The organism is Streptomyces sp. NPDC048331 (assembly GCF_043201215.1).
Lineage (GTDB): Bacteria > Actinomycetota > Actinomycetes > Streptomycetales > Streptomycetaceae > Streptomyces.
Window position 1 is genome coordinate 1 of record NZ_JBICYT010000033.1, and the last position, 54,456, is coordinate 54,456.

57 protein-coding genes (1 of these 57 only partly in view) are annotated in these 54,456 nt (G+C 71.3%); 33 read left to right on the forward strand and 24 right to left on the reverse strand.

Translation table 11 applies throughout. From position 1 onward, the window contains the following. The first annotated feature begins 147 nt into the window (after nucleotides 1–147). Both ACGFYY_RS32955 and ACGFYY_RS32960 read left to right on the forward strand, forming a co-directional pair. Nucleotides 148–705 (forward strand): GNAT family N-acetyltransferase, encoded by a 558-nt coding sequence (locus ACGFYY_RS32955; RefSeq protein WP_393715071.1) that lies wholly within the window; start codon nucleotides 148–150, stop codon nucleotides 703–705. Further along, nucleotides 702–1,136 (forward strand): hypothetical protein, encoded by a 435-nt coding sequence (locus tag ACGFYY_RS32960; RefSeq protein ID WP_393715073.1) that lies wholly within the window; start codon nucleotides 702–704, stop codon nucleotides 1,134–1,136. The genes ACGFYY_RS32955 and ACGFYY_RS32960 overlap by 4 nt, the downstream gene beginning before the upstream one ends. Here the strand turns inward: ACGFYY_RS32960 and ACGFYY_RS32965 are convergent. The 6 genes from ACGFYY_RS32965 to ACGFYY_RS32990 form a co-directional block, all read right to left on the reverse strand. After that, the gene (locus ACGFYY_RS32965) at nucleotides 1,133–2,695 is read right to left on the reverse strand and encodes a type VI secretion protein (RefSeq protein ID WP_393715075.1); all 1,563 of its coding nucleotides are present in this window, start codon (nucleotides 2,693–2,695) and stop codon (nucleotides 1,133–1,135) included. The two genes, ACGFYY_RS32960 and ACGFYY_RS32965, sit on opposite strands and share 4 nt — an antisense overlap. 2 nt (nucleotides 2,696–2,697) lie before the next feature. Beyond that, complete coding sequence (locus ACGFYY_RS32970) at nucleotides 2,698–4,113, reverse strand: ATP-binding protein (protein ID WP_365278838.1); 1,416 nt, start codon at nucleotides 4,111–4,113, stop codon at nucleotides 2,698–2,700. 19 nt (nucleotides 4,114–4,132) lie between these two features. After that, complete coding sequence (locus tag ACGFYY_RS32975) at nucleotides 4,133–5,695, reverse strand: SCO6880 family protein (RefSeq protein ID WP_393715076.1); 1,563 nt, start codon at nucleotides 5,693–5,695, stop codon at nucleotides 4,133–4,135. Next, nucleotides 5,692–7,017 carry a hypothetical protein gene (locus ACGFYY_RS32980; RefSeq protein WP_393715078.1) on the reverse strand — a complete coding sequence of 442 codons (1,326 nt, stop codon included), beginning with the start codon at nucleotides 7,015–7,017 and terminating at the stop codon, nucleotides 5,692–5,694. The genes ACGFYY_RS32975 and ACGFYY_RS32980 overlap by 4 nt, the downstream gene beginning before the upstream one ends. Next, nucleotides 7,007–7,834, reverse strand: coding sequence for a hypothetical protein (locus ACGFYY_RS32985; protein WP_365278847.1), 828 nt, complete (start codon nucleotides 7,832–7,834; stop codon nucleotides 7,007–7,009). Before ACGFYY_RS32985 ends, ACGFYY_RS32980 begins: the two co-directional genes overlap by 11 nt. Nucleotides 7,835–7,936: 102 nt before the next feature. Next, a complete protein-coding gene (locus ACGFYY_RS32990) occupies nucleotides 7,937–8,245 on the reverse strand; it encodes a hypothetical protein (protein WP_008742356.1) in 309 nt (102 codons plus the stop codon). Between the two features lie 410 nt (nucleotides 8,246–8,655). Between ACGFYY_RS32990 and ACGFYY_RS32995 the strand changes: the two genes are divergently transcribed. After that, on the forward strand, nucleotides 8,656–9,810 hold the full coding sequence (locus tag ACGFYY_RS32995) for an alpha/beta fold hydrolase (protein ID WP_393715081.1): 1,155 nt from the start codon (nucleotides 8,656–8,658) through the stop codon (nucleotides 9,808–9,810). A 143-nt stretch (nucleotides 9,811–9,953) separates the two neighbouring features. Here the strand turns inward: ACGFYY_RS32995 and ACGFYY_RS33000 are convergent, their stop codons facing one another. Further along, nucleotides 9,954–10,802 carry a pentapeptide repeat-containing protein gene (locus ACGFYY_RS33000; protein WP_393715083.1) on the reverse strand — a complete coding sequence of 283 codons (849 nt, stop codon included), beginning with the start codon at nucleotides 10,800–10,802 and terminating at the stop codon, nucleotides 9,954–9,956. A gap of 77 nt (nucleotides 10,803–10,879) precedes the next feature. On the opposite strand from ACGFYY_RS33000, the gene ACGFYY_RS33005 reads away from it, so the two are divergent. From ACGFYY_RS33005 to ACGFYY_RS33025, 5 genes are all read left to right on the forward strand, one after another. Next, on the forward strand, nucleotides 10,880–11,488 hold the full coding sequence (locus ACGFYY_RS33005; protein WP_030728571.1) for a LysE family translocator: 609 nt from the start codon (nucleotides 10,880–10,882) through the stop codon (nucleotides 11,486–11,488). Nucleotides 11,489–11,539: 51 nt separating this feature from the next. After that, nucleotides 11,540–12,343: a thioesterase family protein gene (locus ACGFYY_RS33010; RefSeq protein ID WP_393715086.1), complete on the forward strand. Its 804-nt coding sequence runs from the start codon at nucleotides 11,540–11,542 to the stop codon at nucleotides 12,341–12,343. A gap of 117 nt (nucleotides 12,344–12,460) precedes the next feature. Then, nucleotides 12,461–14,167 (forward strand): serine/threonine-protein kinase, encoded by a 1,707-nt coding sequence (locus ACGFYY_RS33015; RefSeq protein WP_393715088.1) that lies wholly within the window; start codon nucleotides 12,461–12,463, stop codon nucleotides 14,165–14,167. Between the two features lie 73 nt (nucleotides 14,168–14,240). Then, on the forward strand, nucleotides 14,241–15,245 hold the full coding sequence (locus ACGFYY_RS33020; RefSeq protein ID WP_393715173.1) for an NlpC/P60 family protein: 1,005 nt from the start codon (nucleotides 14,241–14,243) through the stop codon (nucleotides 15,243–15,245). A 202-nt stretch (nucleotides 15,246–15,447) separates the two neighbouring features. Further along, nucleotides 15,448–16,164 (forward strand): phosphatase PAP2 family protein, encoded by a 717-nt coding sequence (locus ACGFYY_RS33025; protein ID WP_365278865.1) that lies wholly within the window; start codon nucleotides 15,448–15,450, stop codon nucleotides 16,162–16,164. Between the two features lie 135 nt (nucleotides 16,165–16,299). On the opposite strand, the gene ACGFYY_RS33030 is transcribed toward ACGFYY_RS33025, so the two are convergent. After that, on the reverse strand, nucleotides 16,300–16,512 hold the full coding sequence (locus ACGFYY_RS33030; RefSeq protein ID WP_393715090.1) for a hypothetical protein: 213 nt from the start codon (nucleotides 16,510–16,512) through the stop codon (nucleotides 16,300–16,302). Between the two features lie 96 nt (nucleotides 16,513–16,608). Then, complete coding sequence (locus tag ACGFYY_RS33035) at nucleotides 16,609–16,824, reverse strand: hypothetical protein (protein WP_365280059.1); 216 nt, start codon at nucleotides 16,822–16,824, stop codon at nucleotides 16,609–16,611. Nucleotides 16,825–16,955: 131 nt separating this feature from the next. Here ACGFYY_RS33035 and ACGFYY_RS33040 point away from each other — a divergent pair, with 131 nt between their 5' ends. Beyond that, on the forward strand, nucleotides 16,956–17,789 hold the full coding sequence (locus tag ACGFYY_RS33040; protein WP_393715092.1) for a hypothetical protein: 834 nt from the start codon (nucleotides 16,956–16,958) through the stop codon (nucleotides 17,787–17,789). A 138-nt stretch (nucleotides 17,790–17,927) separates the two neighbouring features. Continuing rightward, nucleotides 17,928–18,113 (forward strand): hypothetical protein, encoded by a 186-nt coding sequence (locus ACGFYY_RS33045; protein WP_037883851.1) that lies wholly within the window; start codon nucleotides 17,928–17,930, stop codon nucleotides 18,111–18,113. Nucleotides 18,114–18,291: 178 nt separating this feature from the next. On the opposite strand, the gene ACGFYY_RS33050 is transcribed toward ACGFYY_RS33045, so the two are convergent. Then, nucleotides 18,292–18,606, reverse strand: a complete 315-nt coding sequence (locus ACGFYY_RS33050; RefSeq protein WP_030009310.1) for a metal-sensitive transcriptional regulator — start codon at nucleotides 18,604–18,606, stop codon at nucleotides 18,292–18,294. Nucleotides 18,607–18,810: 204 nt separating this feature from the next. Between ACGFYY_RS33050 and ACGFYY_RS33055 the strand changes: the two genes are divergently transcribed. Together ACGFYY_RS33055 and ACGFYY_RS33060 are read left to right on the forward strand one after the other, a co-directional pair. After that, entirely contained in the window at nucleotides 18,811–19,431 is a 621-nt protein-coding gene (locus ACGFYY_RS33055; RefSeq protein ID WP_008742369.1) for a DUF47 domain-containing protein, read from the forward strand. A 5-nt stretch (nucleotides 19,432–19,436) separates the two neighbouring features. Then, nucleotides 19,437–20,435, forward strand: coding sequence for an inorganic phosphate transporter (locus ACGFYY_RS33060; RefSeq protein WP_365280044.1), 999 nt, complete (start codon nucleotides 19,437–19,439; stop codon nucleotides 20,433–20,435). 139 nt (nucleotides 20,436–20,574) lie between these two features. On the opposite strand, the gene pstB is transcribed toward ACGFYY_RS33060, so the two are convergent. From pstB to mshD, 7 genes are all read right to left on the reverse strand, one after another. Next, nucleotides 20,575–21,351 carry a phosphate ABC transporter ATP-binding protein PstB gene (gene pstB, locus ACGFYY_RS33065; protein ID WP_365280047.1) on the reverse strand — a complete coding sequence of 259 codons (777 nt, stop codon included), beginning with the start codon at nucleotides 21,349–21,351 and terminating at the stop codon, nucleotides 20,575–20,577. A gap of 29 nt (nucleotides 21,352–21,380) precedes the next feature. Then, a complete protein-coding gene (gene pstA, locus ACGFYY_RS33070) occupies nucleotides 21,381–22,463 on the reverse strand; it encodes a phosphate ABC transporter permease PstA (protein ID WP_393715096.1) in 1,083 nt (360 codons plus the stop codon). Beyond that, nucleotides 22,463–23,452, reverse strand: coding sequence for a phosphate ABC transporter permease subunit PstC (gene pstC, locus ACGFYY_RS33075; protein WP_030768174.1), 990 nt, complete (start codon nucleotides 23,450–23,452; stop codon nucleotides 22,463–22,465). Before pstC ends, pstA begins: the two co-directional genes overlap by 1 nt. 131 nt (nucleotides 23,453–23,583) lie before the next feature. Continuing rightward, complete coding sequence (pstS, locus tag ACGFYY_RS33080) at nucleotides 23,584–24,720, reverse strand: phosphate ABC transporter substrate-binding protein PstS (RefSeq protein ID WP_365280053.1); 1,137 nt, start codon at nucleotides 24,718–24,720, stop codon at nucleotides 23,584–23,586. A gap of 246 nt (nucleotides 24,721–24,966) precedes the next feature. Then, nucleotides 24,967–25,944, reverse strand: coding sequence for a CHAD domain-containing protein (locus tag ACGFYY_RS33085; protein WP_393715099.1), 978 nt, complete (start codon nucleotides 25,942–25,944; stop codon nucleotides 24,967–24,969). Beyond that, nucleotides 25,925–28,192, reverse strand: coding sequence for an RNA degradosome polyphosphate kinase (locus ACGFYY_RS33090; RefSeq protein ID WP_030728536.1), 2,268 nt, complete (start codon nucleotides 28,190–28,192; stop codon nucleotides 25,925–25,927). The genes ACGFYY_RS33085 and ACGFYY_RS33090 overlap by 20 nt, the downstream gene beginning before the upstream one ends. Before the next feature lie 389 nt (nucleotides 28,193–28,581). After that, nucleotides 28,582–29,508 (reverse strand): mycothiol synthase, encoded by a 927-nt coding sequence (gene mshD / locus ACGFYY_RS33095; RefSeq protein WP_030768163.1) that lies wholly within the window; start codon nucleotides 29,506–29,508, stop codon nucleotides 28,582–28,584. A 168-nt stretch (nucleotides 29,509–29,676) separates the two neighbouring features. Between mshD and ACGFYY_RS33100 the strand changes: the two genes are divergently transcribed. Further along, nucleotides 29,677–31,494: a bifunctional metallophosphatase/5'-nucleotidase gene (locus ACGFYY_RS33100; RefSeq protein ID WP_393715102.1), complete on the forward strand. Its 1,818-nt coding sequence runs from the start codon at nucleotides 29,677–29,679 to the stop codon at nucleotides 31,492–31,494. 96 nt (nucleotides 31,495–31,590) lie between these two features. On the opposite strand, the gene ACGFYY_RS33105 is transcribed toward ACGFYY_RS33100, so the two are convergent. Continuing rightward, nucleotides 31,591–32,373, reverse strand: a complete 783-nt coding sequence (locus ACGFYY_RS33105) for an alpha/beta fold hydrolase (RefSeq protein WP_393715104.1) — start codon at nucleotides 32,371–32,373, stop codon at nucleotides 31,591–31,593. A 124-nt stretch (nucleotides 32,374–32,497) separates the two neighbouring features. On the opposite strand from ACGFYY_RS33105, the gene ACGFYY_RS33110 reads away from it, so the two are divergent. Next, nucleotides 32,498–33,067, forward strand: coding sequence for a TetR/AcrR family transcriptional regulator (locus ACGFYY_RS33110; protein WP_365280824.1), 570 nt, complete (start codon nucleotides 32,498–32,500; stop codon nucleotides 33,065–33,067). A 141-nt stretch (nucleotides 33,068–33,208) separates the two neighbouring features. Beyond that, a complete protein-coding gene (locus tag ACGFYY_RS33115) occupies nucleotides 33,209–34,075 on the forward strand; it encodes a phosphatidylinositol-specific phospholipase C (RefSeq protein WP_393715175.1) in 867 nt (288 codons plus the stop codon). On the opposite strand, the gene ACGFYY_RS33120 is transcribed toward ACGFYY_RS33115, so the two are convergent. The 3 genes from ACGFYY_RS33120 to ACGFYY_RS33130 form a co-directional block, all read right to left on the reverse strand. Next, entirely contained in the window at nucleotides 34,055–35,488 is a 1,434-nt protein-coding gene (locus tag ACGFYY_RS33120) for a HAMP domain-containing sensor histidine kinase (RefSeq protein WP_365280827.1), read from the reverse strand. The genes ACGFYY_RS33115 and ACGFYY_RS33120 overlap by 21 nt on opposite strands. Then, nucleotides 35,485–36,216: a response regulator transcription factor gene (locus tag ACGFYY_RS33125; protein ID WP_393715107.1), complete on the reverse strand. Its 732-nt coding sequence runs from the start codon at nucleotides 36,214–36,216 to the stop codon at nucleotides 35,485–35,487. The genes ACGFYY_RS33120 and ACGFYY_RS33125 overlap by 4 nt, the downstream gene beginning before the upstream one ends. A 75-nt stretch (nucleotides 36,217–36,291) precedes the next feature. Further along, nucleotides 36,292–37,569, reverse strand: coding sequence for a S1C family serine protease (locus ACGFYY_RS33130; protein WP_393715109.1), 1,278 nt, complete (start codon nucleotides 37,567–37,569; stop codon nucleotides 36,292–36,294). A gap of 153 nt (nucleotides 37,570–37,722) precedes the next feature. Here ACGFYY_RS33130 and ACGFYY_RS33135 point away from each other — a divergent pair, with 153 nt between their 5' ends. Beyond that, the gene (locus ACGFYY_RS33135) at nucleotides 37,723–38,778 is read left to right on the forward strand and encodes a MerR family transcriptional regulator (RefSeq protein ID WP_393715111.1); all 1,056 of its coding nucleotides are present in this window, start codon (nucleotides 37,723–37,725) and stop codon (nucleotides 38,776–38,778) included. A gap of 7 nt (nucleotides 38,779–38,785) precedes the next feature. Here the strand turns inward: ACGFYY_RS33135 and ACGFYY_RS33140 are convergent, their stop codons facing one another. Together ACGFYY_RS33140 and ACGFYY_RS33145 are read right to left on the reverse strand one after the other, a co-directional pair. Continuing rightward, complete coding sequence (locus ACGFYY_RS33140) at nucleotides 38,786–39,808, reverse strand: LacI family DNA-binding transcriptional regulator (protein ID WP_109779980.1); 1,023 nt, start codon at nucleotides 39,806–39,808, stop codon at nucleotides 38,786–38,788. 24 nt (nucleotides 39,809–39,832) lie between these two features. Then, nucleotides 39,833–40,648 (reverse strand): response regulator transcription factor, encoded by an 816-nt coding sequence (locus tag ACGFYY_RS33145; RefSeq protein ID WP_393715113.1) that lies wholly within the window; start codon nucleotides 40,646–40,648, stop codon nucleotides 39,833–39,835. A gap of 459 nt (nucleotides 40,649–41,107) precedes the next feature. Here ACGFYY_RS33145 and ACGFYY_RS33150 point away from each other — a divergent pair, with 459 nt between their 5' ends. The 13 genes from ACGFYY_RS33150 to ACGFYY_RS33210 all read left to right on the forward strand — a co-directional run bounded on the left by ACGFYY_RS33150 (nucleotide 41,108) and on the right by ACGFYY_RS33210 (nucleotide 50,920). Further along, complete coding sequence (locus tag ACGFYY_RS33150) at nucleotides 41,108–41,362, forward strand: MoaD/ThiS family protein (protein ID WP_030387258.1); 255 nt, start codon at nucleotides 41,108–41,110, stop codon at nucleotides 41,360–41,362. Between the two features lie 10 nt (nucleotides 41,363–41,372). Continuing rightward, on the forward strand, nucleotides 41,373–42,893 hold the full coding sequence (locus ACGFYY_RS33155; protein ID WP_393715115.1) for a hypothetical protein: 1,521 nt from the start codon (nucleotides 41,373–41,375) through the stop codon (nucleotides 42,891–42,893). Nucleotides 42,894–42,956: 63 nt separating this feature from the next. Beyond that, nucleotides 42,957–43,673, forward strand: a complete 717-nt coding sequence (locus tag ACGFYY_RS33160) for a DUF2993 domain-containing protein (protein ID WP_393715117.1) — start codon at nucleotides 42,957–42,959, stop codon at nucleotides 43,671–43,673. Nucleotides 43,674–43,834: 161 nt separating this feature from the next. Continuing rightward, on the forward strand, nucleotides 43,835–43,918 hold the full coding sequence (locus ACGFYY_RS33165; RefSeq protein WP_350206375.1) for a putative leader peptide: 84 nt from the start codon (nucleotides 43,835–43,837) through the stop codon (nucleotides 43,916–43,918). A gap of 177 nt (nucleotides 43,919–44,095) precedes the next feature. Then, nucleotides 44,096–44,941, forward strand: coding sequence for a sulfurtransferase (locus tag ACGFYY_RS33170; RefSeq protein WP_393715119.1), 846 nt, complete (start codon nucleotides 44,096–44,098; stop codon nucleotides 44,939–44,941). Between the two features lie 63 nt (nucleotides 44,942–45,004). Beyond that, nucleotides 45,005–45,295 carry a DUF1416 domain-containing protein gene (locus ACGFYY_RS33175; protein ID WP_030011783.1) on the forward strand — a complete coding sequence of 97 codons (291 nt, stop codon included), beginning with the start codon at nucleotides 45,005–45,007 and terminating at the stop codon, nucleotides 45,293–45,295. A 165-nt stretch (nucleotides 45,296–45,460) separates the two neighbouring features. Beyond that, the gene (locus tag ACGFYY_RS33180; protein WP_365271714.1) at nucleotides 45,461–45,724 is read left to right on the forward strand and encodes a DUF3099 domain-containing protein; all 264 of its coding nucleotides are present in this window, start codon (nucleotides 45,461–45,463) and stop codon (nucleotides 45,722–45,724) included. Nucleotides 45,725–45,920: 196 nt separating this feature from the next. Beyond that, on the forward strand, nucleotides 45,921–46,628 hold the full coding sequence (locus ACGFYY_RS33185) for a hypothetical protein (RefSeq protein ID WP_393715122.1): 708 nt from the start codon (nucleotides 45,921–45,923) through the stop codon (nucleotides 46,626–46,628). Beyond that, complete coding sequence (locus tag ACGFYY_RS33190; protein WP_393715124.1) at nucleotides 46,625–47,530, forward strand: hypothetical protein; 906 nt, start codon at nucleotides 46,625–46,627, stop codon at nucleotides 47,528–47,530. The genes ACGFYY_RS33185 and ACGFYY_RS33190 overlap by 4 nt, the downstream gene beginning before the upstream one ends. Beyond that, nucleotides 47,527–48,501, forward strand: coding sequence for a hypothetical protein (locus ACGFYY_RS33195; protein WP_393715126.1), 975 nt, complete (start codon nucleotides 47,527–47,529; stop codon nucleotides 48,499–48,501). The genes ACGFYY_RS33190 and ACGFYY_RS33195 overlap by 4 nt, the downstream gene beginning before the upstream one ends. 281 nt (nucleotides 48,502–48,782) lie before the next feature. Beyond that, nucleotides 48,783–49,355: an FABP family protein gene (locus ACGFYY_RS33200; RefSeq protein ID WP_365271726.1), complete on the forward strand. Its 573-nt coding sequence runs from the start codon at nucleotides 48,783–48,785 to the stop codon at nucleotides 49,353–49,355. 113 nt (nucleotides 49,356–49,468) lie between these two features. Continuing rightward, nucleotides 49,469–49,924 (forward strand): Fur family transcriptional regulator, encoded by a 456-nt coding sequence (locus ACGFYY_RS33205; protein ID WP_365271728.1) that lies wholly within the window; start codon nucleotides 49,469–49,471, stop codon nucleotides 49,922–49,924. 21 nt (nucleotides 49,925–49,945) lie between these two features. Further along, a complete protein-coding gene (locus ACGFYY_RS33210) occupies nucleotides 49,946–50,920 on the forward strand; it encodes a YgfZ/GcvT domain-containing protein (protein ID WP_393715128.1) in 975 nt (324 codons plus the stop codon). 9 nt (nucleotides 50,921–50,929) lie between these two features. Here the strand turns inward: ACGFYY_RS33210 and dtd are convergent, their stop codons facing one another. Then, nucleotides 50,930–51,355, reverse strand: a complete 426-nt coding sequence (gene dtd, locus ACGFYY_RS33215; protein ID WP_393715130.1) for a D-aminoacyl-tRNA deacylase — start codon at nucleotides 51,353–51,355, stop codon at nucleotides 50,930–50,932. A 136-nt stretch (nucleotides 51,356–51,491) separates the two neighbouring features. Here dtd and ACGFYY_RS33220 point away from each other — a divergent pair, with 136 nt between their 5' ends. The 4 genes in view from ACGFYY_RS33220 to ACGFYY_RS33235 are tightly spaced (at most 57 nt apart) and all read left to right on the forward strand, a layout consistent with a single transcriptional unit that may run on beyond the window. Further along, the gene (locus ACGFYY_RS33220; protein WP_328962721.1) at nucleotides 51,492–52,067 is read left to right on the forward strand and encodes an AmfC protein; all 576 of its coding nucleotides are present in this window, start codon (nucleotides 51,492–51,494) and stop codon (nucleotides 52,065–52,067) included. A 45-nt stretch (nucleotides 52,068–52,112) separates the two neighbouring features. After that, entirely contained in the window at nucleotides 52,113–53,357 is a 1,245-nt protein-coding gene (locus tag ACGFYY_RS33225; RefSeq protein ID WP_393715133.1) for a GNAT family N-acetyltransferase, read from the forward strand. Between the two features lie 57 nt (nucleotides 53,358–53,414). Then, complete coding sequence (locus ACGFYY_RS33230) at nucleotides 53,415–54,176, forward strand: putative protein N(5)-glutamine methyltransferase (RefSeq protein WP_393715135.1); 762 nt, start codon at nucleotides 53,415–53,417, stop codon at nucleotides 54,174–54,176. 4 nt (nucleotides 54,177–54,180) lie between these two features. Then, nucleotides 54,181–54,456, forward strand: the 5' portion of a protein-coding gene (locus ACGFYY_RS33235; protein ID WP_393715137.1) for a hypothetical protein. 168 nt of this gene lie beyond the right edge of the window; 276 of the gene's 444 nt are visible here — the first part of the coding sequence; the start codon lies at nucleotides 54,181–54,183; its stop codon lies beyond the right edge, outside the window.

A 54,456-nucleotide genomic window follows, 5' to 3' on the forward strand; every position in this document is an offset into this window, starting at 1 on the left:
TGTGGGAGAGTAGGACGCCGCCGAACAATCATTGTGGGAAAGCCCCGCACCTTATGGTGCGGGGCTTTTCTGCGTTCACGGGCCGATCGGGCCGGGAGCCGGAAAACCTGGGTGGGCCGGCAATGGTCCGTGGTTAAGATCCCGAGCATGAGCGATGACTACGTGATCAGGGCTGTACGGGGCGACGAGTGGGAGAAGGTCAAGGAGCTGCGGCTGGTGGCGCTCCGGGATCCGGCTGCGGCCGTGGCCTTCCTGGAGACCGAGGAGGGGGCGCTGGCCCAGGGCGACGAGTTCTGGCAGCAGCGTGCCGCGGGCGCGGCCGAGGGGCGGGGCGCCCGGCAGTTCATCGCCGAGGCCGGCGACGGTCGGTGGGTCGGGTCCGTGACCGTGCTCATCGAGGCGCAGGGCGCCACCGACTACTTCGGTGAGGCCATTGCGCAGCAGCAGGGCCACCTGGTCGGGGTGTTCGTACGTCCTGAGCAGCGAGGCAGCGGGCTCGTGGAGAGGCTGTTCGACGCCGCGCTGGAATGGGCCTGGTCGCTGGAGGAGCCGGCGACCGAGCGGGTGCGGCTGTTCGTGCACGAGGACAACCCGCGGGCCGAGGGCTTCTACCGGCGGTACGGGTTCCAGGCCAGCGGTCTGCTGATACCGCTGGAGACGGGCGCCAAGGAGCGGGAGTACGTCTACACGCGCCCGGGAGCGTGAGGAAGGAAGAGGACACTCCGGTCGAGGAGCGGTTCCTGCTGGTCGAGTGCCACGCCGACGAGACCGCTCGGACAGCCTTCGGCCGAGTGCTTCCGCAGCCGGCCGCGAACGAGGCGGTCGTGTTCCTCGGGTACAACTACGCGGACGTTCCGGTGGGACGGCAGTACGCGTGCTGCTTCAGGCGGGCGGACGCGGAGGTCGCCGAGCAGGTGACCACCACCGTCGTTGCTGTCACCCAGCAGTACGGACACCTCTGGGACCACATCCCTCATGGATGGAAGACGCTCGCGCTGCTGCGGTTCGAGCCGTCGATCCCGCCAATGGTCCGCGAGCTGCCGCCGGGTGGGCTGTGGTACGAGCACCGCGGATCCGTGTGCGTCTCCGACGCGGATACGTGGGGCGCGTACGTCGCCGCCGGGCGGGCCCGTTAGGGGAGAAGGGCTTGCGGCCAGCGGGAGCGGGCCTGTTCGCGGCTGCGGCACAGGGCGAGCAGGGGGAGCGTTCCGTCGGTCAGGAGTTCCGGGAGCTGGGGGATCGGGGCCACCGCGGCCACGTCGTCGAGCACCAGGGAAAGTGGTGGGTCGAGCCGACCGTGGGATGACCGTGCGGCCATGCGGCGGCCGTGCTCGACCACGTGAGCGGCGAGTGCGGTGAGCAGCGGCATCGCACCCGGGTGGGTGCGGGGATCCTCCAGAGCTTCACCCACCAGGTAGAGGGTGCCCCCTTCGGCGACGAATGATGCCAGGGCGAGCGCATCGGCCCGGTTCGGGTTGCAGGCTTCGCGGATGTGGATCGAGGTCAGGCAGGACAGGGCACGGGCCGTCAGGTGCTGGGCGAGCTCGCGGCGTTCGGGGTGGGCGGTGAGGGCGCTCTCCAGCTCGCCGGCCGCGCCGGGGGCGGCCTGGGGGTGGGTACGCAGGATCCGGACCGGGTCCTGGGCGCTGTTGCCCTGAGCCCAACGGTGGAGCAGCTTGAACGGGCGTTCGTCCAGGGCGGCGGCCTGGAGCCAGCTGCGCAGAAGGGTTTCCGCGGTGTCGGCCACGGCCGCGTCCATGCGGGCCTGGGGGCGTACGGGGGCCAGCAGGGCGATGGCGCGGGCGGCGGCGGTGTCGCGGTCGGCGCAGCCCTCGGCGGGGTTCCAGTGCATGCGGGCCGGGGTGTCGCACAGGTGGGAGGGGTCGTAGAGGAGGACCGGGCCGAGTTTGGCGCGGGCGTCCTTGGTCTCCGCCCAGAGGGTGGGGGAGGAGGTCACGACGAGGGCGGCGCCCTCGATCTCGCGGATGCGGTGTGCGGCGGTGCGGAGGCGGTCGTTCGGGCCGGCGTATGTGATCCCGTCCGGGGTGGGGCTGGTGACCGCCGTTGTCGCCGCCGCGGGTTGGGGAGCGTAGCCGAAGCCGTAGCGGTAGGCCTCGTCGGAGGGTGCGGCGCCGTGACCGGGGGCACTGCCCGCGGACCCCCGCGCCTCGAACGCCGGCGAGGTTGGAGGGGACGGCGAGGCTGGGGAGAGCGGCGAGGCCGGGAGGGGTGATGAGGCCGGGAGGGGTGATGGGGCCGGCTGTGCTGCCGGGACCGGGGTGGGTTGTGCGGGTGGGGTGGCCGGGGTGGGCTCGGTGGTGTGGTGGGCCAGGGCGCGGCGGGACTTGGTGCGGGCCACCACGCCGATCACGAAGACGGTGAGGACGAAGAGGATCAGCAGCTGGCTGACGAACAGGCCCCAGAAGAGGCCCCAGCCCGACAGGGCCGCCGGGTCGGTGTCCGGCCAGGCGGCGGGGATGTCGTGCGGTTGCGCTATCAGGGCGCGGACGGCTTCCGGGGTGCGGGTGAAGGTGACCGTGTCGGGCCAGGAGCCCTTCGCGAAGACGGCCGCGAGGCCGGTGGCCGACCAGACGAGGACGGCGAGGCCGAGGAGGAAGGCCAGGAGGCCGACCAGCAGGCCGTCCGGGACGCCGCCGCCGCGCGCGGGTGGCTCCGTACGTCGTGCGTCGTGCATGGTCAGGCCACCGTGGTCGCGGAACCGGGGCCGCCGCGTCGGCGTTCGATGGACAGGGCCCTTTCCTCCGCCTCCAGTTCGGCGGCGAGCATGTCGGCGGGGAGGCGGGTGGGGGTGGAGGACTCGGTCATGGCGCGGTCGGTGAAGACGAGGGGGCGTTCGGCTTCGGTGATCAGGTGTTTGACCACCTGGACGTTGCCGTTGACGTCCCAGACGGCGATGCCCGGGGTGAGGGTCGGGATGATCTCCACGGCCCAGCGGGGGAGGCCCAGGACCCGGCCCGTGGCTCTGGCCTCGTCGGCCTTCTGGGCGTAGATCGTTCGGGTCGAGGCCATTTTGAGGATGGCCGCAGCCTCGCGTGCCGCCGCGCCGTCGACCACGTCCGAGAGGTGGTGCACGACGGCCACGAAGGAGAGGCCCAGGCGTCGGCCGAACTTCAGCAGGCGCTGGAACAGCTGGGCGACGAAGGGGCTGTTGATGATGTGCCAGGCCTCCTCGACGAGGAAGATGCGCTTCTTCCGGTCGGGGCGGATCCAGGTGTGCTCCAGCCAGACGCCGACGATCGCCATGAGGATCGGCATCGCGATGGAGTTGCGGTCGATGTGGGAGAGGTCGAAGACGATCAGCGGGGCGTCGAGGTCGATGCCGACGGTGGTGGGGCCGTCGAACATGCCGCGCAGGTCACCGTCGACGAGGCGGTCGATGACGAGCGCGACGTCGAGGCCCCAGGCCCGGACATCGTCTATGTCGACGTTCATCGCGAGGGCGGACTCGGGCTCGGGGTGGCGCAGTTGTTCCACGATGTCGGTGAGCACGGGCTGGCGCGTGGTGATGGTTTCGACGACGTAGGCGTGCGCGACCTTGAGGGCGAAGCCCGAGCGCTCGTCCAGGCCGTGGCCCATGGCCACCTCGATGATGGTCCGGAGCAGCGCGAGCTGACCGGTCGTGGTGATGGCCGGGTCGAGGGGGTTGAGGCGGATCCCGTCGTCGTTGGCGGCGATGGGGTCCAGGCGGATGGGGGTTATCCCCAGCTGCTGGGCGATCAGGTTCCATTCGCCGACGCCGTCCTCGCCCTGGGCGTCGAGGACGACGACCTGGCGGTCCTTGAAGCGGAGCTGGCGCAGGACGTAGGTCTTCTCCAGGGCGGACTTGCCGTTTCCGGATTCACCGAGGACGAGCCAGTGGGGGGCCGGGAGCTGTTGTCCGTACAGCTGGAAGGGGTCGTAGATGTAGCCCTTGCCGCTGTAGACCTCGCGGCCGATGATGACGCCGGAGTCGCCCAGTCCGGGGGCTGCGGTGGGCAGGTAGACGGCTTGCGCCTGCCCGGTGGAGGTGCGGACGGGCAGGCGCGTGGTTTCGACTTTGCCGAAGAGGAAGCTGGTGAAGGCGTCCGTCAGGGCGGACATGGGATCTCGCATGGGCGGCACTTCCTTCCAGCTAGCGTCGGATGCCGGTGGCGAACGGCAGGGTGTTGACGAAGGCGCGGTGGTGCTCGCGGTCGCACCATTCCAGCTTCAGGTAGGACTTGCCGGCGGAGGCGCGGATCGTCCGCTTGTCGCGGGCGAGTGCCTCCGGCGAACGCGAGGACACCGTGATGTACCCGACGAGGTTGACTCCTGCCGCACCGCTGGCGAGATCTTCACCTCTTTGGTCGAGCCGGCCGTGGGCGGCGATGTCGCGGGGGTCGACGGTGCGGTTCATCTTGGCGGCGCGGGAGGCGTCGGCCTCGTCGTTGGTCTTCTCGGTGAGCATGCGCTCGATGGCGATCTCGGTGGGCTCCAGGTCCATGGTGACGGCGACCGTACGGATCACGTCGGGGGTGTGGACGAGGAGCGGGGCGAGGAAGTTGACGCCCACGGGGGTCATCGGCCACTCCTTGACCCAGGCGGTGGCGTGGCACCAGGGGGCGCGGGTGGAGGATTCGCGGGTCTTGGCCTGGAGGAAGGTGGGCTCCACGGCGTCGAGCTCGGCGGGCCAGGCGTTGCGCTTGGTCATGGCCTGGATGTGGTCGATGGGGTGGTCCGGGTCGTACATGGAGTGCACGAGGGAGGACAGGCGGCCTTGGCCGAGGGGCTGGCGGACGCGGATGTCGGCCTCGGCGAGGCGGGCGCAGATGTCGGTGAGCTCGCGGGCCATGACGATGGCGAGGCCGGCGTCGCGGTCGAGCTTGCGGCCCTTGCGGGGGGTGCCGGCGCGGGCGATGGCGTTGGCCTCGGCGGCGAGGTCGCGGGTGTAGTGCATGCAGGCGACGAGGTAGGCGCGGTGCTGCTCGGAGGAGGTGGACACCATCGACTGGAGTTGGTCGTAGGAGTCGCGGAGCCAGCCGGGGGACTGGGTGTCGCCGCGCTGGGCCACGTCCTTGGCGTGCGCGTCGGGGTCGGCGGGGAGGGTGCGGGCGAGCATCTGGAGGCGGGTGACGAAGCCGTCGCCGTTGGCCACGTGCTTGAGGAGGGTGCCGAAGCGGTCGACGAGGGCTTCCTGGTCCTCGCTGTCGCGCAGGCCGACGCCGGGGCCCTCGATCTCGATGGCGGCGGTGACGGTGCGGCGGTCGGCGTGGAGGAGGACGGCGATCTCGTCGGGGCCGAAGGGGGCGGCGAGCCAGTTGATGCGGCCGATGCCGGGGGGCGGGCCGACCTCGACCTCGCGGCCGTCGGAGCCGCGGATGCCGGCTTCCATGGCGCCGGAGCGGTAGGTGGTGCCGCGGCGCAGGGTGCGCTTGTAGCTGCGGCTGATCTCGAACCAGCGGTAGAAGGTGCGGCCCTTGTACGGGACGTACACGGCGGCGAGCGCGATCATGGGGAAGCCCGCGAGGCTGACGATGCGCAGGGTGAGGTCGGGGACGAGTAGTCCGCTCATCATGCCGAAGAACGCCCCGGCGATGATCAGGGCGATCTCGCCGGTCTCGCGGTTCTTGCCGACGATCGCGTTCGGCCGGGCGCGGCCGATGAGATACGTGCGGCGGGGCGCGACCGGGTGCATCTGGTGGGACTGGGTCGTCAACGCCCGTCACCTCCTGTGTTCCTCGTGCTCGAGCTCGTGCGGGGCGGGGGTGCGGCGGAGGGGACAGATCCGCCGCCGGCTCCGCCGCCGGAGGTGGGTCGGCTGCTGTGGGCGGCGACGCCTCCGGAGAGGGGGTTGGCGGGGCGGGGGGCGTTGCTGCCGCCGCTGCCGCCGTCGCCGCGGTGGGCGCCGCGGCTGCTGTGGGTCTTGATGCCCTGCGAGACGAGGGAGGCCGGGGAGCTGATGACGGCGGCCGCCTGGGCGCCGTCGGTGGCCTTGCTGCGGTTGGAGCGGGCGGAGGCGATCTCGTCGCCGAAGCCGGGGACGAAGCGGTAGATCATCGCGGAGGCGAAGATCGCCAGGAGGATGATGGCGAGGCCGGTGACGACGGCGGAGAAGGCGTTGGGGCCCTTTTCTCCGGTCAGGGCGCCGGCGAGGCCGAGGACGATGACGATGACCGGCTTCACGAGGATGACGGCGATCATGATGCCGGCCCAGCGGCGGACGTGGCCCCAGAGGTTGCGGTCGACGAGCCCGGAGTAGACGACGACGCCGAGGAGGGCGCCGACGTAGAGGAGGGCGGCCCGGATGAACAGCTCCAGGTAGAGCACGCCGGCGGCGAGGACGGTGACGAGCGCGACGACGATCAGCATGATCGGGCCGCCGCCGATGTCGTCGCCCTTCTTGAGGGCTTCGGAGAAGGAGCCGAAGAAGACGTCGGTCTGGCCGCCGGTGGCGGAGGCGATGACCTCGGTGACGCCGTCGGTGGCGGAGACGACGGTGTAGAGGACGAGGGGGGTGAAGGCGGAGGCGAGGACGGTGAGCCAGAGGAAGCCGATGGCTTCGGACATGGCGGTGGTGAGGGGGACGCCGCGGACGGCTCGCTTGGCGACGGCGAAGAGCCAGAGGACGAGGGTGAGGATGGTGGAGGCGGCGAAGACGACGGAGTACTGCTTGAGGAAGGCGGGGTTGGTGAAGTCGACTTCGGCCGAGCCCTTTACCGCTTCGCTGAGCTTGGTGACGATCCAGGAGGCGGCGTCGGCGCAGCCGCGGGCCAGGGAGGCGAGGGGGTTGAGGGCGTCTGCCGGGTCGGTGGGGGCGAGACCGGGGGCGCCGCCGGTTGCTCCGCCGTTGCCGCGCTCGCAGTATTCGCGGGCAGGTCCCGCGATCAGCGCACAGGGGTCACTGGTCGCGGTCGGTGCCGGAGTGGTGGTCGGGTCGGGGGCCGCTGCTGCGGGCCCGGCGGAGAGGGTGCCCGCGATCTGGAAGGCTGCTGCCGCGGCGCCGACGCCGAGGGCCGAGAGCCTGGCGCTACCGGGCATAGGTGAACCCTCCGAATTCGGTGACAGCGCTGCTGATCTCGGCCGATCCGGACACGGCGTTGTCACCCGTGACCGGGGTGGGGCCGTCCTTCTGAGCGGTCTCGACGACCTTCCAGTCGGAGCCGTTCCACTTCATGGACACGGAGATGGTGAACCAGCCACTGGTCACCGGCCGGGTGGACTTCTCACCGGTGAGGCCGAACATTCCGATGCACCACACGTCAACGGCGGCGGTTTCGCCGGCGAAGGTCTTGACTTTGGTCCCGGCGGGCACGGTTCGGTTGACGAACGTGGAGCCCGCGGGGGCGAGGCCGTCCTTGGTCAGCCCGATCTGGGAGAGCAGTCCGGCCGAGTAATCGGCGTCGAAACCTGCCTGGAGCTTCGCCCGCGTGCTGTCGTCGGAGACAGCGTCCACGATGGCGCGTCTGCGTGCGGGATTGAACATGGCGTCGGAGCCGAGTGCCACCGCGAAGTTGGCGGCGGCCGACTGGGCGCCCTGTTCGTCGTGGGCGAAGCCGTGGGGGATGCCTGCGGTTTTGCCCGTCACCGGGTTCGTGCCCGTGGCTGCCGTGGAGGAGTCCGTCGGGGGTTTGTCCGAGGCCGGGTCCGTCGGGGTGTCCGGGGCGGAGTTGGCGAAGGCGATGGCGGCGATCAGGAGGACCACCACGCCGACCACGGTGATCAGGCTGCGGGAGGCGCGGGGGGTGCGGCGGGTGGGGCCGTACGGGTCGGCCGGGGCGTCCGGGAGGCGGGTGCGGGTCTGGCCGGTGCCGCCGACCTCGCCGTAGCCGCCGCCGTACTGGTCGTCGTTGCTCATTCCCTGTCCGCCCCCTCCGCGTCGTTCGACGGTAGCGCTGGTTCCCGCGTGGATGTGGTGTCGTGATGCGTCATCAGCTACGGGGCCCGGCGCGTGACCCGGCTAGACGGCCATCCCGTAGACGATCGTGAACAGGGTCCCGAGGGAGCCGATGATGAAGACTCCGGTCAGCCCGGCCACGATCAGGCCCTTGCCCTGTTCGGCGCTGAACGTGTCGCGCAGTGCGGTCGCGCCGATGCGCTGTTTGGCCGCCCCCCAGATGGCGATGCCCAGGCAGAGCAGGATCGCGACGGCCATGACCACCTCGATCATGACCTTCGCTTCGTTGCCGAGACTGCCGAAAGGCCCCCAGTTCGGGGCGATTCCGCCGATGATGGTGGTGATGTCGCCCTTTTCGGCTGCCAGGATCATGTAACTCACCGCCCCTGTATGGGTAGTTCCGGAAGGCCCCGGCCCGACGGCAGGGGTTACGCACTATCTTCGCTGATGAAACCGCCGCCGTCGTCGACTTGACGGCTCTCTTTACCCGATCTCGCGGCCCGCGCTTCGCTTCCGCGCTCTGACCTGGGCAGGGGCGGGGTGTGTGCGCGAGAACATCCGGTCACTCTGTGTATCACGAGGGGTGACGTCGGACGCTGTTTTGTCGACTCGGCGTTCGGGGGGTGGGGTGAGGGGCCGCCGTTCGGAGCAGTGGGGTGGCGTGTCGTTGGGCCGACCCGCCGACATGCGTCGGATGGTCCTTCGGTCGTTTCATCGGTGCGCGGGGCGTGGCGGTGAGGCTGTCGGCGGGGTTGTCAGTGGGGTGCGGCAGGCTGGAGAGCATGACGACTCCATGGACTCTCGCGGACCTCGAGGCGGCCATCCGGGCGGGATGGTCGGCAGAGACCTGCGAGCCCTCCGGCATCACGAGGATCCCCTGGACTCCGGAGAATCCGGGCTGGGGGCACTGTGACATCACGGCTCTGGTGGTGCAGGACCTGGTGGGTGGGGACCTGATGCTGGGCGAGGTGTTCCACGACGGTCGGCAGGAGGGCTACCACTGGTGGAACCTGCTGCCCGGGGGTGTCCGTATCGATCTGACGCGGGAACAGTTCCGGCGGGGGGAGACGGTCACTCCGGGGCGGATCGTGAAGCGGCCGGCGGGGCGGTTGCGTAGGCGGTGGGAGGAGTACCAGCTGCTGCGGCAGCGGGTCATCGACAAGCTGGGGCCGTTGCCGGGGGTGATGGTGACCCAGGACGGGCGGCGGCTCGCCTATACGGACTTCGGCGGGCCGGGGGCGCCGTTGCTGGCGCTGCACGGGCACTTCGAGGCGGGGGCGGCGGCGTTCGAGCGGCTGGCCCAGGAGGTGGGGCCGGCGTGGCGGGTGATCGCCCTGGACCAGCGGGGGCACGGGAGGTCCGACCGGGCGGTGGAGTACACGCGGAACGGGTACGTGGCGGACGCGGCCGCGCTGCTTGAGCAGTTGGGGTCGGGGCCGGCGGTGGTCCTGGGGCACTCGCTGGGCGGGGTCAACGCGTACCAGCTCGCGGCGCGGCGGCCGGATCTGGTGCGGGCGGTGGTGGTCGAGGACATCGGGGCGGTGGTCGACGGCGACCTGTCGTTCGTGCGGGAGTGGCCGAGGCGGGCGGGGACGCGGGCCGAGTTCCTGGCGGGGGTGGGGAGTGCGGCGCCGTACCTGGAGCGGTCGTTGCAGGAGTACCCGGACGGGTGGGGGACCGTGTTCGAGGTGGAGGACATGGTGGAGTCCCAGCGGGGGCTGAACGGGGACCACTGGGGGGACTGGCTGGGGGTGCGGAAGCCGACGCTGCTGGTGCGGGGGGATCGGAGCGGGGTGTTGTCGGCCGAGCACGCGCGGGAGATGACGGTGCGGAGGGCGGGGGTGCGGTTGGTGGAGTTGCCGGCGGGGCATTCGGTGCGGGTGGGGGACCCGGAGGGGTTCTTCGCTGCCGTGCGGGGGTTTTTGGCGCGGGTGTGAGCGTGCCGGGGGCGGCGGGCCTGGGGCGGCGTGCCTGGGCGGGTGGGTGCGGCGCCGTTGCTGGGGCTCCGCCCCAGACCCCGCGCCTCGAACGCCGGCGGGGCTGGGGTGGTGCGGTGGGGCTGGGGCGGTGCCCCGGGGGTTCAGGTCCAGTGGGTGGGGCGGGTGAGGGAAGGGGGGATTCGGGTGGTCGGGTCGCCCTGGGCCGCGTTCAGCTGGGGCTGGGTGAGGAAGACGGCCTCGCGCAGGTCCGCGCCGCGGAGGTCGGTGTCGCGGAGGTCCGCGCCGATCAGGTCGGCCGTGCGGAGGTCGGCGCGGGTGAGGTCGGCGGCGATCAGGTAGGCGCCGCGGAGGTTCGCGCCGCGGAGGTCTGCTCCGGAGAGGCGGGCGCCCATCAGGTCGGCGCCGCGGTGGTTCTTCTTGCGGCCCGGCACCTTCGCCCGGACGAGCTCGCTGGTCTTCAGGAGCAGGGTGTTGATCCGTTGCCGGAGCGTGCCGACGTCCAGGTCGGCCAGGGCCTCGGCGTCGGCCCGGGTCCATTCCTCGGTCTCCGCCAGGGCTCGGCGCAGGTCCGCGTGGACGGGGGCGGCGGCCGGGAGGGTCAGGGCCTCGCTGACGTAGAAGAGCAGTTCGTGCAGTTGGCGCAGTACCGGGAAGACCTCGAACATCTGGCGGGCCGTGCCGGGGTGGGTGCGCCAGTCCCGGCCGCCGAAGGTGACCTGGGAGACCTGCTGGCCCGCGCCGAAGCAGTCGAAGACGGTGCAACCCTGGAAGCCCTTGTCGCGCAGCCGGGTGTGGATGCCGCAGCTGAAGTCCTGCCGGAGGTTGCCGCAGGGGGTTCCGGCGGGCTTGTTCACGGCGAAGTCGTTGGACTTGGCGAAGGGGAGGGCCACGCAGCAGAGCGCGAAGCAGTTCGCGCAGTCGGCCTGGAGGACGGGCAGGGGGGCGGGCGCGGGGGCGGGGGTGGCGGGGCTACTGGGCACGTCGTCCATTGTCGCTCGTCGGGTGTGTGAACCTGGGCTGTCCGGAATTGCTTGATCCACTGGGCGGTGGCGGTGAGCATCGCCGTATGACAGAAGTGATCGCAGTCGCCGTCATCACCCTCCTCGCCGTGATCAGTCCCGGCGCCGATTTCGCCATGGTGGTCCGTAACAGCTATCTCTACGGGCGGCCCACCGGGCTGTTCGCCGCCGCCGGTGTCGCGGCCGGCGTGCTGGTCCACGTCTCCTACACGATGCTCGGGGTCGGTCTGTTGATCGCCTCCTCCACCGCGCTGTTCACCGCGATCAAGCTCGCGGGTGCGGCCTATCTGGTGTGGATCGGGATCCGTACCTTCCGGGCGCGGGCCGAACTGACCGTGGACCTGGAGTCGAAGCCGCAGCTGACCCGGCTGGGGGCGATGCGGTCGGGCTTCCTGACCAATGTGCTCAATCCGAAGACGACGCTGTTCGTGGTGTCGACCTTCACGCAGGTGGTGAACCCGCAGACGCCGGTGTGGCAGCAGGTGGGCTACGGGCTGTTCATGTCGGCGGCGCACCTGGGCTGGTTCGGGGCGGTGGCGCTGTTCTTCTCCGTCTCGCGGCTGCGGGACCGGATGTTGAAGGCGCAGAAGGCGCTGAACCGGGCCATCGGGTCGGTGCTGGTGGGGCTGGGGGTGGGGCTGGGGTTCGCCCGCTGAGCCGGTCCCAGGGGCTGGTGGCCTGGGTTACCTGTCGGTAGCGTGGCCGGTATGGGTGCTGCCGAGGGGTACGAGGGATTCTTCGAGAGGGTCGACGCCGGGCGGTTCCTGGCCACCGAGTACACGCGGGGGCCGTGGGACCCGGGGTCGCAGCACGCCGGGCCGCCGGCCGCGCTGCTCGGGCGGGCCGTGGAGGAGCGGCCGGGTGCGCGTACGGACATGCGGATCGCCCGGATCACGTACGAGATCCTGCGCCCGGTGCCGATCGGCGAGCTGGAGATCACCACCAACGTGCTGCGGGCCGGGCGGGGGACCGAGGTGGTCGAGGCGGCCCTCGCGCCGGCGGGCGGCGCGCCCGTGATGCTGGCGCGGGCCCTGCGGATCCGGGTCGCGGAGGAGGCCGTACCAGCGGTGGTCCCGGGGCCGCAACTGCCGCCGCCCGGGGAGGTGGAGGTGACGCCGTTCTTCCCGGTGCCGTGGGAGGTCGGCTACCACTCGGCCATGGAGACCCGGTTCACCGAGGGCGCCTTCGTCGAACTGGGCCCCGGCACCTGCTGGATGCGGATGAAGGTGCCGCTCGTCGCCGGGGAGGAGCCCAGGCCGCTGGACCGGGTGCTGATCGCCGCCGACTCGGGCAACGGGATCAGCTCGGTGATGGACTTCGGGCGGTACGTGTTCATCAACGGTGACCTGACCGTGCACCTGCATCGTCATCCGGTGGGCGAGTGGGCGTGCGTGGAGGCCCGTACGAGTGTGGACGGGGCCGGGATCGGGCTCGCGGACGCGCGGTTGCACGACGAGAAGGGGCCCATCGGGCGGAGCGCGCAGAGTCTGTTCGTGGCGCCGCGTTCCTAGCCGCGTTCCTAGCCTCGTTTCTGGCCTCGTTTCTGGCCTCGTTTCTGGCCGGATTCCGGCCGCGTTCCGCTCAACCCGCCTGCCGGCAGCGGAAGTCGGTGTGGCAGGCTCGGGGTGATGGAGGCCCTGAGAGACGTCGACCCCGCGCAGATCGGGGCGCATGCGCTGTTGGCCCGGCTCGGAGCCGGGGGGATGGGGCAGGTGTACCTCGCGCGGTCGCCGGGTGGGCGCCTGGTCGCGGTGAAGGTGATCCGGGACGAGATCACCGGGCATCAGGAGGCGTTGGCCCGGTTCCGGCGTGAGGTCGAGACCGTGCGTGCGGTGCGTTCGGCGTACACGGCGAACCTGATCGACGCCTCGCTGGCCGCGCCGCCGTACTGGCTGGCGACGGAGTACGTGGCGGGCCCGACGCTCGGTCATGCCGTGGCGGAGCGGGGCGGCCTGCCCGCGGACACCTGCCGGCGGCTGTTCGCGGCGCTGGCGGAGGGGCTCGCGAGCGTGCACGCGTACGGGGTGACGCACCGGGACCTCAAGCCGCAGAACGTGATCCTGGGCGCGCAGGGGCCGCAGCTCATCGACTTCGGTATCGCGCGGGGTGTGGGCGAGACGGCTCTCACCCAGGACGGGCAGGCCCCGGGGACACCGGGGTACACCGCGCCCGAGGTGTTGCTCGGTGCGGAGGCCGGGGCCGGGGCGGACGTTTTCGCCCTGGGTGCGACCCTCGCGTACGCGGCGACCGGGCGGCCGCCGTTCGGTACGGGCGTGGCGACGACGGTGAGCTACCGGTCGGTGCACGAGCCGGTCGACGTCGCCGGGGTGGAGACGGGTCTGGCGGGCCTGATCGAGGCGTGTGTGGCGAAGGATCCGGCGGTGCGGCCGGGTCTGCGTGAGGTCATCGCCCGGTGCGGGGTGCGGGACGCGCTGGTCGACGATCCGGCGTACCTCGGGCTCGGTGCGCTGGGTGAGGCCGTACCGGTGCACGAGATGCGGACGCGGGGGCCGGGGTTGCAGTACGGCTACACCCCGACCCAGGACGTGGCCGGCGCCGTGGTCACGGTTCCGCCGAGGCGCGGGCGGACGCGTCGTACGGGTACGTGGGTGGTCGTCGGGGTCGCGCTGGCCGTGGTCGGGGCCGTGGCGGTGTGGAAGTTGCCGCTGGGGGGTCAGGGGGGCGAGGGCGACCGGGCCGGTGGGCGGGAAGAGGGCCGGAGCCCTGCCGCGCAGACGCCCGACGGGCAGGTGCCCGTCGGGCGGGCTCCCACCGCCGGTGGGCAGAGCTCCGGTGCTCCCGTGGCGAAGTCCCCGGCCGGTCCGCCCACGTACATCAGGCAGACCGAGCCCAATCTGGACGACTACAACCCCATCCAGCGCGCCTGTGCCCGGACCCGGGCCGAGGACGGCCTGTTGGATTTCCAGACCTCGATGCCCAGGACCATGGACGACCCCGAGTTGCGCTCGGGCAAGGTGAGGATCGGGTTCCGGGTCAAGAACGCGCTGCCCGACGCGGCGCCGTACTACGTGGCCGTCGTGGTGAAGCCGCAGCACGAGGTCGACGAGAACGGCCGGTCCACCGCGGTGACCGACAATCGCCAGCTCGGCTTCGTTGCCAAGGCCCGGGACCTGTACGAAGGTGACGAGGTGGAGTGGAAGTCCGTCACGTACCCGGACGACTTCTCCATGCAGCTGAACGGGAAGACCGTCAAAGCCCCGCCGCTGTCGCAGGATCCCGGCGGCTGGACGGTGGTGTTCCGGCATGCCGTCTCGGATACGGACCATACGACGTTGGTGTGTGACGGCTTCGACAGCGGGCCGCAAAAGGGATGAATCCGACACGTCATGGTGAATCCCGGTGAAAGACCGGCCGATGGGGGAGGGTTGACGGGTGCGCAGATTCTGGGTGATCGGCGGGATCAGCTTCGGAGCGTGTCTGTGCTTCGTGGCTCTCCTCGTGGTCGGCACGTACTCCGCCGCCGCGGGCATCGCGACCGCCGGTGGCCGCCAGGTCGGGCTGGCCAAGGGCGCCGTACCCGGGAAGTACCAGGCCTTGGTGCAGAAGTGGGGCGTTCTCTGCCCGACCCTGAGTCCGGCCGTCCTCGCCGCCCAGCTCTACTCGGAGAGCGGCTGGAACCCGACCATCGTGAGCCCTGCCGATGCGCGGGGTATCGCCCAGTTCATCCCCGGGACCTGGGCCACGCACGGGATCGACGGGGACGGCGACGGTGACCGCGACATCTGGGACCCGAACGACGCCATTCCGTCGGCCGCCTCGTACGACTGCGAACTCGCGCGCTATGTGAGCAAGGTGCCCGGAGACCCCGTCGCGAACATGCTGGCCGCCTACAACGCCGGTCCGGGTGCGGTGACGCAGCATCAGGGCGTGCCCCCGTTCCGCGAGACGCAGGGGTACGTGAAGGCCATCACGACGCTGGCCAAGAGCTTCGCACGGCCCGTCGGGCGGGTGGCGCCCTCGCAACAGGCCGCCGGGGCGATCTACTTCGCGCAGAAGCAGCTCGGGACGCCGTATCTGTGGGGTGGCAACGGGACGCCCGATCAGGACGGGCGGTTCGACTGTTCCGGGTTGACCAAGGCCGCGTACGAGACCGTGGGGATCCAGTTGCCGCGGGTGGCGAACGACCAGTACAACGCCGGGCCGCATCCTTCGCGGGATCAACTCCTGCCCGGTGACCTCGTCTTCTTCTCCGATGATCTGACGAACTCCCGGGAGATCCGGCACGTCGGGCTCTACGTGGGAGGCGGATACATGATCAACGCCCCTTACACCGGCGCCGTGATCCGCTTCGACAAGATCGACACCCCGGACTACTTCGGTGCGACGCGCGTGACCAAGGACGGCGCGGAGGCGCTTCCCGAGCGTCCCGCCGCCGGGCGCGCGGCTTCGTAACTCACCGTAAGGCAAAGGCCCTGAGCTGCGACGATGAGTCACTCTTCGATAACGTTGGAGTGATCATTGCGTGGAGAATGGAACGTAGGAGCCAGAACGGGCGTTCCATGGGCGCGGGGGTTGATCAAGTGGGGGGTGGAGGGGCGCACACAGGGGTGCGTTCCACAGGGGAACCACGGCAAGGGCAAGGGGCCGCGTCACCATGGCTGGACTCACAACAGGTGGGCCGAACGTGGATGTCAGCCTGCTGTACGGGATCAACGGAGCGGCCCGACATGCTCCGGCGTGGCTCGACCGGGTCGTGAGCCTGGTCGGGGAGTACGGGATCCTGCTGGCCCTGGTGCTCCTGGTCCTGTGGTGCTGGCGCGGTGCCCGCCGGCAGGACGAGGCCGGTGCCGTCGAGTCCGTCGCCGCGCTCGTCTGGGCCCCGCTCGCCGCCGGGTTGGCGCTGCTCGTCAATGTGCCGCTGCGTGAATTCGTCGGGCGGGAGCGTCCGTTCCGTCAGCACGAGGGCCTGCAAGTGCTCGACCCCACCTTCGGCTGGGGGCTCGGGCGCACCGAGTTCTCCTTCGTCAGCGGCCACACCACCCTCGCGATGGCCCTGGGCGTGGGCCTGTTCGTGGCGAACCGGAAGTTCGGCCTCGTGGGGATCGGGCTGGCCTTCGCCGAGGGGCTGTGCCGGGTCTACATGGGGATCCACTACCCGACCGACGTCATCGGCGGCCTCGCGCTCGGCACCGCCGTGGTGCTCCTGCTCGCGCCGCTCGCGATGGCCGCGCTGACCCCGCTGGTGCGGGCGGTGGCCCGGTCCCGGCGCGGTGGTCGGCTCGTACGGGCCAGGGACCTCGCGCTGCCCCTGCCGGTCGGCCTCCCGCAGGCACCGACCCCGCCCGCGCACGAGAGGGACCTCGCGGCCTGACGCCGCCGGTCGCGGTACGGGGGCCGGCTCAGGTCTGCGCGTACGCGTTCCATACGGCGAGCAGCGCGGCCGCCACCAGGCACAGCGCCGCGGCCCCGAAGCACACCCGCACCGCCTTCGGCCGGGAGCGGCGCATCAGGGATCGCCGCCGTCGGAGTCGCGGCGGTACCGGGAGCGCGGCCACCAGCCGGTCGCCGCGGCCGCGGCCGAGGTGGGCCCGACGGCCAGGGCCACGTCGGCGGGACCGTCCGCCGAGCCCACGGGTCGGGCCCCGGCCGCGGCGGCCGGGGCGGACACGATGAGCAGGGCCCGGAGAAGGGTCGCGAGGCGGGCTGCGGAACCTGGCATGAGTCAAGGGCATCCGCTGCGGCGCGCGTCGGCCAGCCGGGCCGTCCGAACGGGCGAGACGGGCCTCCGGGAGGTCCCCGGCGGTTCCGGCGGTCCCTAGGGGCTCGTGTGCCGGGCGGCGTCCTTGCGGGCCAGGTCGCGGGAGCGGCGGGCCGGGCCGCTCCAGCCGCACGTGCAGACGGCCAGGCAGAACGATCCGCGGTCGGCGGTGGAAGTGGTGTGGCCGGTCGGTGGTTCCGGCTGCTCGTGGGGCCTCGGGAGAGGCAGGGAGGCCGGCGGAGGGACCAGGGTCGCGTCGGTGTGCGGTTCCACAGGTCCACGGTACCGGGGCGGTCGACGCGCGGGGAGGGTGCGCCCCCGTGACGGGAAACCCCGGACCTCGTTAAGTGGAGCGGGTGGGGGCCTCGGGCAAGCAGCGGTCATGCGTTGGGGGTTGGCAGGCGATGGTGGATCACCGGCACAGGCGGCCGCGCGGGCGTGCGGGTGAGGCGGTACTCGCCGCCGGAGTCACCCTTGCGGTCACGACGATGACCGGGTGCGTGGCCGACGCGAGCGACAGCCGGCCTCCGGCGGACGCGGCGGCGGTGGTCCGCGGGGCCGCCGACGCACTGGCGAAGACCGGCAGTGCCCGGGCCCGTACGGCCATGGAGATGGCCACGGGCGGTACCCGGGTCACGATCCGCGGCGAGGGCGGGGTGGACTTCGAGAAGCGGATGGGCCAGCTCCTTGTGATGCTCCCGGCCGATGTGAAGGGCAAGGCCGAGCACCGGCCCATCACCGAGCTGCTCGTGCCGGGCGCCCTCTACATGAAGAACCGGGGCGCGGGCGTGCCGGACGACAAGTGGGTGCGGGTCGACACGACGACCCTGAACGACGGGAACCTCGTCACGGGCGGGGCCACCGATCCGCTGGTCGCGGCCGAGCTGCTGCGGGGCGTGCAGGAGGTGACGTACGTGGGGGAGACCGAGGTGGCGGGCACCAAGGTGCGGCACTACCGGGGGACCACGGACATCGGGCGGGCGGCGGGGAGCGCGTCGCCGGAGGTGCGGGGGGCGCTGGAGGCGGCGGCGAAAGGGTTCAGCACGGACACGGTGCCGTTCGACGCCTACCTCGACGAGGAGGGCCGCTTGCGGAAGGTCAGGCACCGGTTCACGTACGTCAACAATGGCGTGATCGATGTGTCGTCGACCACGCTGCTGTACGGGTTCGGGACGCCGGTGACCGTGGTATTGCCGGCAAATGGGGATATTTACGCCGGGAAGATCTCCGATCAGTGAGTCGGAGGAGGAGCGGGCGGTGCGATCGGGCCACGGCCCGGTATCCGGAAATGGTCCATCCGTGTCATGCGGGGGACGGCTCGTCCTCCCTACGCTGAGAAGCCGGGCGCCGGCGCGTGGTGCGGTGCGGTTCGACCGATGACGGCCGGTGGCCGGTGGCAGATTGAGGTGACACGCGTGACTCCCGCAGGCGGTACGACGGTGCAGGACCACGTTGCTCTCGCCGAGATCGAGCTGTGTGGTGAGTTGATCATCGCCGCGTCGGCGGCCGCGGAGGAGCGGCTGAGCCTGGACCGCATCGACGAGGTCCTGCTCGGGCACTAGCCCGACGCCTCCCGGCGGGGGGCGCGGCTTGTGTACGCGCCCGGCCTCCTGTCGGCTGCCGCGCCGCTGCCGGGACTCCGCCCCAGACCCCGCGCCTCAAACGCCGGCGGGGCTGGGATGCGCGGGGCTCGGTGGGTGCGCGTCAGGCGCCGGCGGGGCTGGGATGCGCGGGGGCGGGTCAGGTGCGGAGGAGGCGGGCGATGGCTTTGGTGGCTTCCTCGACCTTGGCGTCGATCTCGGTGCCGCCCTTGACCGCGGCGTCCGCGACGCAGTGCCGCAGGTGCTCCTCCAGCAGTTGGAGCGCGAAGGACTGCAGTGCCTTCGTGCTCGCCGAGACCTGGGTGAGTATGTCGATGCAGTAGACGTCCTCGTCGACGAGTCGCTGGAGGCCGCGGATCTGGCCCTCGATCCGGCGCAGCCGCTTGAGGTGCTCGTCCTTCTGGTGGTGGTAGCCGTGGACGGCTCCGGAGCCCTCCGCCTCGATGGTCGTCATACGTCCTCCCGTGGTCCGGAACGAGGGTGCATGCCTGACGCATACCCCTCATGGGTATAGGATACTGGGCCGCGCCGCCCGAGGCAGGGGTCCGTGGTCCTCACTCTGCCCGATGGAGGACACTGGGGAACGGCCGGTTAGCCGTGGCCGGGGGATGCGCCTAGCATCAGCCTGACCGAATCCAATGCACCCCGAGGACCTCACGTGCGATTTCGTCTGACCCCCAGGGAGACGAGCTTCTACGACATGTTCGCCGCATCCGCGGACAACATCGTCACGGGCTCCAAGCTCCTGATGGAACTGCTCGGAGCGGACTCCTCCGCCCGGGCCGAGATCGCGGAGCGGATGCGGGCGGCGGAGCACGCGGGGGACGACGCCACTCACGCGATCTTCCACCAGCTGAACTCCTCCTTCATCACGCCGTTCGACCGCGAGGACATCTACAACCTGGCCTCGTCGCTCGACGACATCATGGACTTCATGGAGGAGGCCGTCGATCTCGTCGTCCTCTACAACGTGGAGGAGCTCCCCAAGGGGGTCGAGCAGCAGATCGAGGTGCTGGCGCGCGCGGCCGAGCTGACCGCCGAGGCCATGCCGCACCTGCGGACGATGGACAACCTGACCGAGTACTGGATCGAGGTCAACCGCCTCGAGAACCAGGCCGACCAGATCCACCGCAAGCTGCTGGCCCAGCTCTTCAACGGCAAGTACGACGCCATCGAGGTGCTGAAGCTCAAGCAGATCGTCGACGTGCTCGAAGAGGCGGCCGACGCGTTCGAGCACGTTGCGAACACGGTGGAGACCATCGCGGTCAAGGAGTCCTGAACCTCGTGGACACCTTCGCTCTGGTCGTGACCATCGGTGTCGCGCTCGGCTTTACCTATACGAACGGTTTTCACGACTCCGCGAACGCGATCGCGACGTCCGTCTCCACGCGGGCGCTGACCCCGCGCGCGGCGCTGGCGATGGCGGCCGTGATGAACCTCGCCGGTGCCTTCCTGGGCAGCGGCGTGGCCAAGACGGTCAGCAGCGGCCTGATCGAGACGCCCACGGGGTCCACGGGCATGTGGATCCTCTTCGCGGCGCTGGTCGGCGCGATCGTCTGGAACCTGATCACCTGGTACTTCGGCCTGCCCTCGTCCTCCTCGCACGCGCTGTTCGGCGGCATGGTGGGCGCGGCGCTGGCCGGTGGTACCGAGGTGATCTGGTCGGGCGTCCTCGACAAGGTCGTCATCCCGATGTTCGTCTCGCCGGTCGTCGGTCTGGTCGTCGGTTACCTGGTGATGGTGGCCATCCTGTGGATGTTCCGCCGGTCCAACCCGCACAAGGCCAAGCACGGCTTCCGTATCGCGCAGACGGTGTCGGCGGCGGCCATGGCGCTCGGCCACGGCCTGCAGGACGCGCAGAAGACCATGGGCATCGTCGTGATGGCCCTGGTCATCGCCGATGTGCAGACCGCCGACGAGGCGATCCCGGTCTGGGTCAAGGTCGTGTGCGCCGTGATGCTGTCGCTGGGTACGTACGCGGGCGGCTGGCGCATCATGCGTACGCTCGGCCGCAAGATCATCGAGCTGGACCCGCCGCAGGGCTTCGCGGCCGAGACGACCGGTGCGTCGATCATGTTCGGCTCGGCGTTCCTCTTCCACGCGCCGATCTCCACCACCCACGTGATCACCTCGGCGATCATGGGTGTGGGTGCGACCAAGCGCGTGAACGCGGTCCGCTGGGGCGTCGCCAAGAACATCGTCCTGGGTTGGTTCATCACGATGCCGGCCGCGGCCTTGGTCGCCGCGCTGAGCTTCTGGGTCGTGGACCTCGCGTTCGTGTAGGACGCGGGAAGGACGACAGCGGGAACGACAGCGGGAACGAAATCGGGCCGGCTCCCCCCACCCAGGGGGAGCCGGCCCTTTTCTTTCTTTCGCCTTGCGGTGGCACCGCCATGCAGCACCGCAGGACGTGCGGTCCCGGTTAGCCGAAGCGACCCGAGATGTAGTCCTCGGTCGCCTGGACGGACGGGTTCGAGAAGATCCGGTCCGTGTCGTCGAGCTCGATGAGCTTGCCGGGCTGTCCGACGGCCGAGAGGTTGAAGAAGGCGGTACGGTCCGAGACGCGGGCCGCCTGCTGCATGTTGTGCGTCACGATGACGATCGTGAAGCGCTCCTTGAGCTCGCCGATCAGGTCCTCGATCGCGAGGGTGGAGATCGGGTCGAGGGCCGAGCAGGGCTCGTCCATGAGCAGGACCTGGGGTTCGACCGCGATGGCGCGGGCGATGCACAGGCGCTGCTGCTGGCCGCCGGAGAGGCCGGAGCCGGGCTTGTTCAGGCGGTCCTTGACCTCGTTCCAGAGGTTGGCGCCCTGGAGCGACTTCTCGACGATGTCCGTGAGCTCGGACTTCTTGAAGTTGCCGTTCAGCCGCAGGCCCGCCGCCACGTTGTCGAAGATCGACATGGTGGGGAAGGGGTTGGGGCGCTGGAAGACCATGCCGACGGTGCGGCGGACCGCGACGGGGTCCACGCCGGTGCCGTACAGGTTCTCGTCGTCCAGCAGGACCTTGCCCTCGACGCGGCCGCCGGGGGTGACCTCGTGCATGCGGTTGAGGGTGCGCAGGAAGGTGGACTTGCCGCAGCCGGACGGGCCGATGAAGGCCGTCACGGAGCGGGGCTCCACGGTCATCGAGATGTCATCGATGGCCTTGTGGTTGCCGTAGAAGGCGGACAGTCCGGAGACGTCGATTCGCTTCGCCATGAGGGGTCACTTCGCTTTCATGAGTCGCGTCAGCGACCGGTCTTCGGGGCCTTCCAGCGGGCGATGCCGCGGGCCACCAGATTGAGGATCATGACGAAGGCGATCAGGACGAGGGCCGCGGCCCAGGCCCGGTCGTAGGAGGCTTCACTACCGACCTTGTACTGCTCCCAAATGTAGAGCGGGAGCGAGGACTGGGCGCCTTCGAAGGGGTTGCCGTTGATCAGCTGGGAGCCGAAGACCAGCAGCATGATCGGCGCGGTCTCGCCGGCGATGCGGGCGACGGCCAGCATCACACCGGTGGAGATGCCGCCGATGGCGGTGGGGAGCACGACCTTGAGGATCACGCGCCACTTCGGCACACCGAGGGCGAGGGCGGCCTCGCGCAGCTCGTTCGGGACGAGCTTGAGCATCTCCTCGGTGGAGCGGACCACGACCGGCATCATCAGGATCGACAGGGCCATGGCGCCGGCGAAGCCGGAGGGGCCGAAGCCGAGCATCAGGTTCCAGGTCGTCAGGATGAACAGGCCCGCGACGATGGAGGGGATCCCGGTCATGACGTCGACGAAGAAGGTGACGGACTTGGCGAGGCGGCCCTTGCCGTACTCGACCAGGTAGACGGCGGTCAGCAGGCCGATGGGGGCCGCGATCAGCGTGGCGAGGGCGACCTGCTCGATGGTGCCGAGCAGGGCGTGGTAGACGCCGCCGCCCTCGTCGAAGCTGGTCACGCCGTTCATGGAGTGGCTGAGGAAGTTGCCGCTCAGCAGCTTCAGGCCGCGGCTGATCGTGGTCCACATCAGCGAGAGCAGCGGGATGACCGCGAGGACGAAGCAGACCCACACGAGGGAGGTCGCGACGCGGTCCTTGGCCTGGCGGCGGTTCTCGATCACCGCGCTGGCGGTGTACGTGACGGCGACGAAGAGCAGCGCCGCGAGCAGACCCCACTGGATCTTGCTGTCGAGGCCGAAGGCGAGGCCGATGCCGCAGCCGAGGGCGATCGAGAGGACCGCGATGGCCGCCGGGGCCCAGCGGGGCAGGCCGCCGCGGGTGAGGCCGGCGGGGGCGGGGGACTTGCGGGCCCGGGTGGGGCGCGGGTCCTGGAGTGCGTGGCTCATCAGGCGTTCGCCCCCGAGAAGTCCTTGCGGCGAGCGATGATCAGCCGGGCTGCACCGTTGACCAGCAGGGTGAGCAGGAAGAGGACCAGGCCGGAGGCGATCAGCGCGTCGCGGCCGAACTCGTTGGCCTCGTCGAACTTCGCGGCGATGTTCTGCGCGAACGTGCCGCCGCCCGGGTCCAGGATGTGGCCGGAGATCAGGAAGCTCGGGGAGAGGACGGTCGCGACGGCCATGGTCTCGCCGAGCGCGCGGCCGAGGCCGAGCATCGAGGCGGAGATGACGCCGGAGCGGCCGAAGGGCAGCACCGACATGCGGATGACCTCCCAGCGGGTCGCGCCGAGGGCCAGGGCGGCCTCCTCGTTCATGCGCGGGACCTGGAGGAAGACTTCGCGGCTGACGCTGGTCACGATCGGCAGGATCATGATCGCGAGCAGGATGCCGACGGTGAAGAGCGAACGGGCCACGCCGACCTGGGTCTTGTCGAAGACGTACGTCCAGCCCAGGTACTCGTCGAGCCAGAGGTTCAGGCCGTTCAGCTGCGGGACGAGGAAGAGGGCGCCCCAGATGCCGTAGATGATCGACGGCACGGCGGCCAGCAGGTCGACCGTGTACGCGAGGGGCGCGGCCAGCTTGCGCGGCGCGTAGTGCGAGATGAACAGGGCGATGCCGACGGCGATCGGTACGGCGATGGCCATCGCGACGATCGAGCTGACGACGGTGCCGAAGAGCAGGACGGCGATGCCGAAGACGGGCGGGTTGGCCGACGCGTTCCAGTCGAAGGTGGTGAGGAAGTTGCCCTCGTTCTTCGACAGGGCGATCGAGGCGCGGTAGGTGAGGAAGGCGGCGATCGACGCCATGATCACCAGGAGCAGGATGCCGGAGCCCTTGGAGAGGCCGGCGAAGATCTTGTCACCGGCGCGGCCGGTGGACCCTCCGCTCTTGGCGACAGGCGGAGCCGTGTCTATCTGGGTGGGTGTGGTGGAAGCCATGGTCTTTCCGGTCTGTGTGGGGGGCAGGCCCCCTGGCGGCGGTGCACCGGATTTCCCCTGGGTGGAAGGGGAAGGGTCCCCGAGGTGTCGATTGCCCGGACGGGGGCGGTCGACACCTCGGGGGTCAGGATTCAGCCGAGGGAGTTGATGACCTCGCGGACCTTGGTGTTGATCTCGGCCGGGATCGGCGCGTAGCCGTTCTCCAGCAGGACCTTCTGACCGGCGTCCGAGGCCGCGTAGTTCAGGAAGGACTTCACGGTCGGGAGCGTCTCGGCCTTGTTGCCCTTGTCGCAGACGACCTCGTAGGTCACCAGGACGAGCGGGTAGGCGCCCTCGGCCTTGGTGGTGTAGTCGAGCTTGAGGGCCAGGTCGGAGCCGGTGCCGGCGATCTTGGCGGCGGCGATGGCCTTGGAGGCGTTCTCACCGCTGGCCTTGACCGGGGCGGCGGCACCGGTGTTCAGGTCGACGGTCTTGATGCTCTGCGAGCTGGCGAAGGAGAGCTCGAAGTAGCCGATCGCGCCGTCGACCTGCTTGACCTGGGCGGCGACGCTGGAGGAGCCGGAGGCCGACTGACCGCCCGGGGCGGCCCACTTCTTCGCGGCCTCGTACGGCCAGGCGTCACCCGCGGTGGCCTTGAGGTACTTGGTGAGGTTCTCGGTGGTGCCCGAGTCGTCGGAGCGGTGGAAGGCCTGGATGGCGGTGGAGGGAAGCGTGACGCCGGGGTTCAGCTTCTTGATCGCCTCGTCGTCCCACTTCTTGATCTTGTCGTTGAAGATGTTGGCGACCGTGGCGGCGTCGAGGTTCAGCTTGTCCACGCCGGCGACGTTGAAGCCGAGGGCGATCGGGCCGCCGACCATCGGGAGGTCGATGCCCTGGCCACCGGTGCAGATCTTCTTCGACTCCTCGACCTGCTCCGGCTTCAGCGCCGAGTCGGAGCCGGCGAAACCGACGGTGCCCTGGTTGAAGGCGACGATGCCCTCACCGGAGGAGGAGGACTTGTAGTTCACCTCGACGCCGGAGCAGGCGGCCATGTAGTTCTTGATCCACAGCTCGATCGCGTTCTTCTGCGCGGAGGAGCCGGAGGCCAGGAGCTTGCCCTTGGCGTCGTCGCACTTGATGTCGCCCGCGGCGGCCGCGGAGGGCTTCGCCGAGCCGTCGGCGGTCTTGGTGTTGTCGTCCGAGCCGCACGCCGTGAGGACCAGGGCGCCGGACACGACAAGCGCCCCGAGGGCGGAGGCACGAAGCATGTTCTTGCGCTGAAGCTTCACTTTCGGGTGTTCCTTCCAGAAGCCGCCGGCCGCTTTCTGTATCGGGGCGGCGTGCGAAGAGGACTACGTCGGTTGTGCGCGGCTGAGCTGCTCGACCTCCGGGCGACTCGCTCCGTGCATCACCGAAATTAGGCAGAACAGGTGAAGCAGCCGACCGGGCCGAGTGAACGGATGGTGAACCGTGGCGGACGACCCGGTGCGTCCCGAGCGTGGCGCACACAGCCGTCATCATCCGTTACCCCGACGTTATCGCGACGTGACCGCGGGCTCCGGAAGCCAGATGTGCCGGAATGCGAGACGGGCGGCCTCGACCTCGTGGCGCTGGTCGGCGTGCAGGACGCCGAGGGCGTAGGCCGTCGCCGGGGCGATGCGCGGGGTGCGGGCCGCCGTCGCCGAGGCGGTCGCGGCTTCGGCCGCGTCGCGGTGGCGGTCCAGGGCCTCGCCCGCGGCCGCCGGCCGGGTCACGTCCTTGCCGAGGGCCTCCCGCGCGTACCGGTGGACGCGCAGCAGGCGGCGCACCTCGTTCCAGGGGCCGTCGTGGTCCGCGTTGTAGGCGTTGTACGGCTGGGCCCCGTCGACCGGGGGCAGCGCCGCGACCGCCGCCGACAGGCGGCTTTCGGCCACGGCCGCCAGCGGGACGAGTACCTCCGACACCCGGCCCCGGGCGGCGACCGCGTCGAGCGGGACCTCCGAGGCCAGCACCGCCACCGCGTCCGCCACCGCGTGGAAGCGGGAGGAGCCGAGGGCTTGGAGGGTGGCCGAGTGGGCGCGCGTACGGGCCAGGGTCAGCTGCCGTTCCAGCAGGGCGCCGGCCCGGGCGGAGCCCACCGTCAGCGCGCCGGCCGAACCGCGCGGGGCGGGCAGCTCCGGGGACCCCGACAGTCGGTGCAGGGCTTCCATCAGCCGGGTCAGCCGGGCCGCGTACGCGTGCTCGTCGGCCAGCGTCGAGGACAGCCACACCAGCTCGGTGCGCAGTCCGTCGGCCCAGGAGGACTCGGTCACCACCCGGAAGGTGGCCAGGGATCCGCTGATGCGGCGCGCGGCCCCCCGCAGGCCGCGCGCCGCTTCGCTCCCTTCGGCGGCGTCGGCCCCGCTTCCCGCGTTCTCCGCGTGGAGGCGTAGCGCGCGTAGGAAAGCGGTGGCCTGGGTGCGCAGGTACGTGCCGAGCACGGCACCCGCGTCCGCCGGCGTCGCGGTAATCGGGTCATGGTTTGGCTGAGCCACGCCGGCGCCTCCGGGCGTCTATGAGCGTCTCCTGTACGTGCCGCAGCGGCTGGCCGTCCGCGTCCGTGCTGTGCCGGGTCCACTCGCCGTCCGGGCCCAGGTGCCAGGAGGAGGTGGCGTCGGACATCCCGGTTTCCAGCATCCGGTCCAGTGCCGCGCGGTGGGCCGGGTCGGCGACCCTGACCAGTGCCTCGATGCGGCGGTCGAGGTTGCGGTGCATCATGTCGGCGCTGCCGATCCACACCTCGGGTTCGCCGCCGTTGCCGAAGGCGAAGACCCGGGAGTGTTCCAGGAAGCGGCCGAGGATCGAGCGGACCCGGATGTTGTCCGAGAGTCCGGGGACCCCGGGGCGCACCGCGCAGATGCCGCGCACCCAGATGTCGACGGGCACTCCCGCCTGGGAGGCCCGGTAGAGCGAGTCGATGAGGGCCTCGTCGACGATCGAGTTCATCTTGAGCCGGACGTAGGCGGGGCGGCCGGCCTTGTGGTGGGCGGCCTCCTTGTCGATCCGCGCTATCAGTCCGTCCCGCAGCGAGCGGGGGGCCACCATCAGCCGGCGGTAGGTCTCGCGGCGCGAGTAGCCGGACAGCCGGTTGAAGAGGTCGGAGAGGTCCGCGCCGACCTGCGGGTCGGCGGTGAGCAGGCCGAGGTCCTCGTAGAGCCGGGCGGTCTTGGGGTGGTAGTTGCCGGTGCCGACGTGCGAGTAGCGGCGCAGCTGGTCGCCCTCCTGGCGGACGACGAGCGAGAGCTTGCAATGGGTCTTGAGGCCGACGAGCCCGTAGACGACGTGGCAGCCGGACTCCTCCAGCTTGCGCGCCCACTTGATGTTGGCCTGCTCGTCGAAGCGGGCCTTGATCTCGACGAGTACGAGGACCTGCTTGCCGGAGTCGGCGGCGTCGATGAGGGCGTCCACGATCGGGGAGTCGCCGGAGGTGCGGTAGAGCGTCTGCTTGATGGCGAGGACGTCCGGGTCGGCGGCGGCCTGCTCCAGGAAGGCCTGCACCGAGGTGGAGAAGGAGTCGTACGGGTGGTGCAGCAGGACGTCCCGCTCGCGCAGGGCGGCGAAGATGTCGGGCGCGGACGCGGATTCGACCTCGGCGAGGTCGCGGTGGGTGCCGGCGACGAACTTCGGGTACTTCAGCTCCGGGATGTCCAGCGAGGCGATGCCGAAGAGGGCGGTCAGGTCCAGCGGGCCGGGCAGCGGGTAGACCTCGGAGGCGTTCACCTTCAGCTCCTGGACCAGCAGGTCCAGTACGCCCGGGTCGATGGACTCCTCGACCTCCAGGCGGACGGGCGGGCCGAAGCGGCGCCGCATGAGCTCCTTCTCCAGGGCTTGGAGGAGGTTCTCGGCGTCGTCCTCCTCGACCTCCAGGTCCTCGTTGCGGGTCACCCGGAACATGTGGTGCGCGAGCACCTCCATGCCGGGGAACAGCTCCTCCAGGTGCGCGGCGATGACGTCCTCCAGCGGGACGTAGCGCTGCGGGGAGGCCTCCAGGAAGCGGGAGAGGAGCGGCGGGACCTTGACCCGGGCGAAGTGGCGGTGGCCGCTGACGGGGTTGCGTACGACGACGGCCAGGTTGAGGGAGAGGCCGGAGATGTACGGGAAGGGGTGCGCGGGGTCCACGGCCAGCGGGGTGAGCACCGGGAAGATCTGGTTGCGGAACAGGGTGAAGAGGCGGGCCTGCTCCTTCTCCGTCAGATCGGGCCAGCGGATCAGGTGGACGCCCTCCTCGGCCAGGGCCGGGGAGATGTCCTGCTGGAAGCAGGCGGCGTGCCGGGCCATGAGCTCGCGCGAGCGCGTCCAGATGAGGTCCAGCACCTCGCGGGGCTGCAGGCCGGAGGCCGAACGGGTGGCGACGCCGGTCGCGATGCGCCGCTTGAGGCCGGCCACGCGCACCATGAAGAACTCGTCGAGGTTGCTCGCGAAGATCGCCAGGAAGTTCGCGCGTTCGAGGAGGGGCGTGGTGGGGTCCTCGGCGAGCTCCAGCACCCGTTCGTTGAAGGCGAGCCAGCTGCGCTCCCGGTCGAGGAAGCGTCCCGGGGGCAGCTCGTCGTCGCCGTCCTTGTCCTCGTAGGCGTCCAGATCCGCGTCGAGGTCGGGCTCCAGGTCGACGTGCGGGCGGTGCGCGGAGATGGACCCTATGCGGGCGTGGGCTCCGGTGACGGCCCGGCCGGGAGCGGCGCCGGGGGTGTGAGACGGGTGCTGGGCGGGGACCTCGGTGGGGCCTGCGCTGGGCTGGTGGCTCATGACTCCATTCTTCCGCGCACGCGGGAGGACAGGCACGTCGGAGGAGTCGGCCGTCAGTCGGAGGCGGGGCTGCATTGGGGGAGAGTCGCAAGCGCGTCTGAATGCCTGGTTAATGGCGTGTGGCTTCCCGGGTCCGACGGGGTGCACGCGTCGCCTCCCGGCGGGGTGGGGGGCCGGTGTGCCCCGGCGTGCGCGGGTGCGCGTCGCCTCCCGGCGGGGTGGCGGGAGCTGATGCACCCCGGCGTGCGCGGGTGCGGCGCCGCTGCGGGGGCTCCGCTCCCGGGCCCCCGCCGGGCGCTGCCCGGACCCGCGCCTCGAACTCCCCCAGCTACCGCCGGGAGGTGCCCCCGGGCGGGGCTGGAACGGTGCGCCGGCGGGGCCGGGGTGGGTCAGCTTTCCGTGCGGTACATCAGGTCCACCTCGTGGGTGGTGAAGCCGAGGCCCTGGTACACGGCCAGGGCCGCCGGGTTGTCGGCGTCCACGTAGAGCATGGCCGTCGGCAGGCCCTGGGCCGCCAGGTGGCGCAGGCCGATCGCGGTGAGGGCCTTGCCGAGGCCGCCGCCCTGGGCGCCCGGGCGGACGCCGACCACGTAGACCTCGCCGAGCTGCTCGGCCGCGTGGACCTTCGTCCAGTGGAAGCCGACGAGCTCGCCGTCGCGCTCCGCGAGGAAGAAGCCCTTGGGGTCGAACCACGGCTGCGCGATCCGGTCGTCCAGGTCGCGCTGGGTGAGCGAGCCCTGCTCGGGGTGATGGGCGAAGGCGGCCGCGTTCGCCGTGAGCCAGGCGGTGTCGTCGGCTCCGGGCACGAAGGTCCGTACGGTCACTCCGGGCGGGAGTACCGGCTCCGGCAGCGGGTCGCCTTCGGTCAGGGGGCGGCGCAGCTGGCGCAGCTCGCGGAAGAGGGTCAGGCCGAGTACCTGCGCGAGGTGCCGGGCGGCGGACTTGCCGCCGTGCGCCCAGACCCGCAGCCGCTTGCCGGAGGCGGCGAGCAGGGCCGTGCCCATGGCCCGTCCGTGCCCGCGCCCGCGCAGGGCGGGGTGCACGACGAGTTCGGCGGCGGGGGCCTCCACCGGGTCGGTGTCCTCCAGTTGCCCGTAGGCGGAGAGCCGGCCGCCCTCGGTGAGCAGAAAGTGTCGGATTCCCTCGCGCGGCCCGCCGCGCAGCTGGAGCCGGCCCTGTTCGGACACGGCGGTGGTGCCGTCCGTGCGTGCCGCGTCCTCGATGAGGTCGAGTACGGCGCTCGCCTGTTCCTCCGTCAGCTCGTCGAGGGTCTGAATCTGCCGTCCCGGCTCCAGGGCCGCTGCTGCGTCAGTCATGGGACGAGCCTACGACCGCCGTGGGGAGGGGTGGAGTGCGGGCGCGTGGTCGGTGCTTCTTCTGCGCGTAACCAACGCGATACCGCTACCCCCTGGTAGAGCTACGCGCGTTGACCTTAGGCTTCGGCGGACCTCCCAAGTCTTACCGCTGTCACATAAGGGGACTAAATGTCAGCGACGCCACAACGGCACCGCCGAACCCGCCGGTTGACCCTCGCCGCCTTCGCCGTCACGGCCGGGGCCGGGGCGATGGTCGCGGCCGCACTTCCGGCCGGTGCCGCGAGTGGTGGCGGTGCGGCCAAGAGCCGGACCGTCGATGTGCAGATGCTGTCGTTCAACGACTTCCACGGCACCCTGGAGCCCCCGCAGGGCTCCTCCGGCACCGTGACCGAGCGTCAGGCCGACGGCACCACCAAGGCCATACCCGCGGGCGGTGTCGAGTACCTCGCCACCAGCCTGCGCGAGGCCCGCAAGGGCCACGAGTACTCCGTCACGGCCGCGGCCGGTGACATGATCGGCGGCAGCCCGATGCTGTCCGGGCTCTTCCACGACGAGCCGAGCATCGAGGCGCTGAACAAGATCGGCCTGGATGTGTCCAGCGTCGGCAACCACGAGTTCGACGAGGGCAAGACCGAGCTGCGCCGCATGGGTTACGGCGGCTGCCACCCGGTCGAGGGCTGCTTCGAGTACGGCAAGGAGTTCACCGGCGCCGAATTCCAGTACCTCGCGGCCAACGTCACGGACGAGAAGACCAAGCGTCCGCTGATGTCGCCCACGTACATCTGGAAGAAGGGGGACGTGAAGATCGGCTTCATCGGCGTCACCCTGGAGGGCACTCCGGACGTCGTGACCGCCGCGGGCGTCAAGGGCCTCAAGTTCGGCGACGAGATCGAGACGATCAACAAGTACGCCGCCGAGCTGAACAAGCAGGGCGTCAAGTCGATCGTCGCGCTGATCCACGAGGGCGGTCTGCCGGCCAACGGCGCGTACAACTACGACTGCAACGTCCCGGGTGCCGGCGCCGGTATCTCGGGCGCGATCGTGGACATCGCCAAGAACGTGGACTCCAAGGTCGACGCGCTGGTCACGGGCCACACGCACCAGGCCTACGCCTGCAACATCCCGGACCCGGCGGGCAACCCGCGTTCGGTGACCTCGGCCGCCTCCATCGGCCGCCTGTTCACCGACACCACCCTCACCTACGACCGGCAGACCAAGGACATCGTCCGTACGCCGATCACCTCGCCGAAGCCGGTGAACAAGGTCGTGGGCCGGGACCAGCCGAAGGCCCCGGACATGACCGAGCTGATCGACCGCTGGAAGGCGCTGGCGGCCCCGATCGCCAACCGTCCGCAGGGCTTCATCTCGGCCGACATCCCCGGCCGCGGCAGCGAGGCGCCCGAGAAGCCGCTCGGTGACCTGATCGCCGACGCGCAGCTCGAAGCGCTCGCCCCGGCGGACAAGGGCGGCGCGCAGCTTGCCGTCATGAACCCGGGCGGCATCCGCTCGGACCTCGCCTACAAGGCCTCGGGTGACGAGGGCGACGGTGTGGTGACGTACGGCGAGTCCTTCACGGTCCAGCCGTTCACCAACATGATGAACATCGTGGACCTGACCGGCGCGCAGCTGATCACCGCGCTCCAGCAGCAGGTCAGCGGCCCGGTCAACGGGCCGAACCCGAAGATCCTGCAGGTGTCGAAGGGCTTCACCTACACCCTGGACATGACGAAGGCGGGCGCGGACCGCATCGTCGTGGACTCGGTGAAGCTGAACGGTGTGCCGCTCGACCCCGCGAAGACCTACCGGGTCGCGATGAACGAGTTCCTCGCGGGCGGCGGTGACGGCTTCACCGTCCTGAAGGAGCACAAGAACAAGCTCGTGGGCGCGTCCGACCTGGACTGCTTCAACGACTACCTGACGAAGAACTCCTCGGCGGCGGCCCCGATCGTCCCGCCGGCGGCGAACCGGATCACCGTCGTCAAGTAGGACCGACTGCGGTAGCCCCGGAGGGGCGGTGGGCCATGGGCCCGCCGCCCCTCCGGCGTTTCCCCGGGCACCCCCGTGGCGCGGGGACCGGCGTGGTCAGAGGGTGGCCAGGAACGTGCCGACCGCGGTGTGGAAGCCGTCCGGGTTCGTGAACGGCACGAAGTGGTCGCCGTCGAGGGGTGCGTACGAGGTCTTCGGGCGCCGGGCGACCATCGCGTCGGCGACGGGCCGGGTGAGTGCCTGGCTGCTGGTGCCGTGGATCAGCAGGGCCGGGCAGGTGCTCGCGAGCCAGGTGTCCCAGTGGTCGCCGGCGCAGGCGTGGATGGAGTCGAGCATGTCCTGCGGGTGGTGGGCGAGGCGCCATCCGGTGTCGTCCGGGAGGGGGCGCAGTCCGTCGGCGACGAAGGGTGCGGCCGGTCCGGCGGCGGCGAGGAGTGCCTCGCGGGTGGGGGCGGTGTAGGGGAGGCCGTCGAGGAAGTCGAACCAGTGGGGTCCGGTGGGGATGCGGATCTCGACGGTGGCGTCGACGCCGATGAGGGCGGCGATCCGGTCGGGGTGGGCGGCGGCCAGGTGGTAGGCGTTGAGCCCGCCGAGGGAGTAGCCGAGGAGCGGCAGCGGGGTGTCGATGCCCAGGTGGTCGAGGAGGGCGACGGCGTCGCCCACGTAGCCCTCGCGGCGGTAGTCGGGCGCGCGGTCGGAGTCCCCGTGGCCGCGTTGGTCGGGGGCGATGACCCGCCACCGGTCGCCCAGGGTCTCGGCGAGGCCGGTGAAGGCGAGGGCCTCGGACATGCCGCCGTGCAGGGCGAGGAGCGGGCGGCCGGGGCCGCCGAAGTCCAGGTAGGAGAGGGTCCGGTCGTCGATCTTCAGCTCGTGGCGCATGAACGCGTGCCTCCCGTGGGCCGGTGGATCTTCCCGTCGGCTGCAGCCTGCCAGGATTTGGGCAAGCGCGCAATACGCTTGTCTTGCACGCTTGCCCAAAAAGCGGCGCGACTACGATCCCCGCATGGGAAATCGCGAGGACCTGCTGGCCGGAGCCCGGCACTGCCTGGAGGAGAAGGGCTACCTGCGCACGACCGTGCGCGACGTCGCCACGGCCTCGGGGGTGAGCATGGCCGCGATCGGCTACCACTTCGGGTCGCGGGAGGCCCTTCTCAACCAGGCGCTGTTCGCCGCCATGGAGGAGTGGGCCGCGGGGGCCGGTCGACTCGCCGGTGAGGGGGAGAGCGCGGGGGAGCGCTACGCCGACACCTGGGACCGCAAGATCCGCGACTTCGGCGAGACGCGCTGGCTCTGGCTGGCGTCCGTCGAGGCCTTCGTCCACGCGCAGTCCTCGCCCGAGCTGCTCGCGATCCTCGCCGAGGGGCAGCGCCGCAATCGCCGGATGGTGGCCGCCGGTCTGCGCGGGGTGCCGCCGGAGGAGGTCTCGGAGGAGGACGTACGGGCTCTCGGGTCGCTGCACATCGCGCTGCTGAGCGGGGTGATGGTGCAGACCCTGACCGATCCGGAGCAGGCGCCGGACGGCCGCGAACTGCTCCAGGGGCTGCGGTCCATGGTCGAGTTGCTCGAAAGCTGACCCCTACCGACGGGTAGTAACTCTGACGTGTGCACGCCATAATCCGGCCATCACCGGGTCGGCGAAGGGGCGGGCATGGGTACGGTCACGAGCACGGGCAGGACCACGGGTACAGGCACGGGAACGAGCACCGGCACGGGGATGCGCCGCAGGGCGTTCCTGGCCGGAGCGCTGGCCGTGGGAGCGGTCGCCGGACTGGGAGCCGCGTCCGCCCCGGCCGCCGCGTCGGCCCTCGGCACCCAGGACTGGATGGCCGGGCTCGGCGACTCCACCGCCCTCCAGCGCATGACCATCCCCGGCACCCACGACTCCGGCGCCACCAAGGGCGGCCTCTACGTCGCCTGCCAGAACACCTCGATCGCCCAGCAGCTCGACTCCGGGATCCGCTTCCTCGACGTCCGCTGCCGGGTCACCGGCGGCTCCTTCGCCATCCACCACGGGTCCTTCTTCCAGGACCTGATGTTCGGGGACGTCCTCGTCGCCTGCTGGAACTTCCTCGCCGCACACCCCTCCGAGACCGTCCTGATGCGCGTCAAGCAGGAGTACTCCGGGGAGGGCGACGCCACTTTCCGCGCCGTCTTCGACGACTACCTGAACAACCGCGGCTGGCGACCCCTGTTCCGGATCGCCGATACCCTGCCCGCCCTCGGACAGGCCCGCGGGAAGGTCGTCCTGCTCGCCGACAACGGCGGCCTGCCCGGCCTGCGCTACGGGGACGGCAACGTCTTCGACATCCAGGACGACTACAACACGGAGCCCTTCGCCAAGCGCGGCCGGATCGAGAACCACTTCCGCAAGGCCGTCCAGCAGCCCGGCAAGCTCTTCGTGAACTACGTCAGCACCGCGGCGTACATGCCGCCGCGCTGGAACTCCGACCGCCTGAACCCGCAGGTCCACGGCTTCGTCGACGGCGGGGAGCTCGCCGGCCGGACCGGGCTCGGCATCGTCCCGATGGACTTCCCGAACACCCGCTCCGGCCTGGTCACCTCACTGATCCGGCACAACTGACGGATCGGACGGCGGTGGCGTCGGCGCCCCCGGGATGCGGAGCACCGCCTCCGTACCCGGGCCGCCGTCGGCCGCCGCCCGCAGCTCGGCGCTGCCGCCCGCGCGTGCCACCGTACGGGCCACGATCGACAGGCCCAGCCCGCTGCCGGGCAGGGCGCGGGCCGACTCCGACCGCCAGAACCGCTCGAAGACGTACGGGAGGTCCTCGGCGGGGATGCCCGGACCGTGGTCCCGCACGGTCAGCCGGCCCGCCCGCAGCGACACCTCGACGGTGCCGCCCGGCGGGCTGAACTTCACCGCGTTGTCCAGGACGTTGACCACCGCCCGCTCCAGCGCCGCGGCCTCGCCCCGGACGTACCAGGGCCGCAGGTCCGAGTCGAAGCGGAGCTCCGGACCGCGCAGCCGGGCCCGCGAGAGCGCCGCCCCGGCGATCTCGTGCAGGGCGACCACCCCGAGCGGGCCGGGCGAGGCCGCGTCCGGCCGGGACAGCTCCTGCAGATCGCCGATCAGCGAGGCCAGCTCCGTCATCTGCGCCTTGACCGAGGCCAGCAGCTCCCGCCGGTCGTCGGGCGGGATGGCCCGGCCGGTCTCCTCGCTGCGGGCGAGCAGCTCGATGTTGGTGCGCAACGAGGTCAGCGGGGTACGCAGCTCGTGCCCGGCGTCCGCGATCAGTTGCGCCTGCCGCTCCTGGGAGGAGGCGAGGGCCGCCGTCATCGAGTTGAAGGACCGCGACAGGCGGGCGATCTCGTCGTCCCCCTCGTCGGGGATCCGTACGGTCAGGTCCTCGGTCCGGGCGATGTGCTCGACGGCGTCGGTCAGTTCGTCGACCGGCTGCAACCCCGTACGGGCCACCCACAGGCCGGCCGCGCCCGCGCCGACGACCCCGACACCGCAGACCAGGAGCAGCACCCAGGCCAGGGTGGACAGGGGCTTGTCGATGTCGGCGAGCGGTTTGGCCACGGACAGCGCGGCGGGCTGACTGCCCACGAGGGCGGGCTGCGTGTAGACGCGGACCGGGATGCCGTTGGAGGTGGTCGCGTCGTAGAGCACAGGGCCCCGGCGTCGCTGGGCCACCTCCAGGTCGATCGCGGTGACCTTCAGGGTGTTGTTGCCGTCGACCCAGCAGTGGCCGCCGTCCTGCAGCACGATCTGCACCTGCGCGCTGAGGTTGTTGGCCGCCTGGTCGGGGAGCGGAGGGCCGGGGACGCAGCGCAGCTTGGCGTAGACCTGGTTGGCCTGGGCCGCGGCGTCGGTGGCGCGCAGCGAGCTGTCCAGCTGTTCGCTCAGCTGGGTGCGGACCATCACCCAGGACACCCCCGCCACGCCCGCCACGGCCAGCGCCACCGCCACCGTGACCAGCAGGGCGAGGCGGGAGCGCAACGGCAGTGCGCGGAATCTGGCGGTCGGGCTCACTCCGGCCCGCTCTCGCCGGCGCGCAGGGCGTAGCCGACCCCGCGCACGGTGTGGACGAGGCGCGGCTCGCCGCCGGCCTCGGTCTTGCGGCGCAGGTACATCACGTACACGTCCAGGGAGTTGGAGCTGGGCTCGAAGTCGAAGCCCCAGACGGTCTTGAGGATCTGCTCGCGGGTCAGGACCTGGCGGGGGTGCGCGAGGAACATCTCCAGCAGGGTGAACTCGGTCCGGGTCAGCTCCACCGGCCGCCCGGCCCGGGTGACCTCGCGGGTCGCGAGGTCCATGCGCAGGTCGCCGAAGGTCAGGGCGTCCTCATGGCCCTCGCCGAGGCCTTGCGGGGCGGCGTAGGAGCTGCGGCGCAGCAGGGCGCGGACCCGGGCGAAGAGCTCGTCGAGTTCGAACGGTTTGACGAGGTAGTCGTCGGCGCCCGCGTCGAGGCCGGTGACGCGGTCGCCGACGGTGTCGCGGGCGGTGAGCATCAGGATCGGGGTGACGCTGCCGGAGGCCCGCAGCCGGCGGGCGGCCGTCAGCCCGTCCATCCGGGGCATCTGGATGTCCAGGACGATCAGGTCGGGGGCGTACGAGGCCGCCTTGTCGAGGGCGTCCAGCCCGTCGACGGCGGTCTGCACGGCGTACCCCTCGAAGGCGAGACTGCGGCGCAGGGCCTCGCGTACGGCCGGTTCGTCGTCGACGACGAGGATCCGCGCTTCGCCTTCGGCGGGATTCATGGATGGGTCTCCCAGAGGTGGTGGTCGGCCGTGGAGTGCCGCCCGGGACGGCGCCTCCAGCCTCGCACGGGTGGGTCAGAAGCTGGTGCCGAAGCCGTCGGCGGCGGAGCCGGAGCCCGTGTCGGAGCCCGTGTCGGAGGAGCCCGCGCCGCCGGGGCCGCCCTTGCGCAGGGAGTCCAGGTCGGCCTTGATCGTGTCGACCGGGATGGCGAAGCCGAGGCCGACGCTGCCGGCGGCGGAGTTGCCGGAGGCGGGGGAGTAGATCGCGGAGGGCATCCCCACGATCCGGCCGTTCATGTCGACGAGGGCGCCGCCGGAGTTGCCCGGGTTGAGGGAGGCGTCCGTCTGGAGGGCCTTGTACGAGGTGGTGTCGGAGCCGGTGTTCCCGTTGAACTGGCGACCGCCGAAGGAGAACGGCCAGCTGTCCTCGCCCTGCTGCCGGCCCTGCGGGGACCGCTGCTCCGACTTCGGCACCTTCACCTCGCGGTTCAGCGCGGAGACGATGCCGCTGGTGACGGTGCCGGTGAGGCCGTCGGGGGAGCCGATGGCGACGACCTGGTCGCCGACCTTGACGCCGCCGGAATCGCCGAGCGTGGCGGGCTTCAGCCCGGAGGCGCCCTGGAGCTTGATCAGGGCCAGGTCCTTGGCGGGGTCGGTGCCCACGATCTTGGCGGGGTACTTCTTGCCGTCGCTCATCGTCACCTGGATCTCGGCGGCGCCGCTCACCACGTGGTTGTTGGTGACGATCTCGCCGTCGGCGGTGAGGACGATGCCGGAGCCGGTGCCCTGGCCGGAGCCGGTCCGCGCGTCGATGCGGACGACCGAGGGGCCGACCTGCTCGGCGACTCCGGTGACGGTGCCGGAACTGGACCGCGAGACGGTGGTGCCGTCGACGCCGCCGGTGCTGCCGGCCTGCCGGTCCATCAGCCGCTCGACGGCGGCCGCCGTGCCGCCGCCGACCAGGGCCGCGGCGAGCGCCACGGCGGCCAGCAGGGCGACGGGCCGCTTGGCGCGGGGCGCGGGGGCGGCCGCGTGGGCGGGCCGGTGCGGGCCACCGCCCGCGAACCCACCGCCCTCGAACCCGCCGCTCCCGAACCCGTCGCCCTCGTACCCGCCGCCTTCGCCGGCGCCGCCCGCGCCCGGCGGGACCGTCTCGCCCCGGATGACCTGCGGCTGCGGCTGCGGCTGCGGCTGGTGCGCCTCGTGCCAACCGGGTGCGGCGGGCGGGTACGCGGGCGGCGGCGGGTAGGCCGCCGCCCCCGCGCCGGCCGCGGGGTACGCGCCGAACGGCGCGTGCGGGGCCGGGCTGTTCTCCTGCGGGTACTCGCCTTCGCGGCGGAAGCTGTCGGTCATGACACAGACTCTGACCGTCGATCATGAGAGCTTCCTGAGTCAGGCCTGAGAAGCCCGACAGAACCGTGTACGAGCGACATGAGAACCGGCCTGAGAACCGGCCTTGACCCTCGACCTGGTGGAGGTCGCAGAGTCACGGGTGTGGAGAGCGAGATGCACAGCATTGGCGAGATGGGCCGCGACAGCGGGCTGGGCGTGAGCGCGTTGCGCTTCTACGACCGGGCGGGCGTCCTGCCGCCCGCCCGGGTGGATCCGGCGACCGGATACCGCTGGTACGCGCCCGAACAGCTCGACGAGGCCCGACTGCTGGCCCGGCTCCGGCAGGCGGGCATGCCGCTCGCGGACGTCCGGCTGGTCCTTGCGGCCTGGTCCGGCGGGGACACGGGCCTGGTACCGAGGCTGCTCGACGGGCACCTGAGCCGGCTCGAACGAGAACTCGCCGACGCCCGCGGCGCGCTCTCCGCGGTACGCGCGCGACTCGGACACAAGGAGAGCACCATGACCACCAGCACCTCCCGCACCACCCGGCTGACCGTGCCCGCCGCCGAGTTCGCGGCCGCACTGGACTCCGTACGCTTCGCCGTCGGGACCGACCCCGAGCTGCCCGTGCTCGGCGGGATCCTCTTCGACGTGGAGGAGGCGGACCTGCGCCTCGTGGCCACCGACCGCTACCGGATGGCCGTCGCCCGCGCCACCACCGACGGCCACGAAGGCGGGCGGATCCAGCTGACCGTGCCCGCCCCGCTCGTCGACGCCATGCGGGCCCTGCTGACCGACGACTCCGCGGCGCTGCTCACCGTGGACGGGGACGCGATCGAGCTGGAGACGCAGGGCCGTCGGGTCGCCGGGCGGGCCCTGGGCGAGGAGTTCCCCGACTACCGCCGCCTGACCAGGCTCCCCGCGGGCCGCCGCGTCCCGCTGGACGTGCCGGCCCTGCGCCGGGCCCTCGGCGGGCAGGACGGCGAACGCTGCGCCCTCGTCCTGACCGACACCGTGACCGTCGCCGACGAGGCCGACGAGGCCGACGGGCCCGGCAGCGGGGACCGGGTGGGGGTCAACCCGGCCTACCTCCTCGACGCGCTCGCCGCCGCCGGCGACGGAGACGGCATGGTGCTGGAGTACGTAGGCCCCAAGGCCCCGCTGACGCTCCTGCGCCCCGACACCGAGGACGCCTTCTCCCTGCTGATGCCGTGCACGCTCGACGCGTGACCCGCGCTCAGCGGCAGCCGCAGGAGCGGCGGACCACCAGCGCCGACGGGAACTGCTTCAGCCGTTCCCGTCGGGAGCCGGCCACGCGCAGGCCGTCGTCCAGGACCAGGTCCACGGCCGCGCGGGCCATCGCCGGGCGGTCCGAGGCGATCGTGGTCAGCGGCGGGTCGGTGAGGGCGGCTTCCTTGACGTCGTCGAAGCCCGCGACGGCCAGTTCCCCGGGCACGTCGATGCGCAGCTCGCGCGCGGCGCGCAGCACACCGATGGCCTGGTCGTCCGTGGCGCAGAAGATGGCCGTCGGCCGGTCGGGCCGGGCCAGGACCTCCAGGGCGACCGTGTACGCGTCGTAGCGGTTGTACGGGGCCTCGATGAGCCGGCCCTCCACCGAGCGGCCGGCTTCCTGCATGGCCCGCCGCCAGCCCTCGACGTGGTCCGCGACCGGGTCGCCGACCGAGGGGGTGTTCTCGATGCCGCCGATACAGGCGACGTACTCGTGCCCGTGCTCCAGCAGGTGGCGGGTGGCGAGCTGGGCGCCGCCGATGTCGTCCGTGACGACGGCGACGTCGTCCATCGCCTCCGGGCGCTCGTGCAGGAGGACCACGCGGGCGTCCCAGGCCTCGATCTCGCTGGCGGCCTGCTCGCTCATGCCCTGGCTGACCAGGATCAGGCCGGAGACCCGCATCCCGAGGAAGGCCCGCAGGTAGTGGACCTCGCGCTCGGTGCGGTAGTCGGAGTTGCCGACCAGGACCATCTTTCCGCGCTCGGCGGCGGCCTGTTCGACCGCGTGCGCCATCTCCGCGAAGAACGGCTGCCGGGCGTCCGGGACGATCATGCCTATGAGGTCGGTGCGGCGTGACGCCATCGCCTGGGCGACCCGGTCCGGGCGGTAGCCCAGGTCCTTGATCGCGGCGAGGACACGCTCGCGCGTGGCCGGGGCAACCGGCCGGGGTCCGTTGTTGATGACGTAGCTCACGACGGCGGTAGACGTACCCGCAAGTCGTGCAACGTCATCCCGCGTCACCTTGGCCACGCGCGGCAGTCTACGCGGGGTGACCTACCTCTGGGCAGGGCGTCCGGCCGAGTGGATGCTCACAGGGTCCTCGGCCGATCGGGTGACGGACGGGGCCGTCTGAGCGGTCGTCTGCGCGGCCGCCTTGGCCGCCGCCTTGGCCGCGGCTTCCGCCGCCGCCCGCTCGACCTTCTCCGGCGTGACGAAGCGGTAGCCGACGTTGCGGACCGTACCGATCAGGGACTCGTGCTCGGGGCCGAGCTTGGCGCGCAGCCGCCGTACGTGCACGTCGACGGTCCGGGTGCCGCCGAAGTAGTCGTAGCCCCAGACCTCCTGGAGCAGCTGGGCGCGGGTGAAGACGCGGCCCGGGTGCTGGGCGAGGTATTTGAGCAGCTCGAACTCCTTGAAGGTGAGGTCCAGCACGCGCCCCTTGAGCTTGGCGGAGTACGTGGCCTCGTCCACCGACAGGTCGCCGTTGCGGATCTCCATCGGGGAGTCGTCCGAGCCGAGCTGCTGGCGGCCGGTGGCCAGCCGCAGCCGCGCCTCGACCTCGGCCGGGCCGGCGGTGTCCAGCAGGACGTCGTCGATGCCCCAGTCGGCGGTGACGGCCGCCAGGCCGCCCTCGGTGACGACCAGGATCAGCGGACAGCCGGGTCCGGTGGAGCGGAGCAGCTGGCACAGCGACCGCACCTGCGGCAGGTCGCGGCGGCCGTCCACGAGGATGACATCGGCTCCCGGGGTGTCCACCAGGGCGGGGCCCTCGGCCGGGGCGACCCGGACGTTGTGCAGCAGCAGGCCGAGGGCGGGCAACACCTCGGTGGACGGCTGCAGGGCGTTGGTGAGCAGCAGGAGTGAGCTCACGACCGACCACCCGCCCGGGTCGGACGGTGGTGCACGGTTCGCTGGTCCATCACGTCGGTTCCTCCTCGGTCCCGTCGAGGACATGCGCGGTACTGCTTCGTACGGTGTGCCCGGCGTCCCGCGGCCCCCGCGCCCTGGGGTCCGCATGGATACCACTGTTCTCGGTTCGTTCAACGTGCTGAAAGCACAAAAGGACCCGGGGGCAACGTTGCCCGGATCCTCTCGCCAAGCAGAATAGCCCACCGGTCGATGCGTGGCCGAGGCCTCTTCCGCTCCGCTTCTGTGGTTCATCCCACGCTCCGGCCCTGCGTATTCCCCGGTTTCACCGGATCGGGGGCCCGCCGAGCGGTGCCCCGGGGCCGCCCGGGCGCACACCCGGCGCGTCGGGGCACGCCGGGGTCGGCTGCGGGAGGGGCCATCATGGAGGCCGACGGTAGAGAGCCGACGAGAGGAGCTGCAGTGGCAACCGGAACCATCCGCTACTGGGCGGCGGCCAAGGCCGCGGCCAAGACGGCGGAGGAGCCGTACTCGGCGGGCACACTCGCCGAGGCGCTCGACGCCGTGCGGGAGCGCCACCCGGGGGAGCTGACCCGGGTGCTGCTGCGCTGCTCCTTCCTCGTGAACGACGAGCCTGTGGGCAAGCGCCCGCATGATTCCGTCCCGCTGACCGAGGGGGGCACCGTCGAGGTGCTCCCGCCGTTCGCGGGCGGGTGAGCGGGAGCCGATGAGTACCCCTGAGGAACAGCAGCGCCGGCAGTACGCGCAGCAGCACCAGCAGCAGCACCAGCAGCAGGAACAGCCGGAGGACCCGTACGGGACCCAGACCTGGCAGTCCGACACCTGGGACACCAGCTACCAGCCGGTGCATCCGCCGCTGGGCGCGGTGCCGGGACAGCCGGTGGCGCCCGAGGGCTGGTTCCGCGACGAGGCCCCCGCGGCGCCGGCCGCCCCTGGCCCGTGGCCGGACGGTGGCTACGCGCCGAACCCGACACCGACCCCGGACCCGTACCAGCAGCCCGTGGCACCGGAGAGCTGGTACCGCGACGAGGCCCAGGCTCCGGCTCCGGCTCCGGTCCAGGACTGGCCGCAGAGCGCCGAGACGGCGTACCAGCCCCAGCCCCAGCAGCCGGTGGCTCCGGAGGGCTGGTTCCGCGACGAGGCCCAGGCCCCGGCCCCGGCTCCTTCGGCTCCGGTCCAGGACTGGCCGCAGAGTGCAGAGACGGCCTACTTGCCGCCGTACCCGGGTCCCGAGCACGACCAGCAGCTCCAGCACCAGCCGCAGCTCCAGCACCAGCCGCCGCAGTCGCCGCCGGTCGAGGAGACCGCGTACCTGCCGCCGGTGGTCGACGCGCCCGCCGCCGAGCAGACCGCCTACCTCCCGCCGCAGCCGGCCGCCGCCGCCCCGGGCGAGGACGCGGCCGAGGTCCAGGGTGAGCCGCAGGAGATCACCTCGTGGTCCCCGCCCACCCTGGCCGGGAACACCCTGCGTGCCGTCGACCCCGCCCAGGCGCGCGCCGAGGGCCGGTCGCCGATCATCGACCCCGGCCCGCAGTCGGCCATACTCACCGCCGTCCTCGGGCTGCTGCTCGCCGTGGCCGCCGCCCTCGGGCAGTACGCCCTGCTCCTGCCGCTGATCGCCCTGCAGGGCCTCACGGCGGCCGGCTGGTTCCGGCTGAACGGCATGTGGCCGGCCCGCCAGGGCATCGCCCTCGCCTTCCTCGGAGCCGTCGCCGCCGACGTGGCCGTGCTCGCCGTGGACCCCTCGTACGGGCCCGGCGCGATCGTCGGGACCCTGGGCGCCTGGGTGCTGCTCACGCTCGTCCTGCAACTGCGCAGCCACGCCGATCCCGACGAGCGGATGTACGGGCTGATGGCCTCGGTGGCCTCGGCAGCCCTCGCCATCATCTGCGCCGGCTATCTCGCGGCCGATTCCGCCGCCGCCACGGTCGGCGCCGCGGCCGTCGCGGTCGCCGTCTTCGCCCGTGCGCTGCCGCTGCCCACCGCCCCCTCGGTCGGCGTCTCACTGGCCGCGGCCGCCGGAGCCGGCATCGCGGTCGGCGGGCTGACCTCGGTCGGTACGGGCGGGGCGCTGATCGGCCTCGTCGCCGGGGTGTGCGCGCTGGTCGGCCTGCGCGTGGCGGCGTACGACTACCCGTCGAAGTTCGTGCACATGACGGCCGGTGTGGCCCTGCCGCTCGCGGCGGCCGCCCCCGCCGTGTACCTGATCGGCCGGGTGGTGGGCTGATCCCTGCCCGACAGCGGGCATGGTCAACTAGAACGCACGTACCGATTAGTAGGGGGAGGGAACGTGCGTTTCCTGCGCGTCTTTGTGATCATCGCGGTGGTTCTGGGGGGCCTGTTCGTGGGCGTGGACCGCTGGGCCGCGAGTTACGTCGAGAACCGGCTGGCCGACCGAATACAGGCGCGGCAGGGCTTGGCCGGTTCCTCGGAGGTGGAGGTCCACGGCTTCCCCTTCCTGACGCAGGTGCTCAGCCGGGACCTCGACCAGGTCGACCTGAAGCTGCGGGGCGTCGAGGTCACCGCCGAGGACCGCAAGACGCGGCTGTCGGAGCTGAACGCGAGCTTCCACGGCGTGAAGCTGAACGGTGACTACAGCGGTGGCACCGCCGAGCGGGCCGAGGGCAGCGCGCTCATCACGTACGCCGACCTGACGGCGGCCTCGCAGACCGGCGCGACCCTCTCCTACGGCGGGGCGCCGGGCAAGGTGAAGGTCACCGCGACGGTGGACATCCTCGGCAAGACCCTGACACACAGCGTGGTGTCGACCGTCACCCTGGAGGACGCGCCGGGCGGCAAGGGCGGCAAGATCGTCCGGGTGCGCGCCGACGAGGTGCCGGGCGCGGGCGTCCCCGGGGTCGAGAAGCAGATCCGCAAGAGGACCGACTTCGACCGCAATCTCGACAGCGGCATGCCGGCCGGCCTCCAGCTCTCCTCCCTGACCTCGGACGAGGCCGGTGTACACCTCGTGCTCGGCGGTTCGAACGTGGTGGTGGCCGGATCGTGAGACAGGGCGGTCCGATCCGCAGAAGGACGGGCCGCACGGCGGGTCCCCGGGGCGGCGCGGCGGTCGCCCAGGGGCTTCGGATCCCACTATCCGGACGATCCTGTCTCGATATATGACACGCCGGTGACAGGGCGGCTGATTCGTCCCTACGATCCATGGCTATGAAGCATCAGCAGGCGGACCTCACGAAGCGACGGGCAGTAGACCTGTGTCGCGTCGCCGCCATGCTCTGTCGATCCATGTGAACTGTGAGCGCATCGCTCCATCGACCGGACGACGGCCCCACGGCCCTTCCCGCGTGACCGCACCAGCCTCCTGAACCCCTGACGCCTCCCCGCGCAGGACCTCGAGCGCACCCGTAGGCACGCAGCACACGCGTCACCCGCACAGCCCCGCCGCACACTGCCCCGGAGGAGAACATCATGAGCCGCAGCGACGTCCTCGTAGACGCCGACTGGGTCGAGGCCCACCTGAACGACGCCGATGTCGTGATCGTCGAGGTGGACGAGGACACGTCCGCGTACGACAAGAACCACATCACCAACGCGGTCCGGATCGACTGGAAGACCGACCTCCAGGACCCGGTCCGTCGCGACTTCGTGGACCAGGAGGGCTTCGAGAAGCTCCTCTCCGCCAAGGGCATCTCCAACGACGACACGGTCGTCCTCTACGGCGGCAACAACAACTGGTTCGCGTCCTACGCCTACTGGTACTTCAAGCTCTACGGCCACCAGGACGTGAAGCTCCTCGACGGCGGCCGCAAGAAGTGGGAGCTCGACTCCCGCGACCTGGTCGACGGCAAGGACGTCCCGAACCGCCCGGCCACCACGTACAAGGCCAAGGCCCAGGACACCTCCATCCGCGCCTTCCGCGACGACGTCGTGGCCGCGATCGGCTCCCTGAACCTGGTCGACGTGCGTTCGCCCGACGAGTTCTCCGGCAAGCTGCTCGCCCCGGCGCACCTCCCGCAGGAGCAGTCGCAGCGCCCTGGCCACGTGCCGAGCGCCCGCAACATCCCGTGGTCGAAGAACGCCAACGACGACGGCACGTTCAAGTCCGACGACGAGCTGACCGCCCTGTACCAGGCGGAGCAGGTCGACCTGGCGAAGGACACCATCGCCTACTGCCGCATCGGTGAGCGCTCCGCGCTCACGTGGTTCGTGCTGCACGAGCTCCTGGGCCAGGAGAACGTCAAGAACTACGACGGTTCGTGGACCGAGTACGGCTCGCTCGTCGGCGTGCCGATCGAGCTCGGCCCCAACAAGTAATCCAGACCAGCGGGCACGCGACGCCCTCGTAGGTACGACTTCTCTCAGGACAGGACAGAGAACATGTGTGGAGCACAGATCGGCGGGCCCGACCTCGCGACGCTGAAGCCCGGTGAGACCGCCATCCAGGGCCAGATCACCAAGGACGGCGAGCCGGTGTCCGGCTACGTCCGCCTGCTGGACTCGACCGGCGAGTTCACCGCGGAGGTCCCGACCTCGGCGACCGGCCAGTTCCGCTTCTACGCCGCCACCGGCTCCTGGACCCTTCGGGCTCTCGTCCCGGGCGCCCAGGCCGACCGCGCCGTGGTCGTCGCCGAGGCCGGCGGCGTGACGGACGTGGCGATCGCGGTCTGAGCACCGCACATGTGATCGCCTGATCGAACGGCCGAAGGGCCGCACCCCCGGGGGTTGGACGCCACTGGATCGGGGTGCGGCCCTTCGTGCCGTCCGCGTCCGCCGGACCCCGCCCGCCCCCGCCCGCACCCTTGCGCGCGGTGGCGCCGGATCTACGCTGGAGGCATGTACGCCCGGCGCCGACGCGTCTACTTCCTGATGATGGGCGGATGCCTGTTCCTGTTCGTCTCCGCCTGGGCCTTCGTGCGCCTGTGGTCGGTCGAGGCCGCGGTGGCCATGTGCGTGGTCGCGATGGTCATCCCGCCGGTCGCCGCGATGATCGCCAACCGGCGCGGCCCGGACGACCGCTGGTGGGACGACCCCTCGGGCGATCCGAAGTCCGACGAATGGTGGGACGAACTGGACGGAAAGCGGCGTCACGAGGATTGAAACCTCGTGAGACGAGAATGTGATCTAGGTTCGTACAACCGCTCCCCTCCGGTACGGGTCATGCGTACGCGCGGGTAACCAGCTCGTGCCTGCAGTCCTGTGGGGGACCCCTTTGGAACACGAACAGACCATCCCGGAGCAGCGGAAAGAGGGGGAGAGTGCACCGGAGTCGGACACTTCGGTCCCGCGCCGCCGGGTGGGGCGCACGGCTTTCCTGATCGTCGGCGCGGCCGCGCTCGGTGTCCTCGCCGGGACGATCACCGGCTACGCGATCCAGTACGACCGCGAGCCCACGCCGCTGCCGCCGCTGGCCCAGCAGACGATGGCCGGGCCGAAGCCGCAGGCGATGAACGACCAGTCGACGCGGCACTCGATCAACGCCAACCGCTGGCACAAGGCGGACGAGGAGCTGGCCAAGAAGCTGCTGGACGTCCCGAGCGGGGCGAAGAGCGAGTTCTCCGGCGTCACCTCGCTGGACATCTTCGCGGCCGGCTACTACGAGGAGGTCTCCGAGGGTCTCGGCGGCCTCATCACCGACCGGACCCGGAGCATCGCCTCCGTGGCGTGGGCCGAGTCCGACCGGAACTTCATCGAGATCGACCTGCTCCAGTTCCACGACCGCAACGAGGCCGAGGACTTCCAGCTGGGCATCGAGCACTACATGCCCACCAAGGAGTACGCGGGCAACGCGGGCCGTGAGGTGCCGGGGGTCCCCGACGAGTACGGCCACATGTGGGTCGACTCGAAGGCGCAGCAGAAGGCGGGCTACGAGCCGCTCCGCGGTGGCCGTGCCGTCGTCCGCCGCGGCGACGTCGTGGCGGTCGTCCAGTACGTGAACAACCGCGGCGATGTCGACGAGAACGTCGTGGCCGACCTGGCCAAGCGACAGATGGAGCGGCTGTGAGCGAGCAGCAGAACGTGAGCGAGCAGCAGAACGTGAGCGGACAGCAGAACGTGACCGACGCCGCCGGCGCGGGCCCCTGGGCCGAGCCGCAGCCGACGGCCGCCGAGGGGCCCTGGGCCGAGCCGACGGCCGCCACCGGGCCCCGGCGCAGGATGAACCGCAAGGTGGTCACTCTGGTGGCGGCCGGCGTGGGCGTCGTCGTCCTCGTCGGCGCCGGCCTGGGAGCCGCGGCCGTACTCGCCGGCGCCGACCGGACCTCGCCGACGCGCTACTGGCTGGCCGAGGACCACACGACCGGTGGCACACCGGCCCCGGTGCCGTCGGTGCCCCCGAACGCGCTCACGGGCAAGCTGCTGCCGATGCCCAACGACTACTGGGCCGGCCCGGACATCGACAAAGAGGGCAACTACTACTACATCTCGGGCGACCGGGCGCTGGAGACCTTCAAGGACGCCCGCAAGGGTCTCTCCAGCAGCCAGCGCGCCGAACGGGACAAGGTGCTCGGCGATCTGAAGCTCAAGGGTCTGGCCGGGCGCAGCTACTCCCGCAAGGACGGCGTCGGCGGCGGCGTGGTCGCCGAGATCCAGCTCGTGCAGGCCGACCCGCAGCAGCTGGCCAAGTTCGGCGAGTTCGCCGGGAAGCTGGTCGAACTCACCGGTTCCGACGGCGAGGCGCCGAAGGTGGACGGACACCCGCAGGCCAAGTGCTCGGTGAACTCCGTCGTCGTCGAGCGGACGAAGAACGACAAGGAGAAGCTGCAGAGCCTCGACTGCGTGGCCGTCGAGGGAGACATCATGGTGAGTTTCCGGATGTACGGCAGCGAGGGATTCGCGGTGAAGGACGCCGCGGGCCTGTTCAAGCAGCAACTCGACCACATCAAGTCCCCCGGAGAGTCCGCGTGAGCGAGCAGACCACCACCGCGGCCACCGGGCCCGAGCCCGCCCCGGAGTCCACCGACACGGTCGTCGAGGCGGCCGGGACCGCCGAGGCGGCCACGAGCGCCGAGGCGGCCGGGCCCACCGAGGCGGCCACGAGCGTCGAGGCCGCCGAGACTTCCGAGGCCGTTCCGGCCCCGCCCAAGGACCGGCGCAAGCTGTTCGCCGCCCTGCGCTGGACCGCCGCCGTCGTGGTCTTCGCCACCGTCGGCGCGGGGGTCGCGTACGGGATCACCCAGCCCGACCGCACCGACCTCCCGGGCCTGTCCACCAAGGACGACGGCCGCTGGACCTTCCCCACGCTGTCCCAGCCCGCGCTGCCCGCCGGGGCCCCGCTTCCCCAGGGCCCGGACAACAAGGACGGGACGCACTACGCGCCCCTGACCGGCCTGCTGCTCCCCGCGCCCGTGGGCGCCAAGGTCGACGACACGGTCAAGGTGGACAAGGACGGGACGGTGCCGGTCGACGCCTTCCTGGAGGAGTACACGCCCGAGGAGCGCGCGAAGCTCAAGCAGTCCCTGGAATGGGACGGGCTGCGGCAGATCACCGGCCGGGGCTGGACGACGGCGGACGGCACGCGCACGCACGTGTACCTGCTGCGCTTCCACTCGTCCGGCTTCGTGGACGCCTTCAAGGGCTGCGACAGCAACATGCGGCTGAACGGTGTCTCGGCCCTCGACCTGGACGACGTCTGGGGCAGGGCCAAGAACAACCAGATGAACAGCACCGCGCTGGACTTCCCGGGGGCGGCCAACTTCGACGGCACCGAGCTCAGCGTGTACCAGGAGCTGAAGCCCCTCCTCGGCGAGGAGCAGAGCAAGATCGGGTGCCTCCGGACGGGTGACGTCCTCGGCATGGTCATCCAGACCCGCAAGGGCGAGGTGGCCCCCGTTCCGTTCCACCAGACCGTGATCCTGCAGAGCCAGCTGCTGAGCTGACCGTGGCCCCGGGTCCGGGCCGGGCCCGGGCCTACGGGCCACCTCGCACGGTGCGCCCGGTCCCGGGCCAGTAGGCTTGGGAACCGGCCCGTACCCCCGAACGAATTCCGAGGAGCACCCCGTGCTTGAGGCAGTCTTCACCTCCCTGCTGGTCCTGGTCTGCGTCGGCGTCATGGCCTTCACCGGCCTGGCCGTCAAGAAGCTGTACCAGGGTCAGCGCTGAGCATCCGCCCAGCAGACCGCCCCGGAACCCCTCCCACAGATCGCCTGAGCAGCCATTCATGATCCAGATCCCGTCCGACCTGAACCCGGGCCTCGTCCCGCTCGCCTTCCTCCTCGGCAACTGGGAGGGTGCGGGAGTCTTCGACTTCCCCGGTGAGGAGAAGTGCAACTTCGGCCAGGAGGTCGTCTTCAGCCACGACGGCCGGGACTTCCTGGAGTACACCTCCCACACCTGGGTCCTCGACACCGAGGGCAACAAGGTGCGGCCGCTGGAGTCCGAGTCGGGCTACTGGCGCATCGACAAGGACCGCAAGGTCGAGATCGTCATGGTCCGCGACCAGGGCGTCGTCGAGGTCTGGTACGGCGAGCTCGCCGACCAGAAGCCCCAGATCGACCTGGCCACCGACGCCGTCGCCCGTACCGCGGCCTCCGGCCCGTACAGCGGTGGCAAGCGGCTCTACGGCTACGTGAAGAGCGACCTCATGTGGGTCGGCGAGAAGGCCACGCCGGACGTCGAGCTGCGTCCGTACATGTCGGCCCAGCTGAAGAAGGTCGTCACGCCCGAGGAGGTCGCCGAGATGGCGCGCAACCTCCCGGACATGCCGGACGACGGCATCGCCTTCTTCCGCTGAGTCCACGGGCCGTACGCACGTACACGCGTACCCACGTACACGCGTACGCAAGGCTGTGCGAAAGGGGGCCGCGGGATCGCCCGCGGTCCCCTTCGCACGCATACACTGGCCGGGTGGGGAGCAGCGTGGACACCGAAGGCTCGGACTGGAAGAGCGACCTGCGGCAGCGCGGATACCGGCTGACACCGCAGCGCCAGCTCGTCCTGGAAGCGGTCGACGCCTTGGAGCACGCCACCCCGGACGAGATCCTCGTCGAGGTGCGCAAGACCGCCTCCGGGGTCAACATCTCCACCGTCTACCGCACCCTGGAGCTCCTGGAGGAGCTCAAGCTGGTCTCGCACGCCCACCTCGGGCACGGGGCCCCCACCTACCACCTCGCCGACCGGCACCACCACATCCACCTGGTCTGCCGTGACTGCGCCGAGGTCATCGAGGCGGACGTGGACGTCGCCGCCGAGTTCACGGCGAAGCTCCGTACCACCTTCGGTTTCGAGACCGACATGAAGCACTTCGCGATCTTCGGCCTGTGCCGCAAGTGCGCCGCGAAGCAGCGAGCCGCGCAGCCGTAGCAGGGTCGTACGCTTGGTCCCATGACCAGCAGCCCCTTGCTCCATCTCCCCGGCGCCGTACCGGCCGAAGGCCGTGACGAGGGCGTCGCCGCCCACTACGGCGAGCTGTACGGCGAACAGCGCGCCCTCGCGGAGGGGCGCGGCTTCGTCGACCTCTCGCACCGCGGAGTCGTCACCGTCAGCGGGCCGGAGCGCCTGAGCTGGCTGCACCTGCTGCTCACCCAGCACCTCACCGAGCTGCCGGCCGGGCAGGCCACCGAGGCGTTGATCCTCTCCGCCAACGGGCACATCGAGCACGCGCTCTACCTCGTCGACGACGGCGAGACCACGTGGGCGCACGTGGAGCCGGGCACCCAGGGCGAGCTGATCGCCTACCTGGAGTCCATGAAGTTCTTCTACCGCGTCGAAGTCGCCGACCGCACCGAGGAGTTCGCGGTCGTGCACCTCCCGGCCGGTTCCATCGCCGAGGTCCCCGAGGACAAGGAGCACGTGGTCCGGGAGACCGCGTACGGCCGGGACGTCTTCCTGCCCCGCGCCGAGCTGGAGTCCTTCGCCGCCGCGCACGGCCCGGCCGCGGGCCTGCTCGCGTACGAGGCCCTGCGCGTCGAGGCGCACCGGCCGCGGCTCGGTCTGGAGACCGACCACCGCACCATTCCGCACGAGCTGGGCTGGATCGGCACCGCCGTGCACCTGCAGAAGGGCTGCTATCGCGGCCAGGAGACGGTCGCCCGTGTCCACAACCTGGGGAAGCCCCCGCGCCGCCTGGTCTTCCTGCACCTGGACGGCTCGGAGGTGCTGCTCCCGGCGCACGGCACCCCGGTGCGGCTCGCCTCGGACGGGGAGGAGGGCCGTCAGCTGGGCTTCGTGACCACGGCCGTCCGCCACCACGAGCTGGGCCCGATCGCGCTCGCGCTGGTCAAGCGGAACGTGCCGGTCGACGCGCCGCTGCTGGTCGGCAAGACGGCCGCCGCGCAGGAGGTCGTCGTAGCGCCCTGACCGGCCGGGTCAGACGTCGATGACGATGGTGAACGGGCCGTGGTTGGTCAGCGAGACCCGCATGTCCGCGCCGAACCGGCCCGTCGCCACCGTCGCACCCAGCGCGCGCAGTTGCGCCACGACCTCGTCGACCAGCGGCTCGGCCACCGGGCCGGGAGCCGCCGCGTTCCAGGTGGGCCGGCGGCCCTTGCGCGCGTCGCCGTAGAGCGTGAACTGGGAGATCACCAGCAGCGGTGCGCCGTTGTCGCTGCAGGACTTCTCGCCCTCCAGGATCCGTACGGACCACAGTTTGCGCGCCAGGAGCGCCGCCTTCTCGGGGGTGTCGTCGTGCGTCACCCCCACCAGCACGCACAGTCCCTCGCCGACGACCTCGCCCACGGTCTCGCCGCCCACGACGACGCGTGCGCCGTCCACCCTCTGCACCACTGCTCGCATACCACCTGTGTACCAGGCTTGCACCCGTCCGGGGCCGATCGGCTGGAGTGGGACTGCGTGGGGGCCACGGGGAGTGGCACGATGCAAGCAGGCGGTGCGGGTGCGCCGCACCGGTCGAGGGGACGGACCCGTTCGTATGAATACTTCTGGTACCTCCGTACCTGCGTCACCCGCTTCCGTCGCGGCTGCCGCGGTACGACCGCCCGCGCAGCGCACGGCCGAGACGCAGGGGTCGCCGACCCCGACCACCGCGCTCGGACTGCCGGAACTGCGTGCGCTGCGCCGTGACGCGCAGCGCGACGAGGCCGATCTGAGCTACGTACGCAGACTGCTCCAGGGCCGCATCGACATCCTGCGGGCCGAGCTGGCCCGGCGGACGGACCCCGAGGCGCCGGTGGTGGACCGGCTCTCGGTGATCCTGGCCGACGCCCCCTCCAGCCGCAGTGCCTCGGCCCGGCACGTCACGCTCGGCACCCCGCACAGCGAGGAGTACCGGGTGCTGGCCGCGGAGATGCTGTCCGACGTGGAGCTGTCGGACCTGGGCGCCCGTACGGACGACGAACTGCACGACGGGATGGGGCGGCTGGTGCGCTACGAGCAGCAGGTCTCGCGGCGCCGGCAGCAGCTCCAGCGCACGGTGGACGACTGCAGTGCCGAGATCACCCGGCGGTACCGGGAGGGTGAGGCGCAGGTGGACGACCTGCTCGCGTAGAAATTCGGGCGACCGGCCGCCGTCGGCGGATTAGCGTGGGCGGTTATGAGTGCTGACGTCCGGCCGATCGCCGAATCCGAACTCCCCGACTGGGTGCGCACCGTGCACACCGGTTTCCTGGTCAGCCCCCGGGTGACCGAGGCCGACATCACGCAGCGCGCGAAGTACTGCGACTTCTCCCGTACGCACGGGGCGTTCGACCCCGACAGCGGTCGCTGTGTGGCGGCCCTGCGTTCCTTCCCGCAGGAGCTGACCGTGCCCGGCGGGGCGGCCGTCCGGTCCACGGCCGTCTCCAACGTGGGGGTGCTGCCCACCCATCGCCGCCAGGGTCTGCTGACCCGGATGATGGCCGCCGAGTTCGCGGCGGCCGAGGCGCGCGGCGACGCGCTGGGGACGCTGATAGCCGCCGAGTACCCGATCTACGGGCGGTACGGGTTCGGGCCGGCGACCTCCCTCGTGGAGTGGGAGATCGACGTACCGCGTACCGGGCTCGACCGGAGGCTGGCGGCGCCCGTCGACGGCGGCCGCATCGACCTGGTGGACGTGGAGGAGCTGCGGCGGGTGGGGCCCGAGCTGCACGAGCGGCTGCGGGCGATCACGCCGGGTGCCGTGGACCGGAACGAGCGCTGGTGGAGCCTGGCGACCGGCCTGGAGGAGTGGTCGTACCGCCCGTACAAGGACAACTTCCACGCCGTGTACCGCACGGCGGAGGGAGAGGTGGCCGGCCTCGCCGTGTACAGCGCGGACGACCACTGGACGGACGCGAAGCTTCCGGAGAACACCGTGCAGGTCAAGGACCTGCTGGCGGTCACCCCGCAGGCGGAGCGGGCGCTGTGGCAGTTCCTGTGCTCGATCGACTGGGTGACAAAGGTCCGCACCGGCTACCGGGCCCCCGACGCCCTCGTCCCGGACCTGCTGCCCGACCCGCGGTCGGCGCGGGTCGTGACCGCCGCGGACTTCCTGTGGGTGCGGGTGCTGGACGTCGTACGGGCGCTGGGCGCGCGGACGTACGAGGTGCCCGGGGTGCTCGTCCTGGAGGTCACGGACGGGACGGGCCCGGCGGCGGGACGCTACCGGCTGGACGCGGGCACCGGGGTGTGCGAGCGGACCGAGGAGGCGGCGGACCTGCGGCTGGACGTGGCCGAGCTGGGCTCCCTGTACCTGGGCGGCACCTCCGCGGTGCGGTTGGCCGCACTGGGGCGGGTGACGGAGGAACGGCCGGGGGCGGCCGCGCTGGCCGACGCGATGTTCCGTACCGCGCGCAGCCCGTGGTGCCCGGACATCTTCTGACCCCGTGCCGATGACCGAGAACCGAGCACCGAGCACTGAGAACCGAGGACCGAACTCTTGACGTCACTTGTGGAATCCCTGCGCGCGGCGGGCTGCGTCTTCGCGGAGGAGGAGGCGGAGCTCCTGACCGGCGCCGCCACCGACGCGGACCACCTGGCGGAGCTGCTGGCCCGCCGGGTGGGCGGCGAACCGTTGGAACACGTCGTCGGCTGGGCGGAGTTCTGCGGACTGCGCATGGAGGTCGGCGCGGGCGCCTTCGTACCGCGCCGGCGCACCGAGTTCCTGGTGGGGGAGGCGGTGGCACTGGCCCGGCCGGGCGCGGTGGTGCTGGACCTGTGCTGCGGGGTCGGCGCCCTGGGCGCGGCGGTGGCCGCGGGGCTGCCGGGCGGCGCCGAGCTGCACGCGGCCGACATCGACCCGGCGGCGCTCGTGTACGCGCGGCGCAACGTGGCCCCGTACGGCGGCCGGGTGTGGGAGGGCGACCTGTACGAGGCACTCCCGTCCTCATTGCGCGGCCGGGTGGACGTGCTGGTGGTCAACGCCCCGTACGTGCCGACGGAGGAGATCGTCCTCATGCCGTCGGAGGCGCGGGACCACGAGCCGCTGGTCTCGCTGGACGGCGGGTCCGACGGCCTGGACGTCCACCGTCGGGTGGCGGCGGGCGCGATGCCCTGGCTGGCCCCGGGTGGGCACCTGCTGATCGAGACGAGCGCCCGCCAGTCCCCGTCGACGGCCTCGGCCCTGACCTCGGCGGGTCTCGCGGTGCGGGCGGTGACCTCGGAGGAGCTGTACGCGACGGTGGTCATCGGCACCGCCTGACGCCGTGGCGTTCGAGGTGCTGCCGGGCACGGGCCTGGCCCTGCCGCGGGGCGCCGGCGTGCTGCGGTTCGGCGGGTCCGAGCGGGAGGCCCGGTGGGCCGTCGCGACCCTGGCGGACGTGCGCGAGGCGTGGGTCTGCGGTACGGGCTGGGCCTTCACCGCGCGCTACGAGGGCCTGGAGCTGCTGGCCTACGGGGACTGCCCGGACCGCCTCGGCCGCACCGGCCACGACCGGTACGGTCTCGCGGCCGTCCATCTCTGCCGGTACGGGCCGGGGCCG

Coding starts and splice junctions, on each gene's coding strand:
- ACGFYY_RS33200 (WP_365271726.1), top strand. CDS start 48,783: ATGATCCAGATCCCGTCCGACCTGAACCCGGGCCTCGTCCCGCTCGCC.
- dtd (WP_393715130.1), bottom strand. CDS start 51,355: ATGCGAGCAGTGGTGCAGAGGGTGGACGGCGCACGCGTCGTCGTGGGC.
- ACGFYY_RS33170 (WP_393715119.1), top strand. CDS start 44,096: ATGAGCCGCAGCGACGTCCTCGTAGACGCCGACTGGGTCGAGGCCCAC.
- ACGFYY_RS33005 (WP_030728571.1), top strand. CDS start 10,880: ATGACAGAAGTGATCGCAGTCGCCGTCATCACCCTCCTCGCCGTGATC.
- ACGFYY_RS32985 (WP_365278847.1), bottom strand. CDS start 7,834: ATGAGCAACGACGACCAGTACGGCGGCGGCTACGGCGAGGTCGGCGGC.
- ACGFYY_RS33165 (WP_350206375.1), top strand. CDS start 43,835: ATGAAGCATCAGCAGGCGGACCTCACGAAGCGACGGGCAGTAGACCTG.
- ACGFYY_RS33030 (WP_393715090.1), bottom strand. CDS start 16,512: ATGCCAGGTTCCGCAGCCCGCCTCGCGACCCTTCTCCGGGCCCTGCTC.
- ACGFYY_RS33115 (WP_393715175.1), top strand. CDS start 33,209: ATGCGCCGCAGGGCGTTCCTGGCCGGAGCGCTGGCCGTGGGAGCGGTC.
- ACGFYY_RS32955 (WP_393715071.1), top strand. CDS start 148: ATGAGCGATGACTACGTGATCAGGGCTGTACGGGGCGACGAGTGGGAG.
- ACGFYY_RS33180 (WP_365271714.1), top strand. CDS start 45,461: ATGTACGCCCGGCGCCGACGCGTCTACTTCCTGATGATGGGCGGATGC.
- ACGFYY_RS33210 (WP_393715128.1), top strand. CDS start 49,946: ATGACCAGCAGCCCCTTGCTCCATCTCCCCGGCGCCGTACCGGCCGAA.
- pstA (WP_393715096.1), bottom strand. CDS start 22,463: ATGAGCCACGCACTCCAGGACCCGCGCCCCACCCGGGCCCGCAAGTCC.
- ACGFYY_RS33050 (WP_030009310.1), bottom strand. CDS start 18,606: ATGACGACCATCGAGGCGGAGGGCTCCGGAGCCGTCCACGGCTACCAC.
- ACGFYY_RS32995 (WP_393715081.1), top strand. CDS start 8,656: ATGACGACTCCATGGACTCTCGCGGACCTCGAGGCGGCCATCCGGGCG.
- ACGFYY_RS33135 (WP_393715111.1), top strand. CDS start 37,723: ATGCACAGCATTGGCGAGATGGGCCGCGACAGCGGGCTGGGCGTGAGC.
- ACGFYY_RS33100 (WP_393715102.1), top strand. CDS start 29,677: ATGTCAGCGACGCCACAACGGCACCGCCGAACCCGCCGGTTGACCCTC.
- ACGFYY_RS32965 (WP_393715075.1), bottom strand. CDS start 2,695: ATGCACGACGCACGACGTACGGAGCCACCCGCGCGCGGCGGCGGCGTC.
- mshD (WP_030768163.1), bottom strand. CDS start 29,508: ATGACTGACGCAGCAGCGGCCCTGGAGCCGGGACGGCAGATTCAGACC.
- ACGFYY_RS33010 (WP_393715086.1), top strand. CDS start 11,540: ATGGGTGCTGCCGAGGGGTACGAGGGATTCTTCGAGAGGGTCGACGCC.
- ACGFYY_RS33090 (WP_030728536.1), bottom strand. CDS start 28,192: ATGAGCCACCAGCCCAGCGCAGGCCCCACCGAGGTCCCCGCCCAGCAC.
- ACGFYY_RS33110 (WP_365280824.1), top strand. CDS start 32,498: ATGGGAAATCGCGAGGACCTGCTGGCCGGAGCCCGGCACTGCCTGGAG.
- ACGFYY_RS33025 (WP_365278865.1), top strand. CDS start 15,448: ATGGCTGGACTCACAACAGGTGGGCCGAACGTGGATGTCAGCCTGCTG.
- ACGFYY_RS32990 (WP_008742356.1), bottom strand. CDS start 8,245: ATGATCCTGGCAGCCGAAAAGGGCGACATCACCACCATCATCGGCGGA.
- ACGFYY_RS33130 (WP_393715109.1), bottom strand. CDS start 37,569: ATGACCGACAGCTTCCGCCGCGAAGGCGAGTACCCGCAGGAGAACAGC.
- ACGFYY_RS33000 (WP_393715083.1), bottom strand. CDS start 10,802: ATGGACGACGTGCCCAGTAGCCCCGCCACCCCCGCCCCCGCGCCCGCC.
- ACGFYY_RS33175 (WP_030011783.1), top strand. CDS start 45,005: ATGTGTGGAGCACAGATCGGCGGGCCCGACCTCGCGACGCTGAAGCCC.
- ACGFYY_RS33125 (WP_393715107.1), bottom strand. CDS start 36,216: ATGAATCCCGCCGAAGGCGAAGCGCGGATCCTCGTCGTCGACGACGAA.
- pstC (WP_030768174.1), bottom strand. CDS start 23,452: ATGGCTTCCACCACACCCACCCAGATAGACACGGCTCCGCCTGTCGCC.
- ACGFYY_RS33155 (WP_393715115.1), top strand. CDS start 41,373: ATGAGTACCCCTGAGGAACAGCAGCGCCGGCAGTACGCGCAGCAGCAC.
- ACGFYY_RS33045 (WP_037883851.1), top strand. CDS start 17,928: ATGACGGCCGGTGGCCGGTGGCAGATTGAGGTGACACGCGTGACTCCC.
- ACGFYY_RS32980 (WP_393715078.1), bottom strand. CDS start 7,017: ATGCCCGGTAGCGCCAGGCTCTCGGCCCTCGGCGTCGGCGCCGCGGCA.
- pstB (WP_365280047.1), bottom strand. CDS start 21,351: ATGGCGAAGCGAATCGACGTCTCCGGACTGTCCGCCTTCTACGGCAAC.
- ACGFYY_RS33225 (WP_393715133.1), top strand. CDS start 52,113: ATGAGTGCTGACGTCCGGCCGATCGCCGAATCCGAACTCCCCGACTGG.
- ACGFYY_RS33015 (WP_393715088.1), top strand. CDS start 12,461: ATGGAGGCCCTGAGAGACGTCGACCCCGCGCAGATCGGGGCGCATGCG.
- ACGFYY_RS33040 (WP_393715092.1), top strand. CDS start 16,956: ATGGTGGATCACCGGCACAGGCGGCCGCGCGGGCGTGCGGGTGAGGCG.
- ACGFYY_RS33105 (WP_393715104.1), bottom strand. CDS start 32,373: ATGCGCCACGAGCTGAAGATCGACGACCGGACCCTCTCCTACCTGGAC.
- ACGFYY_RS33220 (WP_328962721.1), top strand. CDS start 51,492: ATGAATACTTCTGGTACCTCCGTACCTGCGTCACCCGCTTCCGTCGCG.
- ACGFYY_RS32970 (WP_365278838.1), bottom strand. CDS start 4,113: ATGCGAGATCCCATGTCCGCCCTGACGGACGCCTTCACCAGCTTCCTC.